The sequence below is a fragment of the Actinoplanes sp. NBRC 103695 genome, assembly GCF_030269485.1.
Taxonomy (GTDB): Bacteria; Actinomycetota; Actinomycetes; order Mycobacteriales; family Micromonosporaceae; genus Actinoplanes.
In genome coordinates this window covers 57,672-115,342 of record NZ_BSTL01000004.1, presented here as the reverse complement: position 1 = coordinate 115,342, position 57,671 = coordinate 57,672, and the positions used below count along the sequence as shown (strand labels likewise).

The 57,671-nt window shown below is 71.4% G+C and carries 48 protein-coding genes and 1 riboswitch (2 of these 49 cut by a window edge); of the genes, 33 read left to right on the top strand and 15 right to left on the bottom strand.

What is annotated here, in order from left to right; genetic code table 11:
• Window positions 1-516: the 5' portion of a GH92 family glycosyl hydrolase gene (locus QSK31_RS07410; protein ID WP_285682203.1), read on the bottom strand. 2,694 nt of this gene lie to the left of the window's left edge; only the first 516 of its 3,210 coding nucleotides appear in the window; the start codon lies at window positions 514-516; its stop codon lies beyond the left edge, outside the window.
• 196 nt (window positions 517-712) lie between these two features.
• Between QSK31_RS07410 and QSK31_RS07405 the strand changes: the two genes are divergently transcribed.
• Genes QSK31_RS07405 through QSK31_RS07395 form a run of 3 tightly spaced genes read left to right on the top strand, consistent with a single transcriptional unit; the run spans window position 713 to window position 6,024 of the window.
• Window positions 713-3,529 (top strand): putative bifunctional diguanylate cyclase/phosphodiesterase, encoded by a 2,817-nt coding sequence (locus QSK31_RS07405; protein ID WP_285682202.1) that lies wholly within the window; start codon window positions 713-715, stop codon window positions 3,527-3,529.
• Between the two features lie 25 nt (window positions 3,530-3,554).
• On the top strand, window positions 3,555-4,748 hold the full coding sequence (locus QSK31_RS07400; RefSeq protein ID WP_285682201.1) for a type III PLP-dependent enzyme: 1,194 nt from the start codon (window positions 3,555-3,557) through the stop codon (window positions 4,746-4,748).
• Window positions 4,738-6,024, top strand: coding sequence for an MFS transporter (locus tag QSK31_RS07395; protein WP_285682200.1), 1,287 nt, complete (start codon window positions 4,738-4,740; stop codon window positions 6,022-6,024). The genes QSK31_RS07400 and QSK31_RS07395 overlap by 11 nt, the downstream gene beginning before the upstream one ends.
• Window positions 6,025-6,117: 93 nt before the next feature.
• Here QSK31_RS07395 and QSK31_RS07390 read toward each other — a convergent pair whose 3' ends face one another.
• On the bottom strand, window positions 6,118-7,422 hold the full coding sequence (locus tag QSK31_RS07390) for an FAD-dependent oxidoreductase (RefSeq protein ID WP_285682198.1): 1,305 nt from the start codon (window positions 7,420-7,422) through the stop codon (window positions 6,118-6,120).
• Window positions 7,423-7,536: 114 nt separating this feature from the next.
• Between QSK31_RS07390 and QSK31_RS07385 the strand changes: the two genes are divergently transcribed.
• From QSK31_RS07385 to QSK31_RS07340, 10 genes are all read left to right on the top strand, one after another.
• Window positions 7,537-9,012, top strand: a complete 1,476-nt coding sequence (locus QSK31_RS07385) for a GGDEF domain-containing protein (protein WP_285682196.1) — start codon at window positions 7,537-7,539, stop codon at window positions 9,010-9,012.
• A gap of 215 nt (window positions 9,013-9,227) precedes the next feature.
• The gene (locus QSK31_RS07380) at window positions 9,228-10,019 is read left to right on the top strand and encodes a DUF559 domain-containing protein (RefSeq protein WP_285682194.1); all 792 of its coding nucleotides are present in this window, start codon (window positions 9,228-9,230) and stop codon (window positions 10,017-10,019) included.
• Between the two features lie 496 nt (window positions 10,020-10,515).
• Entirely contained in the window at window positions 10,516-12,231 is a 1,716-nt protein-coding gene (locus tag QSK31_RS07375; protein WP_285682192.1) for a discoidin domain-containing protein, read from the top strand.
• Between the two features lie 70 nt (window positions 12,232-12,301).
• A complete protein-coding gene (locus QSK31_RS07370) occupies window positions 12,302-13,141 on the top strand; it encodes a DUF1996 domain-containing protein (protein WP_285682191.1) in 840 nt (279 codons plus the stop codon).
• 106 nt (window positions 13,142-13,247) lie between these two features.
• A complete protein-coding gene (locus QSK31_RS07365) occupies window positions 13,248-14,246 on the top strand; it encodes a LacI family DNA-binding transcriptional regulator (RefSeq protein WP_285682189.1) in 999 nt (332 codons plus the stop codon).
• Between the two features lie 127 nt (window positions 14,247-14,373).
• Window positions 14,374-14,592 (top strand): hypothetical protein, encoded by a 219-nt coding sequence (locus QSK31_RS07360; protein ID WP_285682187.1) that lies wholly within the window; start codon window positions 14,374-14,376, stop codon window positions 14,590-14,592.
• Window positions 14,546-15,388, top strand: a complete 843-nt coding sequence (locus tag QSK31_RS07355) for a hypothetical protein (protein WP_285682185.1) — start codon at window positions 14,546-14,548, stop codon at window positions 15,386-15,388. Before QSK31_RS07360 ends, QSK31_RS07355 begins: the two co-directional genes overlap by 47 nt.
• A gap of 202 nt (window positions 15,389-15,590) precedes the next feature.
• Window positions 15,591-16,574, top strand: a complete 984-nt coding sequence (locus QSK31_RS07350; RefSeq protein WP_285682184.1) for a hypothetical protein — start codon at window positions 15,591-15,593, stop codon at window positions 16,572-16,574.
• Between the two features lie 53 nt (window positions 16,575-16,627).
• Entirely contained in the window at window positions 16,628-17,533 is a 906-nt protein-coding gene (locus QSK31_RS07345) for a TIGR03619 family F420-dependent LLM class oxidoreductase (RefSeq protein WP_285682183.1), read from the top strand.
• Between the two features lie 80 nt (window positions 17,534-17,613).
• Window positions 17,614-18,117: a DUF3558 family protein gene (locus QSK31_RS07340; RefSeq protein WP_285682181.1), complete on the top strand. Its 504-nt coding sequence runs from the start codon at window positions 17,614-17,616 to the stop codon at window positions 18,115-18,117.
• Between the two features lie 40 nt (window positions 18,118-18,157).
• On the opposite strand, the gene QSK31_RS07335 is transcribed toward QSK31_RS07340, so the two are convergent.
• Window positions 18,158-19,336: a beta-1,3-glucanase family protein gene (locus tag QSK31_RS07335; RefSeq protein WP_285682179.1), complete on the bottom strand. Its 1,179-nt coding sequence runs from the start codon at window positions 19,334-19,336 to the stop codon at window positions 18,158-18,160.
• A 788-nt stretch (window positions 19,337-20,124) separates the two neighbouring features.
• Here QSK31_RS07335 and QSK31_RS07330 point away from each other — a divergent pair.
• From QSK31_RS07330 to QSK31_RS07305, 6 genes are all read left to right on the top strand, one after another.
• Complete coding sequence (locus QSK31_RS07330; RefSeq protein ID WP_285682178.1) at window positions 20,125-21,153, top strand: ABC transporter permease; 1,029 nt, start codon at window positions 20,125-20,127, stop codon at window positions 21,151-21,153.
• A 34-nt stretch (window positions 21,154-21,187) separates the two neighbouring features.
• Window positions 21,188-22,933 (top strand): ABC transporter substrate-binding protein, encoded by a 1,746-nt coding sequence (locus QSK31_RS07325; RefSeq protein ID WP_285682176.1) that lies wholly within the window; start codon window positions 21,188-21,190, stop codon window positions 22,931-22,933.
• 128 nt (window positions 22,934-23,061) lie between these two features.
• Window positions 23,062-24,039: an ABC transporter permease gene (locus QSK31_RS07320; protein WP_285682175.1), complete on the top strand. Its 978-nt coding sequence runs from the start codon at window positions 23,062-23,064 to the stop codon at window positions 24,037-24,039.
• Window positions 24,040-24,076: 37 nt separating this feature from the next.
• On the top strand, window positions 24,077-25,165 hold the full coding sequence (locus QSK31_RS07315) for an ABC transporter ATP-binding protein (RefSeq protein ID WP_502872914.1): 1,089 nt from the start codon (window positions 24,077-24,079) through the stop codon (window positions 25,163-25,165).
• Window positions 25,166-25,175: 10 nt separating this feature from the next.
• A complete protein-coding gene (locus QSK31_RS07310) occupies window positions 25,176-26,243 on the top strand; it encodes an ABC transporter ATP-binding protein (protein ID WP_502872913.1) in 1,068 nt (355 codons plus the stop codon).
• 3 nt (window positions 26,244-26,246) lie between these two features.
• On the top strand, window positions 26,247-26,873 hold the full coding sequence (locus QSK31_RS07305; protein ID WP_285682174.1) for a carbohydrate-binding protein: 627 nt from the start codon (window positions 26,247-26,249) through the stop codon (window positions 26,871-26,873).
• Here the strand turns inward: QSK31_RS07305 and QSK31_RS07300 are convergent.
• Both QSK31_RS07300 and QSK31_RS07295 read right to left on the bottom strand, forming a co-directional pair.
• Window positions 26,857-27,156, bottom strand: coding sequence for an Hsp20 family protein (locus QSK31_RS07300; protein WP_285682173.1), 300 nt, complete (start codon window positions 27,154-27,156; stop codon window positions 26,857-26,859). The two genes, QSK31_RS07305 and QSK31_RS07300, sit on opposite strands and share 17 nt — an antisense overlap.
• Window positions 27,157-27,212: 56 nt before the next feature.
• A complete protein-coding gene (locus QSK31_RS07295) occupies window positions 27,213-27,626 on the bottom strand; it encodes a cupin domain-containing protein (RefSeq protein ID WP_285682171.1) in 414 nt (137 codons plus the stop codon).
• Between the two features lie 44 nt (window positions 27,627-27,670).
• On the opposite strand from QSK31_RS07295, the gene dinB reads away from it, so the two are divergent.
• The 3 genes from dinB (at window position 27,671) to QSK31_RS07280 (ending at window position 31,304) form a co-directional block, all read left to right on the top strand.
• A complete protein-coding gene (gene dinB / locus QSK31_RS07290; RefSeq protein WP_285682169.1) occupies window positions 27,671-28,867 on the top strand; it encodes a DNA polymerase IV in 1,197 nt (398 codons plus the stop codon).
• An 80-nt stretch (window positions 28,868-28,947) separates the two neighbouring features.
• Window positions 28,948-29,730 (top strand): polysaccharide lyase family 7 protein, encoded by a 783-nt coding sequence (locus QSK31_RS07285; RefSeq protein WP_285682167.1) that lies wholly within the window; start codon window positions 28,948-28,950, stop codon window positions 29,728-29,730.
• Between the two features lie 359 nt (window positions 29,731-30,089).
• Window positions 30,090-31,304, top strand: a complete 1,215-nt coding sequence (locus QSK31_RS07280; protein WP_285682682.1) for an ROK family transcriptional regulator — start codon at window positions 30,090-30,092, stop codon at window positions 31,302-31,304.
• A 331-nt stretch (window positions 31,305-31,635) separates the two neighbouring features.
• Here the strand turns inward: QSK31_RS07280 and QSK31_RS07275 are convergent, their stop codons facing one another.
• The gene (locus QSK31_RS07275; protein ID WP_285682165.1) at window positions 31,636-32,334 is read right to left on the bottom strand and encodes a DUF6081 family protein; all 699 of its coding nucleotides are present in this window, start codon (window positions 32,332-32,334) and stop codon (window positions 31,636-31,638) included.
• Window positions 32,335-32,435: 101 nt separating this feature from the next.
• Here QSK31_RS07275 and QSK31_RS07270 point away from each other — a divergent pair, with 101 nt between their 5' ends.
• Together QSK31_RS07270 and cobF are read left to right on the top strand one after the other, a co-directional pair.
• A complete protein-coding gene (locus QSK31_RS07270; protein ID WP_285682163.1) occupies window positions 32,436-33,287 on the top strand; it encodes a helix-turn-helix domain-containing protein in 852 nt (283 codons plus the stop codon).
• A 104-nt stretch (window positions 33,288-33,391) separates the two neighbouring features.
• Window positions 33,392-34,177: a precorrin-6A synthase (deacetylating) gene (gene cobF, locus QSK31_RS07265; RefSeq protein ID WP_285682161.1), complete on the top strand. Its 786-nt coding sequence runs from the start codon at window positions 33,392-33,394 to the stop codon at window positions 34,175-34,177.
• A 90-nt stretch (window positions 34,178-34,267) separates the two neighbouring features.
• Here cobF and QSK31_RS07260 read toward each other — a convergent pair whose 3' ends face one another.
• Window positions 34,268-37,819, bottom strand: coding sequence for a cobaltochelatase subunit CobN (locus QSK31_RS07260; protein ID WP_285682159.1), 3,552 nt, complete (start codon window positions 37,817-37,819; stop codon window positions 34,268-34,270).
• A gap of 23 nt (window positions 37,820-37,842) precedes the next feature.
• A riboswitch (cobalamin riboswitch) is annotated at window positions 37,843-37,971 on the bottom strand.
• Between the two features lie 96 nt (window positions 37,972-38,067).
• On the opposite strand from QSK31_RS07260, the gene QSK31_RS07255 reads away from it, so the two are divergent.
• The 9 genes from QSK31_RS07255 to QSK31_RS07215 all read left to right on the top strand — a co-directional run bounded on the left by QSK31_RS07255 (window position 38,068) and on the right by QSK31_RS07215 (window position 49,108).
• Window positions 38,068-39,315 (top strand): ferredoxin-like domain-containing protein, encoded by a 1,248-nt coding sequence (locus QSK31_RS07255; protein WP_285682156.1) that lies wholly within the window; start codon window positions 38,068-38,070, stop codon window positions 39,313-39,315.
• A complete protein-coding gene (locus tag QSK31_RS07250) occupies window positions 39,315-39,932 on the top strand; it encodes a precorrin-8X methylmutase (protein ID WP_285682154.1) in 618 nt (205 codons plus the stop codon). The genes QSK31_RS07255 and QSK31_RS07250 overlap by 1 nt, the downstream gene beginning before the upstream one ends.
• Window positions 39,929-41,563 carry a precorrin-2 C(20)-methyltransferase gene (locus tag QSK31_RS07245; RefSeq protein ID WP_285682153.1) on the top strand — a complete coding sequence of 545 codons (1,635 nt, stop codon included), beginning with the start codon at window positions 39,929-39,931 and terminating at the stop codon, window positions 41,561-41,563. The genes QSK31_RS07250 and QSK31_RS07245 overlap by 4 nt, the downstream gene beginning before the upstream one ends.
• 26 nt (window positions 41,564-41,589) lie before the next feature.
• Window positions 41,590-42,702, top strand: a complete 1,113-nt coding sequence (locus QSK31_RS07240; RefSeq protein ID WP_285682151.1) for an epoxide hydrolase family protein — start codon at window positions 41,590-41,592, stop codon at window positions 42,700-42,702.
• A gap of 311 nt (window positions 42,703-43,013) precedes the next feature.
• Complete coding sequence (locus tag QSK31_RS07235; RefSeq protein ID WP_285682149.1) at window positions 43,014-44,201, top strand: 4-hydroxybenzoate 3-monooxygenase; 1,188 nt, start codon at window positions 43,014-43,016, stop codon at window positions 44,199-44,201.
• 311 nt (window positions 44,202-44,512) lie between these two features.
• On the top strand, window positions 44,513-45,547 hold the full coding sequence (locus QSK31_RS07230; RefSeq protein WP_285682148.1) for an ABC transporter substrate-binding protein: 1,035 nt from the start codon (window positions 44,513-44,515) through the stop codon (window positions 45,545-45,547).
• Window positions 45,548-45,616: 69 nt separating this feature from the next.
• A complete protein-coding gene (locus QSK31_RS07225; RefSeq protein WP_285682147.1) occupies window positions 45,617-46,411 on the top strand; it encodes an ABC transporter permease in 795 nt (264 codons plus the stop codon).
• A 69-nt stretch (window positions 46,412-46,480) separates the two neighbouring features.
• On the top strand, window positions 46,481-48,253 hold the full coding sequence (locus tag QSK31_RS07220) for a BTAD domain-containing putative transcriptional regulator (protein ID WP_285682146.1): 1,773 nt from the start codon (window positions 46,481-46,483) through the stop codon (window positions 48,251-48,253).
• Window positions 48,254-48,502: 249 nt separating this feature from the next.
• Window positions 48,503-49,108 (top strand): helix-turn-helix transcriptional regulator, encoded by a 606-nt coding sequence (locus tag QSK31_RS07215; RefSeq protein WP_285682144.1) that lies wholly within the window; start codon window positions 48,503-48,505, stop codon window positions 49,106-49,108.
• 61 nt (window positions 49,109-49,169) lie between these two features.
• On the opposite strand, the gene argG is transcribed toward QSK31_RS07215, so the two are convergent.
• The 8 genes in view from argG to QSK31_RS07175 are tightly spaced (at most 12 nt apart) and all read right to left on the bottom strand, a layout consistent with a single transcriptional unit that may run on beyond the window.
• A complete protein-coding gene (gene argG / locus QSK31_RS07210; protein WP_285682142.1) occupies window positions 49,170-50,594 on the bottom strand; it encodes an argininosuccinate synthase in 1,425 nt (474 codons plus the stop codon).
• Window positions 50,595-50,603: 9 nt separating this feature from the next.
• Window positions 50,604-51,437 (bottom strand): glycoside hydrolase family 16 protein, encoded by an 834-nt coding sequence (locus QSK31_RS07205; protein WP_285682140.1) that lies wholly within the window; start codon window positions 51,435-51,437, stop codon window positions 50,604-50,606.
• Window positions 51,438-51,449: 12 nt separating this feature from the next.
• The gene (locus QSK31_RS07200) at window positions 51,450-52,625 is read right to left on the bottom strand and encodes a cytochrome P450 (protein ID WP_285682138.1); all 1,176 of its coding nucleotides are present in this window, start codon (window positions 52,623-52,625) and stop codon (window positions 51,450-51,452) included.
• Window positions 52,619-53,740 carry a glycosyltransferase gene (locus QSK31_RS07195; protein WP_285682136.1) on the bottom strand — a complete coding sequence of 374 codons (1,122 nt, stop codon included), beginning with the start codon at window positions 53,738-53,740 and terminating at the stop codon, window positions 52,619-52,621. The genes QSK31_RS07200 and QSK31_RS07195 overlap by 7 nt, the downstream gene beginning before the upstream one ends.
• On the bottom strand, window positions 53,737-55,131 hold the full coding sequence (locus QSK31_RS07190; RefSeq protein WP_285682134.1) for a GNAT family N-acetyltransferase: 1,395 nt from the start codon (window positions 55,129-55,131) through the stop codon (window positions 53,737-53,739). The genes QSK31_RS07195 and QSK31_RS07190 overlap by 4 nt, the downstream gene beginning before the upstream one ends.
• Window positions 55,128-55,937: a Wzz/FepE/Etk N-terminal domain-containing protein gene (locus tag QSK31_RS07185; RefSeq protein WP_285682132.1), complete on the bottom strand. Its 810-nt coding sequence runs from the start codon at window positions 55,935-55,937 to the stop codon at window positions 55,128-55,130. Before QSK31_RS07185 ends, QSK31_RS07190 begins: the two co-directional genes overlap by 4 nt.
• On the bottom strand, window positions 55,934-57,100 hold the full coding sequence (locus QSK31_RS07180; RefSeq protein ID WP_285682130.1) for a glycosyltransferase: 1,167 nt from the start codon (window positions 57,098-57,100) through the stop codon (window positions 55,934-55,936). Before QSK31_RS07180 ends, QSK31_RS07185 begins: the two co-directional genes overlap by 4 nt.
• A protein-coding gene (locus QSK31_RS07175) for a polysaccharide deacetylase family protein (RefSeq protein WP_285682128.1) crosses the window boundary here: on the bottom strand, window positions 57,100-57,671 show its 3' portion. 130 nt of this gene lie beyond the right edge of the window; only the last 572 of its 702 coding nucleotides appear in the window; its start codon lies beyond the right edge, outside the window; the stop codon is at window positions 57,100-57,102. Before QSK31_RS07175 ends, QSK31_RS07180 begins: the two co-directional genes overlap by 1 nt.

Here is a 57,671-nt window from a genome sequence, read left to right as displayed (position 1 = left end):
GAACACGTCCTGGTTGGCCTTGGCGGTGTTGAAGAGGACGTTCGCCCGGTCGGTGGCCGGGAAGGTGTAGCGCTGCCAGCCGGTGCGCGAGGTGGCGGTCAGTTCGGCGTCGACGTCGTAGCGGGACAGCCCGACCCGGTAGTAGCCGGGCGACGCCTCCTCGTCGGCATGCGCGAACGCCGACTTGTACGCATTGTGATCGGAACTGGTCACCGGGCCGGTCGTCGGCATGAGGGGAAGCTCGCCGGCGACACCGCAACCGACGCCGGAGAGGTGTGTCTGACTGAAGCCGTAGATCTCGCCGGCCTCGTAGTCGTAGCCGCCCTGGCCGCCGGTGTCCGGGCTGACCTGCACCATGCCGAACGGGGCGGCGGCGCCGGGGAAGGTGTTCCCGTAGTTCTGCGTGCCCACGAAGGGGCGGACCAGGTCCACCGGCTCCGGATCGGCGGCGCCGGCGGGCGAGGCCCAGGCCAGGGGCGCCAGCAGCACGGCGGTCACGAGCAGGCGGCGGATCATCGACATACCTCCATGACGAGAGCGTGACAACGTTGTCACCACCGAGTGACAGATGTCAATGGGCAACCGTTTCGCACCCGGCGGCAAGCGTCGTCACCCTCCGGAATCACTCAAGCTCGCCGCCCAGGTTCCGATCTCCCCGGTACGACCGCCATCTCCTTCGGCGGTCCCCGACCCGTAGCGGAGATGGCCCACGATGCGACCGACCAGCGAGCCCGACGCCCGCCGCGCCGTGCGCGGCTGGCCACGGCTGTGCGTCGCCGTCGCGGTCGTGGTGGTCGCCTTCGGGGCCGTGCTCAGCACGGGCGTCGGCGGCGAGGACATCTCCCAGAACATCTCGAACGTCGGCCTCTGCCTCGGCGCGATCACCGCGGCGGTGGCCTGCCTGCTGCGCGCCCGCTCCTACCACGGCCGCGCCCGCTGGGGCTGGGCGCTGATCGGGCTCGGCGTCCTCGCCTGGGGTCTCGGCCAGGGCGCCTGGGTCTACCTCGAGTCGTTCCGCGGCGACAACGTGCCGTTCCCCTCGCAGGCCGACACCGGCTACATCGGCATGGTCCTGCTCACCCCGGCCGGTCTGCTCGTGCTGCCCAGCCAGGCACAGGCCCTGGCCAACCGGGCGCGCAGCGTGCTGGACGGCCTGATGGTGGCCGCCTCGCTGCTGCTGATCGCGTTCATCGTCATCGTCGAGCCGCTGCTGCGGGCCGGCTTCGACAGCATGCTCGAGCTGGTCATCTCGCTCGCCTACCCGCTCGGCGACGTGGTCATCGTGACGATCGTGGTCTACATGCTGGCGCTGCAACGCCAGCAGGGCCGCGACCTGGGCCGGCTCGCGCTGGTCGGCGCCGGCATCGTCGCCTTCGCCATCTCCGACATCGGGTACGCGTACCTGAACCTGATCGGCGCCTACCAGTCCGGCGGGGTCACCGACATCGGCTGGTTCGCGGGCTTCTCGCTGATCCTGCTGGCCGCCCGCCGGCCCGGCGCCGACACCTCGGAGACCACCGGCCACGACGAGAACCCCGCCGGCGGTCCTGCCGACGGCGCCCAGCCGATCGGCGTGCTGCTGCCCTACGTGGCGGTGCTCGCCGCCCTGGCCACCTCGGTGGTCTGGTTCGCCCAGCACGGCCAGAGCAACGCGTTCGTCGCGTACACCCGCTCGGCCCTGATCCTGCTCATCGTCGGCCGGCAGCTGCTCACCCTGCTGGAGAACCGCAGCCTCACCCGCGGCCTGGAGGGCCGGGTCGCCGACCGCACCGCCGAGCTCTACGCCAGCGAGCAGCGCTTCCACGCGCTCGTCCAGCACAGCTCGGACGTGGTCACCGTGGTCAGCCCGGAGTCCGAGGTGCTCTACCAGAGTGAGTCGATCCAGCGGGTGTTCGGCGGATCGGTGGCCGGGCTCACCGGCAAGCGGCTGACCGACCTGCTGCTCCCGACGTCCGCGGCCACGCTGGCCCAGGCGCTGCGCTCGCTCGGCGGCCGCCCGTACGCCACCACGACGATCGAGCTGACCCTGCAGCGCGGCGACGGCGGCTTCCGGCAGGCCGAGATCACGATCACGAACCTGCTCGGCGACCCCAGCGTCGGCGGCCTCGTGCTGAACACCAGGGACATCAGCGAGCGCAAGCAGCTCCAGGAGCAGCTGGTGCACGAGGCGTACCACGACGGGCTGACCCAGCTGGCCAACCGGGCGCTGTTCCGCGAGAAGGTCTCCGAGGCGCTGGACGTGCGCCCCGACGACCACGACGTGACCGTGCTCTTCCTCGACCTGGACGGGTTCAAGGAGGTCAACGACAGCCTCGGGCACCTGGCCGGCGACCAGCTGCTGGTGCGGGTGGCCGACCGGCTGCGCGCCGCGGTGCGCGACGACGACGTGGTCGCCCGGTTCGGCGGCGACGAGTTCGCCGTGCTGATCACCGCGCCGCTGGGCGCGCCGGACGCCGAACAGGTCGCCCAGCGCATCGTGGACAGCCTGCACGACCCGTTCCGGATCGACACCCGGGACATGCACGTCCAGGCGTCCATCGGCCTGGCCGCCGGCGCGCTGCTCGCCGACCAGGGTGAGGGCGGCGCCGAACAGCTCATGCGCAACGCCGACCTGGCCATGTACCGGGCCAAGGAGGCCGGCGGCTCCGGCTTCGCCAGCTACCACCCGCAGATGCTGTCCGGCCTGGTCGAGCGGCTGGAGCTGGAGGCCGACCTGCGGCTGGCCCTGGAACGCGGCGAGCTGAGGCTGCACTACCAGCCGACGATCGACCTGACCGACCACCGGATCTCCGGCTTCGAGGCGCTGGTCCGCTGGCAGCACCCGACCCGTGGGCTGATCTCGCCGCTGGACTTCATCCCGATCGCCGAGGCCACCGGGCTGATCGTGCCGCTGGGCCGCTGGGTCCTCGAGGAGGCGTGCCGGCAGGCCGTCGCCTGGGGTGCCAGTGCCGCTACCGATGCCTGGTCCTCCGGACGGCATGGAGAATCCGGACGCCGAAGTAACCAGCTCACCCGGATCGCCGTCAACGTCTCGGTGCGCCAGTTCGACCGCTGTGACCTGGCCGCCATGGTCGGCGAGGTGCTCGCCGAGACCGGCATGCCGGCCGGCAAGCTGTGCCTGGAGATGACCGAGAGCGTCCTGATGACCGACACCGAGGAGAACCTCGAGCAGCTGGTCCGGCTCAAGGCGCTGGGTGTCTCGCTGGCCATCGACGACTTCGGCACCGGCTACTCCTCGCTGGCCTACCTGCGCCGCTTCCCGGTGGACACGCTGAAGATCGACCGCTCGTTCGTGGAGCGGATCGGCGCGCAGACCGACGACGCCGCCCTCGCCCGCACCATCGTCCAGCTCGGCCAGAGCCTCAACATGTCGACCGTGGCCGAGGGCGTCGAGGAGTACGGCCAGCTCGCCGCCCTGCGTGCCATGGGGTGCCGGTTCGCCCAGGGCTACTACTTCTCCCCGCCCGTGCCCGCCGACGCCGCCGGCCGACTGCTCCACGACGGCAGCGCCGCCCCCGCCGTCGCCTGATCCCCTGACCCTGGAGACACCCCCCATGACCCCCGCGCTGCTGACTCCCGCCCGCGTGCCCGCGCACTGGCCGTCCGCCCTGGCCCCGGACGTCCTGGAGGTCATCGACATGCCCACCCCGTACCTGGTCACCGACCTGGGCACGGTGGCCGCGCGGCACGAGGAGTTCGAGCGGGAGCTGCCCGGGGTGCGCGCCTACTACGCGATGAAGAGCAACCCGGCGCAGGAGGTCCTGGCCACGCTGGCGGCGCGCGGGTCCGGCTTCGAGATCGCCTCGCTGGGCGAGCTGCGGATGCTCGAACGGGCCGGGGTGGACCCGGCGGACGTGCTCTACAGCAACCCGGTCAAGCCGCCGGCGCACGTGGCCGAGGCGTACCGGGCCGGGCTGTGGCGGTTCAGCTTCGACTCGCCCGGTGAGCTCGCGAAGATCGCCGAGCTGGCGCCCGGCGCCGCCGTCTACGTGCGGCTGCGGGTCGACGACGAGGCCAGCGTGTTCCCGCTGTCACGGAAGTTCGGCACCAGCGTGGGAGAGGCGTACGACCTGCTCACCCTCGCCGAGCGGCTGGGCCTGCGGGCGTACGGGATCACCTTCCACGTCGGCTCGCAGTGCGCCAACCCGCTGGCCTGGCGGCAGGCGATCGCCGACTCGGCCCGGCTGATGAACCTGCTCCGCGCGGACGGCATCGAGCTGCGCATGCTCAACCTGGGCGGCGGCTTCCCGGCCCGGTACGTCAACGGCGTGCCGAGCATCGAGACGATCGGCGCCGTGGTCACGGCCGCCCAGGACGAGCTGCTGCCGTACCGGCCCGAGCTGCTCGCCGCCGAGCCCGGCCGGTACCTGGTCGCCGAGTCGGCGGTGCTCGCCACCACGGTGATCGGCCGGGAGCGCCGCGACGACGAGAACTGGCTGTTCGTGGACGTCAGCGCCTACCACGGCCTGATGGAGACGCTGCAGACCGCGAACGGCTGGGAGTACCCGCTGTGGACGTCGGTGCGGCACGCCGCCGAGATCCCCGGGATGCGGTTCACCGTGACCGGGCCCAGCTGCGACAGCTCGGACACCGTCTTCACCGGCGTCACCCTGCCCGCCACGATCGACGTCGGCGACATCCTCTACATCGGCTCCGCCGGGGCGTACACCCTGAGCTACGCCTCCGCCTTCAACGGATTCCCGCCACCGACGCCGCTGTTCGTGGGCGGCGGCGCGGATGGCCGCTGAGGCCGTCCGATCCGGCAGGCATCGCCCGGCGGCGGCCGGCGGTCTCCGCCGGGCCGGCCGGCTCCGCGAGCTGCTCGCCGCCGGCGTCGTCGACTCGTTCGGCATGGCGCTCGGCTGGACCGTGCTGGTGCTGCTCGCCGTCGACCGCGGCGGGCTGGCCGAGGCCGCCCTCTACAACGCCGCCATGCTGGCCGGTGTCGTGCTGTCCGCCCCGATCACCGGCTGGCTGTCGCGCCGGCTGTCCGGCCGGGTGCTGCTGCGCTCGACGGCCGGCGCGGAGATCGTGCTGCGCGTCGCGGTGCTCTGGGGCCTGATCGCCGGCGCGCCCACCTGGTCCATCGCGACCGGCGTGGTGGTCATGCACATCGCCGCCTGGGCCGGCTTCGCCGGCATGCGCGCGGAGGTCACGGCGATCGCGCCCGGCCCCAAACCCATGACGCGGTACGCCCTGGGCATCGCCGCCGTCGAGGCGGCCGGCACCGGGTGCGCCGCCCTGATCCCGGCCGGCGCCGCCGGTCACCCCACCGGCTGGTGGCTGGCCGTCGTCTTCATCGCGTACGCGGGTTCCCTGGTCCCCACGATCCTCAGCGCCCGCCGCGCCCGGGTGCGTCCGGACGAGACACCGACGGCCGGCATCCCCACGCTCGCCTTGAGCGGCCGCCGCGTCGGCTCCTGCCCCGATCCGGTCCCCCCGAGCCCCGGCCGCCGCCGCGGCGCCGTGTCACCGCGGCTGCTCGCCGCCGGCGGCGCGGTCATGCTGATCGCCTCCGGTCCCACCCTGCTGGCCGTGCCGCTCACCACCGAGCTGCACGGCCGCGCCTGGGTGGTGGGCGCGGCCGTCGCGTTCAGCCTGGGCTGCCTGCTGGCCACGGCCGCGGTCGAGGTGATCGGCGCGATGCGGCTGCCCGCCGTCCTGCGCTGGTCGGTGTACGGGCTGGGCATGCTGGTCGGCTGGATGTTCGCGCCGGCACACGCGTACGCGATCCTCTTCGCCCAGTTCGCCGCGGGCCTCAGCCAGACCGCCTTCGAGGGCGACATGGACTCCCGGGTGGCCGCCGAGGCTCCGCTCAAGGAGGTCACGACGGCGCTCGCGTACAGCGCCTCGGTCCGCGCCCTGGGCGGCTCGGTCGCGGTCAAGGCGCTGCCGCTGCTGGTCACCGCGCAGGCGGTGGACCGGGCGGTGAGCGCCGCCGCGCTGGTCCTGGGCGTCGCGGCGCTACTGCTCTACACGATCACGCTGATCCCCCGGCAGCTACGCCGGGCACCGGCCGGCTGACCTCCCCGCCGCTGCCCCTTTGCTCTGCTTACACATACGCACCACCCCGCTTTGCTCTGCTTACACATACGCAGCACCCCCGCTTTGCTCTGCTTACACATACGCACCGCCCCCGCTGATCGCCTTGACCAGCGCGATCCGGTCCGGGCCGGCGGGCCGCGGCGGACGCCAGCCACCTCGGTAGACGGCCCGCGCGGCCGGCTCGATCGCGGCGAGCTCGCCGGGCAGCACCCGCATCTGCAGGTACTGCAGGATCAGCGGCCGCAACTCCGCCGACGCCGCCATCGTCTCGACGATCCAGCCGCTGGTCAGCGGCCGGTCCAGGTCGACGTCCGCGCCGCGGTAGCGGGCCAGCCGGTCCGGGTCGGAGCGGACGTGGTCGTCGAACCACGGGCGGATCGCCCTGGTGCAGTACGCGTCGAACGCGTCGCGGACGTCGTGCGGGTCGTCATGCGCGTCCAGCGCCGCGACCAGGTTCTGCGCCTGCATCAACGACGTGGCGATGCCCCGGCCGGCGATCGGGTTGGTGATGCACACCGCGTCGCCGACGTGGACCAGGCCGGCGAGCGCGCCCTGCCCGCGGTAGGCGTTGCGGACGTTCCCACCGGCTCGCGGGGCGGTGATCGGGCGGGAGCGCTCCGGGTCGGTCCAGGCGGCCAGGCCGGGGATCGCCGCGCAGGCCGCCTCGTAGGACGCGACGTCGCGCAGCCCGGCCAGTTCCTGGTCGCCGGACTCCCGCAGGATCAGGGTCGAGAACGTCCGCGCGTCCTGCAGAAATGTCGCCACGGCGTAGCCGTCGTGCTGCTCGAGGATGCCGAACGCGTTGGTCATCGGGCCTGGTTCCGCCCCCGGCAGCAGCGCGTGGTGCCGCGACACGTACGCGATCCCGCAGTCCTGATCCTCGGCGGCCGGGCGGAGGTCGGCGCCGAGCGTCCCGCCGCGACCGCCGGCGTGCAGCACCAGATCGGCGGCGAGTGTCCGGCCGTCCACCTTGATGCCGGCGGCACGGCCACGGTCGCGGATCACGTCGCGGACATGGCCGGTCAGCACCGTGACGCCGGGCTCGGCCGCGGCCGCCGAGCGCAACGCCCGTTCCAGCGTGGGGCGGCGGCAGTGCACACCGGCCCGGATGCCGCCCGGGAGGACGGCGTCGGCGGCGCCGAGTGCCAGCAGCGCGTCGTGCACGTCCGGCATTTCCGCGTCCAGGGCCTCGACGGCCTGGTCGCGGATGGCGTGCGGGTGGTGGAACTGCATCACGCCGCGCCGCTCCCAGTCGTCGTCGCCGGGCGGACCGGGGTCACGGTCGACCACCGTGACCCGATGTCCCCGCCGGGCGAGCGCGACAGTGAGATACAGCCCGACCGGCCCGGCCCCGACGACAGCGACATTTCTCTTCATCTCTCCAACATTGGGGGCGGCGCCCGCTCAGGGGAAGTGACGGGTAACCGACTTCCTCATGGCTGATCACCACCGGCCGATGAATGGAGGCGGAGACGAGACGAGGAGAAACCGGTGCGCAAGTGGTGGCGGCGATGGCCGGCGTGGCAGGTCTACCTGGCCTTCTCCGGGGTGATCGCGGCGACCTACTACGCGTTCCCGGTCGAGCGGCTGCAGGCCGTGCTGGTCGGCACGCTCGGCATGTCGGCGGCGGTCATGATCGTCGTCGGCGTCCGGCGCAACAAGCCCGCCGTGCGCTGGCCGTGGTACCTGATGGCGGCGGCGCGGGCCTGCTTCGCGCTCGCCGAGGTCGTCTACTGGATCCAGACGTGGGTGACCGGTGAGGACGTGTTCCCCGGGTACGCCGACCTGCTGTACCTGAGCTTCGCGGCGATGCTGGCCGTCGCCGTCGTCGGCCTGGTGCGGGCCCGCCGCCCCGGCAAGGACCGGCCCGGCCTGCTCGACGCCCTGGTGCTCTCCACCGGCGCCGCGATGCTGGCCTGGGTCTTCCTGATCGTGCCGTACGTGCGCGCCGAGGACCTGAGCCCGCTGGCCCGGGCGGTGTCGCTGGCGTACCCCGTCTCCGACATCCTGGTGCTCGCGGTGCTGGCCCGGCTGGTCACCGGCCGCGGCGACCGGCCGCCCGCCTACCGCCTCTTCGTCGCCGCCGTGTTCGCCCTGCTGATCGCCGACGTCGGCTACGCCATGCTCGAACTGACCATCGGCTACACCGCCGGCAACATCGTCGACCTGGGCTGGCTGGCCATGCAGGCCCTCGGTGGCGCGGCCGCCCTGCACCCGTCGGTGGTGTCGATCTCCCGGCCGAGCCCGCCGGTGGCCGAGGGTTCGGCGCCGCCCGGCCGCATCGCCGCGCTGGCGGTCGCCAGCCTGATGGCGCCGGCCGTGCTCGCCATCGAGTGGGCACGCGGGATGCCGATCGACGTGCCGGTGATCGTGGGCGGCTGCGCGATCCTCTTCCTGCTGGTCATCGCGAGGCTCAACGGCCTGGTCAAGCTGCTGTCCGTGGCGCTGCGCGCGGTCGAGGAGCAGGCCACCACCGACCAGCTCACCGGCCTGGCCAACCGGCGCCGGTTCCACCACCGCTGGGAGAACGCGCTCGGCGAGTCGGTCGGGCCGACCGCCCTGCTCTACATCGACCTGGACGGCTTCAAGCCGGTCAACGACGCCCTCGGCCACGAGGCGGGCGACGCGGTCCTGGTCGGGGTGGCCGCCCGCCTCAACAGCATCGTCCGGGCCGGCGACGTGGTGGCCCGCCTCGGCGGCGACGAGTTCGCGGTGATCCTGCCGTGGACCGACGACGCCACCGCCACGGAGGTCGCGGGCCGCATCCTGAAGGCTTTGGCCGAGCCGTTCCCGACCGCCGCCCGCCCGGTCTTCATCGGAGCGAGCATCGGCGTGATCACCGCGGCCTCGGGCGCCGACCCCGACGACGAGCTCCGCCGCGCCGACACGGCCATGTACGCCGCCAAGGCCGCCGGCCGCAACCGCGTCCATCACGACGAGAGCACCGCGGCAGCCTCACGCCTGTAGCGGCGACCACTCCGCGGTGGTAGCGCACAGCGGCATCCGCGGCCCGGATGCCGTGCTGTGCTACCACTTTCCGCGTTGTCCACAGGGGTCCGGCACGCGGCGCGGCGTTGCGTCAAGATTTGCGCGTGGGAAGACGCGCGCCGATGCCGGAGCAACTCCTGGTGAGACCCTTCCGGGGGCGAGATGCGGTCTCCTTCGGGGTGATCACCCGTCACATGCTGCGAGGACCGTCTTGGCGGCAGCTGTTGCCCGATGTGTACGTCGATGCGGGCGCGACGCTCGACCATCGGCTGTGGTGTGCCGCGGTCGCCCTCACCCTCCGCGGTGACAGCGCGATCGATCGATACAGCGCGGCGCATCTGCACGGCGTGGAGCTTCTGCCGCCCGACGCACCGGTCACGGTGACCGTGCCGAAGCCGGCCCATCCGTGGCGCCATCCACGCGTGCGCACCTTCCGGACGATGCTCGAACCCGGAGATCGGATCGTTCTGGACGGGATACCGGTCACGACTGGCCTGCGTACCGCCTTCGACCTGGGCCGGCAACCGGATCCGGCCGCGGCGGTCGCCGCGCTCGACGCGCTGTGCCGCAGCCGCCTGGCGACGGTTGCCGAGGTGGCCCGGTACGCAGGCGACCGCCGGCATCTGCAGGGAGCCCGATTGCTGCTCAGGCGCCTCCCTCTGGTGGATCCGAGGGCTGAGTCACCGATGGAGTCCCGCCTCCGGGTGCTCATCGCGATGACGGGGCTGCCGGCCCCTGTTCCGCAGTACGAGGTGTGGGACCGTCGCGACCGGCTCGCCGGCCGGGTGGATCTCGGGTGGCCGCACTGGCGCGTGGCTGCCGAGTACGACGGTGATCAACATCGGGAGCAGGCCACCTTCCGCCGGGACGTCGCGCGGCTCAATGCCCTTCACGAGGCAGGCTGGGCTGTCCTCCGGTTCACCGCGCCTGATCTTCTCGACCACCCCGCCGAGACGGTCCGCCGCATCGCCGCCGCCCTCATCTGAGCCGACGGCCCTCCAATCGTGGTAGGACAGCGCGCCATCCGCCGTGTCGACACCGCCACGACCTACCACCTCCGCGACCCGTGGTGGGCCGGCGCGCTATCCGCACCCGAACACCGCCACGACCTACCACTGACGCCACCGGCTACCACCGCCGCCGCCACCTACCCCCGACGCCACCGGCAACCACAGCCGCCGTCACCTACCACCGACGCCACCGGCTACCACCCGCGCCCACGGCAGCGCCCCGGCCGCGCCCACCGCAGCGCCCCCACCCGCGCCCCCGGCAGCGCCCGGACCACACCGCCCGGTTCCGGAACCAGGCCGCCACCAGGGGGAACGCGAGAAAGCGCTTCCCGAGCCCGTCACCTGGCATTGACATGCATGAAACCGGGGTTCAGAGTGACCTTTCAAAGAGCGCTTTCTTACATCCCCGTAACAGCTCTGACACATCCCCTCTTCCACCCGTCCCCTTGATTCCCCGCAAGGAGATCCCCGTATGACATCCCCTGTTTTCCGACGAAGCCGGAAAGGACTGGCCGGTCTCGGCGTCGTCCTGGTCGGCCTGCTGGGAAGCCTGGTTGCGACGACCGGCGCCGAGGCGGCCGAGACCATCGTGTCGCAGGGCAAGCCGGCCACCGCGTCGTCCACCGAGATCGCGGGCGCCTACCTGCCCGGCGAGGCGGTCGACGGCAACAGCGGCACCCGGTGGGCCAGCGCGTTCACCGCCAGCCAGTGGTTCCAGGTGGACCTGGGCGCGTCCACCGCGGTCAGCCGGATCGCGATCAACTGGGAGGGCGCGTACGCCAAGGCCTTCACCATCCAGTTCTCCGCGAACGGCTCGAGCTGGACGCAGGCGTACGCCACCACCACCGGCCCGGGCGGCCAGCAGAGCATCCCGGTCACCGGCACCGCCCGGTACGTGCGCATCAACCTCACCCAGCGGGCGCTGGAGCAGTACGGCTACTCGTTCTGGGAGTTCCAGGTCTTCTCCGGCGGCGGCACCACACCTCCGGACGACCCGCCGCCGGGCGGCACCCGGCTGCTGTCGTACAACAAGCCGGCGCTGGCGTCGACCTCGCAGAACGACGTGAACTGCAACCCGTGCACCCCGGACAAGGCGTTCGACAACGACCCGGCCAGCCGCTGGGCGACGAGCTCGACGAACGGCTGGGTGGACCCGGGCTGGATCTCGGTCGACCTGGGCGCCGCCGCGCAGATCAGCCAGGTGGTGCTGCAGTGGGATCCGGCCTACGCGACGGCGTACCAGCTGCAGGTCTCGAACGACAACGCGAACTGGACGAGCTTCTTCTCGACCACCACGGGCAACGGGTTGAAGGACGTCATCAACGCGACCGGCACCGGCCGGTACGTGCGGATGTACGGCACGACCCGGAGCAGCGCGTACGGCTACTCGCTGTGGGAGTTCAGCGTCTACGGCACCGGCGGCGCACCGCAGAGCCCGCCCGCGCAGCCGGCCGACCCGGCGTTCCCGGCCACCCGCGTGGTGTTCGAGGACCAGTTCAACGACCCGTCGGGCACCAAGCCGAGCACCGCGAAGTGGACGTACGACCCGGGTGTCCCGCAGAACGGCGAGGTCCAGTACTACACGCCGAACAGTGAGAACGCGCAGATGGACGGCCAGGGTCACCTGGTCATCGAGGCTCGCCGGCAGGACTACCAGGGCCGGCAGTACACCTCGGGCCGGATGAACACCAGCAACAAGTTCCACGCGCAGTACGGCCGGTTCGAGGCCCGGATCAAGGTGCCGAAGGGCAACGGCCTGTGGCCGGCGTTCTGGATGATGGGCGCCGACTTCCTGCAGGGCCGCCCGTGGCCGTACAACGGCGAGATCGACATCATGGAGGTCCTCGGCCGGAACACCAACGAGACCTACACGACGCTGCACGCCCCGGCCTACAACGGCGGCGGCGGGTACGGCCAGAAGTCCACCGCCCCGGTGGATCTGTCCCTGGACTACCACCTCTACGCCGCCGAGTGGGACAGCAAGGGCATCCGGTTCTTCCTGGACAACACGCTGGTCTTCACCGCCGGCAAGGAGACCGTGGAGAACACCCGCGGCCCGTGGATCTTCGACCACCCGTTCTACCTGATCCTCAACCTCGCTGTCGGCGGCGATTTCCCCGGCCCGATCGACGGCACCACGCCGTTCCCGTCTCGCATGCTGGTCGACTACGTCCGCGTCCTCCAGTGATCTGACCGGCTCGGCACCACGCCGGGACGGGGCCCCCATCCCCGTCCCGGCGTTTCCCCAAGGAGGAAAGATGCGCCTCGCAAAAGCCGCACTCGCCGCCGTGCTGATAGCACTCACCATCGGCATTCCGAAGAACGCCGACGCCGACATCGTCAGGGTGGCCGAGTTCCTGGCCGACTGCCCCTACAGCCACCGGCTGCCGGACGACCCGATCGTCTTCCCGAACATGCCCGGCGCCTCGCACATGCACAGTTTCTTCGGCAGCCGGGTGACCAACGCGTACACGACCGTCAACGACCTGCTCAACGCGAACAGCAACTGCAACCCGTCGATCGACAAGTCGTCGTACTGGATCCCGACCTTCTACAACAACAACGTGCCGGTGGAGCCGACCACGGGCGTCTTCTACTACCTCGGTGAGGGCGTACGGGACGACCTGATCGCCACCACCCAGCCGCTGCCGCTGGGCCTGCGCATCGTGGCGGGCAACGCCAGGGCGGCCGGCCCGAACGACAACACCATCTCGCGGTGGTCGTGCCTGCACGCCGGCCAGGTGCCACCGTCGCACGACTTCGTCACCTGCCCGTCCGGGACGATGCTGGAGTCGTACCTGGACTTCCCGCAGTGCTGGAACGGCCGCGACCTGGACTCGACGGACCACAAGAGCCACATGGCGTACCCGGTCGGCGGCGCCTGCCCGGCGAGCCATCCGGTGGTGGTGCCGAAGCTGCGTCAGGTGATGCGTTACCCGGTGAGCGGCAACCCGGCCGGTTTCCGGCTGGCGTCGGGGCCGGGCTACACGATGCACGGCGATTTCTTCAACGCGTGGCCGGTCGCGGAGATGGCCCGCCGGGTCAACGACTGCATCCGGCCGATCATCAAGTGCGGCGCGGATGGTCGTCCGTCGTGACCTGAAGCCGCAGGGCCGGGGAAGCGCTTCCCCGGCCCTGCGGCCCTCCGGTGCTATAACAGACGCCATGAGCTCCAGGCCCCCGCGCGGTGGGCAGAATCCCACCATGGACCAGGTCGCGGAGGCGGCCGGGGTGTCCCGCGCGACGGTCTCCCGGGTGATCAACGGCGCGCCGAGCGTCGACGCGAAGATCCGCGAGATGGTGGAGCGCGCGATCGCCGATACGGGGTACGTGCCGAACGTGGCCGCCCGCACGCTCGTCACCCGGCGCACCAACTCGGTGGCCCTGGTGATCTCCGAGCCGGAGCGCCCGAACGACACCTCCTTCCTCAACCGGGTGTTCACCGACCCCTACTTCGGGCGCATCACGGCCGGCGCGACCACCGCGCTGCGGCCGTACGACATCCACCTGGTGATCATCCCGACCGATTCCGGCGACCATCACCACGTGATCCGCTACCTGCGCCAGGGCCACGTCGACGGCGTCCTGCTGATCAGCAGCCACGAACAGGACCCGCTCCCCCGGCAGGTGCACGACCTGGGCATCCCGGCGGTGGTGTCGGCCCGGCCGGCGCAGCCGATCGCGGCCAGCTTCGTCGACGTCGACCAGCGCCTGGGCGCGCGTCTCGCGGCCGAGCACCTGCTCGCCCGCGGTTGCCGCCGGCTCGCGACGATCTCCGGCCCGCTCGACATCCCGGCCGGGATGGACCGGCTGGAGGGTTTCCGGGCTGCGGTCAAGGGCCGGCACGTCCCCTCGATCGAGGGCGACTTCACCCGGGCGGGCGGCGAGGAGTGCGCGCGGCGGCTGCTCGCCGATCACCCGGACGTGGACGGCCTGTTCGTCGCCAGCGACCTGATGTCCGAGGGTGCGTTACGCGCCGTGCAGGACCTCGGTCACCGTGTGCCGGAGGACGTCGCGGTGATCGGCTTCGACGACAGCAGCGCGGCGTTGGAGTGCCGGCCCCTGCTCACCACCATCCGCCAGCCTGTCGAGGAGATGGCCGCGGAGATGGCGGAGATGCTCCTGGCGCAGATCGCGGCACCCGGCCGGCTTCCACGCTCCGTGACATTCCAACCCACCCTGGTGATCCGCGACAGCGCGTAACCGTCGCCTTTGTGCAGATCACGATGATTCGCGGGTGAACCGGCGTCCGTGTCGCACTGGTTGGGTACTGTCCCGCGTCGCGAGCGGGGAATCATCTGATTCCCGCCCCGACCAAGGAGAGAGTGTTGTGACCGACCCGTCCGTGAGCCGGCCGGCCAACGTCCCGGAGCAGCGGGGCGTCCCGGAGCAGCAGGGCGTCCCGGAGCAGCGAGGCGAACAGTACGCGGAGCCGCACGACCCCGGCGCGCCCGAGGAGTACTCCGGCGAGCCCGTGCCCGATCCCTGGGAGGAGGTGCCGAGTGGCGAGTTGGATCCTGGTTCCGTGCCTGGTCAGCCTGCGCACTGAGTTCAACACGCTGGCGCCCTCCCGGGACCGGAGCAGCGACGGTTCGATCGGCGACTCGGCGCACGCCTCGAGCTCGAGCGACCACAACCCGGACGAGACCGGGGCCACGCCGTCCGAGGACGCCGACTCGACCAACGAGGTGCACGCCATCGACGTGGACGCCGACCTGCGCAAGGCGGGCTGGACCATGGCGAAGGCCGTCGAGGTCATCGTGACCCGGCACCGGTCCGGCGCGGACGACCGCCTGCAGAACGTGATCTACAACCGGCGCATCTGGTCCCGGTCGTGGGGCTGGACGGCCCGCACGTACACCGGATCGAATCCGCACGACAAGCACGCGCACTTCTCCTCCCGCTACACGACCGCCCAGGAGCGCGACACCCGCCGCTGGGGACTACTGGAAGCCGAGGACGACGCCATGGCCGGAATCACCCAGACCGACTTCAACGCGCGGATGGACTCGTGGTGGAACAGCCGCCTGTCGCCGAACGCCAAGGACAACCCGCAGCGCCGGGCCTTGCGTGTCGCGCCGTGGCAGCAGACGGTCGGCCGCACCGGCGTCTCCACGCACGACACGTTGTTCTTCGAGATGAAGAACATGCTGGCCGCGCTCGTCGCCGCCAACCCGCAGATCACCGCGGAGGTCCTGGCCAGCATGGACACCGAGGACGTCGCGTCGGTGGTGGCGTCGACCCTGGCCGCGCCGGACCGCTCCACCGAGGAGACGGCCGCCGTGCTGAAGACCGCGCTGGGCGAGAAGGCCGACGAGGTTGGCCGCCTGCTGGTCAGCAAGTAGGTAGCAGGGCTGGTCAGCAAGGAGCAGGGAAGGACCATGCCGGTCGCGGGCCGGTCGGTCCGCGGCCGGCTTTTCTCCGAGTACGCGCGCAGCACCTGCTCGCCCTCGACGCGTCGGCCAGGCGGTCCGTCGCGCTCCGCCGGTAAGCCGCCGGGTTGTCCCGGTTCGTACAGCAATAAAGATCACCATGAGTATATTCACGGTGACTTCCAGTGTTATGTTCGTCGTCGTGCTGACGGACCCCTCACGTATTGCATCGCCCACCCGTCGCATCCCGGAACAGCGCCGCGCCCCCGTGGAGACCGCCGTCGAGGTCGCCCGGAGCCGGTTGCGCAAGGGCTGGCGGCTGGAGGCGGCGCAGCTGCTCGACCGGTGCGTGCGGGCGCGGCAGCTGGACAAGATCGAGGACGCCACGCTGACCGAGCGGTGGGCGTACGCCCAGGATCGCTGCACCGGCAACGGCCGCACCGCGCTGAAGGAGCCGGTGCTGCAACGCGCGATCGCGTGGGTGACCGCCGAGGAGCTGGCGGCCGGCGACCGCGCGCTCGCCGAGGACAAGCCGTTCGCCGCGGCGCGCTTCGGCCTGGCCGCCGACCGGATCGACCCGCGCGGCACCCGGTCGGCGTTCCTGCAGGCCTCCGCGCTGTACCGGGCCGCGCAGAAGTCGCTGGCCCGGGCGGCCGAGATCGGCGAGGCGGACATCCTGGCGGAGGGTCCGGAGGCGGTCGGGCCGATCGACTTCACCACGCTGACCACCGAGTCGCCGGAGAGCCGCGATCCGCGGCGCACCGTGCCGGCTCACCTGCGACGGGCCGACCGCTGCCTGCGCAAGGCGATCCCGCTGATCCTGCGCGCGTCGGCCGACCCGGAGCTGCGGCTGGAGTGCGACTACCTGTCCAGCGCGGTGGAACGCATGCTGCACGGGCTGACCGAGCGCCGGGCGACCACGGACCGGATGGCCGCGGCCTGCGCCTGCCTGGTCGACTACGACGCGTTCGTGCGGCACTACGCCGACCAGGTGCTGCGCCGCCCGGCCGACCGCAGCAGCTTCCGGTCGTCGCTGGGCGCGCTGGCCGCCCGGGTGGACCGGCTGCTCGCGTCGTCACCCCCCAACTCCGCCGAGGCCCGGTTGCTCACCACGCTCGCCGGCGGCGTCGCGAACATGCGGCGCGCGTTCACCAGCTGACCCTCAGGTCCCGTCTCGTGGGTGACCCACGAGACAGGCCCTACGATCGGCTCATGCTGATCAGTTTCGGGTGCCCGGTGTCCGGGGCGTGGGCCGAACCTGCCGTCGTGGGGCAGGTCGCACGGCGGGCCGAGGAGCTCGGCTACCACGGACTGTGGACGTTCCAGCGGCTGCTCGTCGCCGAGGGTGACCAGCTCGACCCGGTCTATCGGAGCGTCCTCGACCCGCTGGTGACGCTGGGCTATGCGGCCGCACTCACGGCCCGTATCCGGCTGGGCGTCGCGGTGATCAACCTGCCGTATCTGTCACCGGCCTACCTGGCCAAGCAGGCGAGCACCCTGGACGTCCTCTCCGCCGGGCGGGCCGACCTGGCGCTGGGCACCGGCTGGTCGGCCGTCGAGTTCGCCGCCACCGGGTCGGATCCGGCGCCGCGCGGGCGGCGTACCGAAGAATATGTTTCTGTCCTGCGTGCTCTCTTCACCGAGGAGGTCACGTCCTTCGACGGCGATCTCTACACCGTGCCGCCGAGCCGGATGGCGCCGAAACCGGTCGCGCCGGGCGGGCCGCCGATCCTCCTGGGCGGGACGGCGGAGAGCGCGCTGCGCCGGGCCGGGCGGATCGCCGACGGCTGGGTCAGCCGCAGCGCCGCCACCCTGGACGACATCCGGAGCGGGACGCAGATCGTGCGGCGGGCGGCCGAGGAGTCCGGCAAGGACCCCGACGACATGCGGATCGTGGTCCGCGGCGCGGTGCTGGCCGGTGACCGCGACGACGCGCGGCCGCTCTCCGGCAGCGTCGAGCAGATCAGGGCGGGCGCCGAGCTGTACGCGGAGGCCGGTGTCACCGAGCTCTTCTACGACCTGAACTGGGATCCCCTGATCGGCGGACCGGACGCCGACCCGGCGGCGGGGCTCGACCGGGCCCTGGAGCTCCTGGAGAACCTGGCGCCGTCGTCCTGACGGATGAAGATCTCCCGTAAACGTGTCATCACCCGGCAGCGCTCTGTCCCGGCAGCACGCTGACCTGCAGTCTTACCCGCATGAAGCGCCCTCTCTCAGCCATCGCCGCCGTCGTCACCGTCGTCTCCCTCACCGGTTGCTCCCTCTTGGAACGGGCGCAGGCAACACCCGCGCCCACACCTTCCTCGGAGTCGGGAATCGGCTCGGTGAAGGACTCGGGCGACATCCCCGACCCGTGCACGCTGCTGAGCGACGATCAGGTCACGAAGCTGACCGGGCGGGACATCTCCCAGAGGGACGAGGACGGGGCGGCGCCGGGCGACGCCGCACGCTTCTGCCAGTGGCAACAGCCCAGCGGGCAGCTCGCGGTCTTCCTGTCGCGCACCACGCGGTCCGACTACGACGTGCGGATCGACGGCGCGAACGAGGTGGACGGGCTGGGTGAGAAGGCGTTCACGCTGGCCGGCCACCTCTACGTCCTCTATGGGACGGTGCAGGTGGACGTCTACTCCCGTGGCGACAGCGACGAGGAGAACCTGGCGAAGGAGAAGGACGTGGTCGACGTCCTCCTCCCCCAGATCTAGCCGCGGCTCGCGGGGGCGCCGGAACGCCCCCGCAAGAGGCTCAGAACGCCGTCAGCGTGATCCCGATCGACGTCGGGTCGCCGCTGTGCACCAGCGACTCCTGGTTGGCGACGTCGTCGAAGGCGAACGCGTACGCCTTGCCGTCCACCATCTGCTCGTGGATCAGCTTGTTGTAGAGGTTGACCGGCTCGCTCCGGTAGAAGGTCGCCGGGTCGGTCGACGGCTCGACGGCCTGGGTGCCCAGCGTCCCGCGCTGCAACGCGGCGCAGAGACTCCGCGCGATCGGCCCGACGACCAGGTCGTTCGGCGCGCCGAGGTTGCCGTCGCAGCCCCACACGTCGGCGGTGCTGGGCTTGGTGAACGTCGCCACCTGAGCGCCGCTCGCGTCCCGGAAGCTCAGCACGTCGCCCGAGGTGCGTCCGAGGAACACCTTGTCCGGCTGGTCCAGGAACGGCCGGACGGTCAGGTCGGTGTTCGCGTACGCGGCCCAGGCCCGGTCGATGTAGCCGTCCAGGTAGCCGGCCGGGAAGCCGCTGCCTTCCGCGCCCTTGCCCGGGGAGAGCACGCGCAGCACGGTCCCGTCGTCCCGGGTCTTCACCAGCTTGGCGAAGTCCGGGTCGGCCTTCATGCCGTCGATGACCGCCTGCCGGCCGCCCGGCTCGAGCAGCCCGGTGGTCAGGGTCCGCCCGTCCGAGCCGGTGACGCTCACCGAGTGCGGCACGGCGAACATGTCGACCTGCGAGCTGTTCAGGAACACCCCGGCGTCGTTGTAGGTGAACTCGCTCCAGTCGAACAGGAAGTTCGCGTTCGCGTCGCCACCGGCCCACGGCGCCGGCTGGACCAGGCCGTCCGGGGTGAGCCGGAAGTCAAGCTTGTCGCCGAACGACATGTACATCCGGCCGGAGAGGCCCTTCGGGACGCTGATGGTCTTGGCGGCGCCCGGTGCCGGCCCGTCGATGGAGACGTCCGGCGCCGGCGCCGGCGGGTTGGCGCCACCGGTCCACGGGGTGAAGGCCCCGGCCTCGGTCACATACCCGAGCCGGCCGCCCGAGACGCCCAGGACATAGAGGTGGACCGGCTCACCGCGGCCCGAATCGTTGGTGATGGTCAGCGGCAGCAGGTCGGGGCCGGCTGCGAACGCGTTGGGCACGACGGCGACGGCGGCGGGGATCGCCACCGCGGCCACGGCGAGTCCGAGCAGTTTGCGCTTGAGAGGCATGAACACTCCACGGTCGTCCCCCTCTTCGACGCCGCCCGGGTGTTGCCGGGCTGGGGATGGCGTCAGGTCAGGGTCGCGTCGGGGGCGGACAGATGGGGGGCGCCCTGACCGTCACGCTCCGTGACGACGAGGCATACCCGTCTCGTCCCTGAGAGCGCTCTCTCGATCATGAGCGTCGCTTCGACGGATGTCAAACGGTCAATGCGGAACGACATCGTGGCCGGTCGCAAGCCCCCATTCCCGACAAGATCATCCACCGGCGTCGATACCAATCGGAAAGGGCGCCAGGAATGGCGCCCACATCGACGAGTAACCATGGGTGCACACTCAAACACGGGCAGACACCTCGCCGGAACCGCTGCCGACCGGAAGGCTCACCTTCGGGCGCCACGGACACGAGAAATCTTCCGGCCGCACGCTCAGGGCCCTCACCTCCGTCGATGCAGCGCCGGAGCCCGGTGAGCACAGTTCGGAAACTAAGACGTAACAACCGATCCGGGTGGACGCCCATCACTTTGCGTGCAAGGCTGATTGCCGTATGTAGTGTGATCTGGTGCGTATGGGGCGAATCGCGGCCGCGATACGTCTGTTTTGCACAATGGAGTCCCACTCTGCGAAAGGGAACGGACAGTATTGTGATCTGGGTCATACGGCAATGCGTTATTCATTCGATGCGTCAACTCATTTCCTACGGCCGAATCACGGGCTACCTTCCCAACCGCAGCATCCGAATGCCTCTCACGCCCCAGAGCACGTGGGAGTGTCGTGCCCATGGGAGGTGACAACGCGTGGAACCGCTCATCGAGGAGGCGGGACTGAGCAGGACCGGCGCATCGACGGACGCCATGGGACCGGCCCCGGCCACGCCGCAGAAGAAGGTGTCGACGCGGGGGAAATCCCCGACGGCGATCGCCTTCGCCCGGCTCCGCAAGGATCGGGTCGCGGTCACCTGTGCGAGCGTCTTCGTCTTCTTCGTCCTGATCGCGATCTTCGCGCCGCTGCTGGCCAAGCTCGAGGGCCAGGACATCTCCACCCTGCACCAGGACCTGCTCGACCCGTACGGCCTGCCGACCATCGCGGCCACCGGCGACCACTGGTTCGGCATCGAGCCGAAGCTCGGCCGGGACCTGTTCGCCCGGTTCGTCTACGGCGCCCGGCCCTCGCTGCTGGTGGCCGGCTCGGTGACGATCCTGACCACCTTCGTCGGCGTCGTCATCGGCCTGCTGGCCGGCTTCGCCGGCGGCTGGACCGACCGGATCCTCTCCTGGATCATCGACTTCGTCCTGAGCCTGCCCTACCTGCTCTTCGCGATCGCCGTTCCGGCGGTGCTGCTGGCGATCTTCGTCGGCAACGCCGACGGCGGGGCGGACCCCAACGAGGTCGCTCAGGTCCGCTTCTACTCCCTGATCCTCGTGCTGTCCTTCTTCGGCTGGGCCGCGCTGGCCCGACTGATCCGCGGTGAGGTGCTGTCCCTGCGCGAACGCGAGTTCGTCGCGGCGGCCAAGGTTCTCGGCGTGCCCACCCGCAAGGTGCTTTTCAAGGAGCTGCTGCCCAACCTGGTGGCGCCCATCGTCATCTCGGTCTCCATGGCTCTACCGAGCTACATCGTGGTCGAGGCCGGATTGACCTTTCTCGGGGTCGGGCTCGTCGAGCCGACGCCGTCGTGGGGAGTCACCATCTCCGCCGCGCAGAACTACTACAAGCAGGACCCGCTCTACCTGTGGGTTCCGGTCCTTGCGATCACGATGCTCGTGCTGTCGCTCAGCCTCCTCGGTGACGCGGTACGAGACGCCTTCGACCCCCGCACCCGACGGTGACGTCCTGTCACGCCCAGTAATGAGAAGAGGAGAAATGGCAAGGCGATTCCATGTGGCGGTGGCGGCTACCGCGGCCGTCGCTCTCGCTGTGACGGGCTGCTCGAGCCCGTCGTCCAACAACGAGGGTGACAACGGCAGCTCCGACACCGGCAAGATCTCGACCCAGTCGAACGCGATCGACCCGAACGCCAAGGGTCCGGCCAAGCCGATCGACGGCGCGAAGCAGGGCGGCAACCTCGAGGTTCAGGCGCAGACCACGCCGAACACGTTCGACCCGACGGACATCTACTACGTCGACTCGAACGCCATCGGCAAGCTGCTGTTCCGTACCCCGACCCAGTTCGACATCCGGGACGGCAAGCCGACTCTGGTGCCCGACCTGACCGACGTCGGTACGCCCTCGGCCGACAAGCTGACCTGGACCTTCAAGCTCCAGCCGGGCATCAAGTACGAGGACGGCACGGACGTCAAGGTCGAGGACCTGGCCTACGCGGTCAAGCGCTCCTTCGCGCACGACGTGTACGCCAACGGCCCCACGTACCAGATCCAGTACTTCAAGGACGGCGAGAAGTACAAGGGCCCGTACACCAGCGGCGACACCTACGCCGGTGTGGAGACCCAGGGCACCGACACCCTGATCATCCACCTGGCCAAGCCGTTCTCCGACCTGCCGTTCTACCTGACCTTCCCGGCGTTCACGCCGATCCCGAAGGCCAAGGACACCAAGCAGGACTACAAGAACCACCCGCTGGCCACCGGCCCGTACATGTTCGACAAGTACCAGGCCGGCACCAAGCTGGTGCTCAAGCGCAACCCGAACTGGAAGGCCGAGACCGACCCGGCCCGCCACAACTACCCCGACACCTACACCTTCAACTGGGGTGTCGACGCGGTGAAGAGCCAGACCGCGGTGCTGAAGAGCAGCGGCTCGGAAGCCAGCGCGATCAACTACGACGTGCTCGACGCCTCGCTGATCCCGGACATCCAGGCCGGCAAGCAGTCGCAGCTGGTCCAGGGTCAGAGCGCGTGCACCATCGTGGTCCAGATGGACACCCGCAAGATCCCGCTGCCGATCCGTAAGGCGATCGCCAAGGCCTGGCCGTACGACCAGAGCTGGACCGCCGCCGGCCTCAACGACTTCGTCGCCGAGCGGGCCAGCACGGTCATGCCGCCGTCCATCCCGGGCTACGAGAAGTACCCGCCGGTTCCGGACCTGAGCGGCACCGGCAAGGGCGACCCGGCCGCCGCCAAGAAGATCCTGGAGGCCGAGAACAAGGTCGGCTTCGAGCTCAGCTGGTACTACGACAACACCAAGCCGATCCCGCAGCAGCAGACCCAGATCCGCTCGGACGCGCTGACCAAGGCCGGCTTCAAGGTCAAGCCGATCGGTGTCGCCACCGCCGACCTGCGCGCCAAGCTCGGTGACTACAAGGCTCCGGTCAACATGGGCCAGAGCCCGTCCGGCTGGTGCTCCGACTGGCCGTCCGGCACCTCCTGGTTCCCGGTGCTCTTCCAGAAGCACAGCATCTCCGACGGTCAGAGCTGGGGCATGCTGAGCGACGACGCGCTGGACAAGGAGATCACCGACATCGCCAACCTTCCGACGGAGGAGGCCATCAGCAAGTGGGCCCCGCTGGACAAGAAGATCATGGAGATGTACGTGGCCATCCCGCGTTACTACGACAAGATGGCGAACGTCCAGGGCACCAACGTCGGCAAGACCATCGGTGACCCCACCACCGGTCTGCCGGTCTTCACCAGCATGTACCTGAAGAGCTGACGCTCCGCAGTTAGCTGGACCCGCGGTGGTCCGGTCCATCCCCTCCAGGGTGGCCCGGGCCACCGCGACCATAGGCCCCTCCCCTCGCCGACCTCCCTCTCAAGAACCGGAAAACGCAGGAGCGAGCTGTGCTGCTCTATATCCTTCGACGCCTCGTGAGCGCCGTCTCCGTGGTGATCGTGACGCTGGTGGCCAGCTTCGCGCTGTTCTTCCTCGCCCCCACCGATCCGGCGGGCGTGATCTGCGGGCCACGCTGCACCCCCGAGCGGCTCGCCAACATCCGGGCCGGCCTGCACCTCGACGACCCCGCGCTGGTCCAGATCGGCGTCTACCTCAAGGGCCTGGTCGTCGACCGCGAGTTCGAGACCGGCGGCGTCGTCCGCGAGTGCCCGGCCCCCTGCCTCGGCTACTCCTACACGCTCGGCGAACCGGTCACGAAGCTGCTGGCACAGGCGCTCCCGGTGACGCTCTCGCTCGTGCTCGGCGCCGCGGTCGTCTACCTGGCCATCGGCATCTTCACCGGCACGATGGCGGCCCAGGTCAGAGGAACACCACTGGACAAGGCCGTGGTCGGCACCACCCTGGTGCTCAACTCGTTCCCGTACTTCGTCTTCGCCCTGCTCGTGGTGCTGTACGCGACCTTCCTGCCGGAGTCCGGCTGGACATCGTTCTTCGAGAACCCCTTCTCCTGGGCGAGCGGACTGGTCGCCGCCTGGGTCTGCCTGGGCATCGCGAACGCCGCCGCGTACACCCGCTACTCCCGGGCCTCCATGATCGAGGCGCTGGGCCAGGACTTCGTCCGGACCGCGCGATCGAAGGGCATCTCCAAGAACCGGGTCGTCTACCGGCACGGGCTGCGCGCCGCGCTCACCCCGGTCGCCACCATCTTCGGCATCGACCTGGCCGGCCAGCTCACCGGCGCGATCTTCACCGAGCGGATCTTCGACCTGCCCGGCCTGGGCAACCTGGTGCTCCGCGCCTTCGGCCAGTACGACCTGCCGGTGCTGATGGGCGGCGTACTCGTCGGCTCGGTCGTCCTGGTCGTGATGAACCTCATCGTGGACATCGCGTACACCTTCCTGGACCCCCGGGTCCGGCTCGGATGATCCACCCGTACGTACGCAGCAGTAAGGCGGCAGCAGCATGAGCGACCAGACCAGCCGGGTACCGCAGACGGTGACCCGGACCGCGCGCACCCGCGGCGGGAGCGAGGAGGCCTACCTCGAGGTCACCGATCTCCAGGTGCAGTTCCCCACCGCGGACGGCATGGTCAAGGCGGTGCAGGGGCTGAGCTACTCGCTGCCGCTGGGCCGCACACTGGCGATCGTCGGCGAGTCCGGCTCCGGCAAGAGCGTCTCCAGCATGGCCGTCATGGGCCTGCACGACGCGAAGACCGCGCGGATCTCCGGCTCGATCAAGGTCGGCGGCCAGCAGATCGTCGGCATGGGCGAGAAGGACCTGGAGAAGTTCCGCGGCAGCGGCGCGGCGATGATCTTCCAGGACCCGCAGTCGTCGCTGCACCCGTACTTCACGATCGGCGACCAGATCATGGAGGCGTACCGGGCGCACCACGGCGTCTCGAAGAGCAAGGCCAGGACCCGGGCCATCGAGATGCTCGACCGGGTCGGCATCCCGAACCCGAAGCGGCGGGTGGGCAACTACCCGCACGAGTTCTCCGGCGGCATGCGGCAGCGCGCGATGATCGCGATGGCGCTGGTCAACGACCCCAAGCTGCTGATCGCCGACGAGCCCACCACGGCCCTCGACGTGACCGTGCAGGCGCAGATCCTCGACCTGATCGCCGACCTGCAGCGCGACTTCGGCTCCGCGGTCGTCTTCATCACCCATGACCTCGGCGTGGTGGCGGAGATCGCCGACGACATCCTGGTCATGTACGCGGGCAGCGCCATCGAGCACGGCCCGGTCGAGAAGATCCTCGGGACGCCGCTGCACCCGTACACCTGGGGCCTGCTCGAAAGCATTCCGGCGCTGGCCGGCGAGCCGCAGCCGCTGCACCCGATCCCCGGCGCCCCGCCCAGCCTGCTCGCCGTGCCGACGGGCTGCGCCTTCCACCCGCGTTGCGAGTTCCGCAGCCGGGTTCCCGGCGACAGGTGCACCACCCTCAAGCCCGACCTGATCCCGCGGACCGCCGACACCGGTCGCGCGTCGCGATGCCATCTCAAGGACCCGGATCAGATCTTCCAGACCGAGATCCTGCCCCGGCTGCCGTAAGGACCAAACCATGACGACCACAGCGAACGCGCGCGGCGAACGCGGAGCCATCCCCCGCGTCGAGGGCGCTCCCCTGCTGCAGCTGGAAAACCTGGCGATGTACTTCAAGACGTCGGGCGACGGGGTGCTGGCCCGCGGCACCAAGTGGGTGCAGGCCGTGGACGGCGTGGACCTGACCGTCAACGCCGGCGAGACGATCGGCCTGGTCGGCGAGTCCGGCTGCGGCAAGTCGACCACGGCGAGGCTGATCACCCGGCTGCTGGAGCCGACCCGCGGGTCGATCAAGTACCAGGGTCACGACATCGCGCACATGTCCGAGCGGCGGCTGCGGCCGTACCGGCGGGAGATCCAGCTGATCTTCCAGGACCCGTACTCGTCGCTGAACCCGCGGCACACGGTCGGCACGATCGTCGGCACCGCCCTGCGCACCCACGGCATGGTCGACAAGAACCGCGAACTGCCGCGCGTCCAGGAACTGCTCGAGATGGTCGGCCTGAACCCGGAGCACTACAACCGCTACCCGCACGAGTTCTCCGGCGGTCAGCGGCAGCGCATCGGCATCGCCCGGGCGCTGGCCACCCAGCCGAAGATCATCGTAGCCGACGAGCCGGTCTCGGCGCTGGACGTGTCCATCCAGGCCCAGGTGATGAACCTGCTCGAGAACCTGCGCAAGGAACTCGGCATCGCGTTCGTCTTCATCGCCCACGACCTCGGCGTGGTACGCCACTTCTGCGACCGCGTCGCGGTGATGTACCTCGGCCGGGTCGTCGAGGAGGGCCCGCGGGACGCGCTCTACCAGAAGCCGCAGCACCCCTACACGCAGGCGCTGCTGTCCGCGGTGCCGGACATCGCCGTGGTCCGCGGTGTGCCGCCGAAGAACCGGATCCGTCTGGTCGGCGACGTCCCCAGCCCGGTGGACCCGCCGTCCGGCTGCCGCTTCCGCACCCGGTGCTGGAAGGCCGAGGACATCTGCGCCGAGGTCGTGCCGCCGCTGGACGAGAAGGCGCCGGCGCAGCGGGTGGCGTGCCACTTCGCCGAGCCGCCGACCGAGTCGATCGTCGCCGAGGTACCCTCCTGACCGATGTCCACGACCGTCTACCGATCACGCTCGCGCACCCTGCGCAACCGGCTGCTCGTCGCGGCCGGGGTGGTCCTGCTGATCGTCGTCGGCTGGCTGCTGGGCCGGTCCTCCGCGTCCCCAGCTCCAGCAAAATCGGCGCCCGTTGTTTCCTCGTCGCCGTCGCCGTCCGCGGAACCGTCGCCGTCCGCTGAACCGTCGCCGGTTCCCACGGGTGGCGTCGACGCCTACCAGCCGCTGCAGGTCGAGGACGCCGCCGAGGTGTCCGGGCTGGAGATGCAGGACACCGAGGACGAGGGCGGCGGGCGCAACGCCGGCTGGATCAACAACGGGGACTTCCTGCGGTTCGACGACGTCAACTTCGGGGCGTCGCCGCCGGCCTCGGTGAACGTGCGGGTGGCCACGGACACCGACAAGACCGGGCGGATCGAGATCCGGATCGACAGCAAGGACAGCCCGCCGGTGGCGACGCTCACCACGTCGCGCACCGGCGGATGGCAGAACTGGATCACCCAGACCACCGACATGGCGCCGGTGACCGGGCTGCACACGGTCTACGTGACCTTCGGCAACGCGGTCCCCGACGACTTCCTCAACGTGAACTGGCTGCGGTTCAAGCAGCCTTCCTGATCGGGATGCGCAGGGTCAGGACGCCCTCGTCGTACTGAGCGTCGAGCCGGTCGGTGTCCAGTCCGTCGGGCAGAGCGACCTGTTCCTCGATCGTTTTCTCGTCCCGCCTCCGGCGGGCGGCGCTGATCGTCACGACATCATCGTGGACATCCACGGCGACGTCGGCCGGGTCCGCGCCGGGCAGGTCGATGTTCAGGTGAAGCGTGTCGTCCTCGCGGTGCGCGTCCAGGCGGCAGCCCGACGTCCGGGTCGTGTCGAAGACGCGTGCGGAAAGCCGCAGCATCGGTGTTTCCTTCTCTCTCTGGTGAGCCCGTTGTCTGAACGGACACCAGCCTGGAGCTATTCCATTCTGAAGTCGGCGAAGTCGAAGCCCGGCGACACCACACAGCTGACCAGAACCGGCTCCTGAGCTGCGGGAACGGCGGCCTGCCAGACACCCGCCGGGATCAGCACCTGTGGATTCGTGACGCCCAGCACGGTGGTGGCCGCCACGACCGGCGACTCGCCGCTGCCGCCGAGGCTGAGCTCCAGCGGGCCGCCCGAGTGCCAGAACCACAACTCGTCGGAACGCACCACATGCCAGGCGGAACTCTCGCCGGGGTGCAGGACGAAGTAGATCGCGGTCGCGGCCGCGCGCGGTCCGTCGTACCCGTCGGGGGTGAAGGTCGTCGCGGACCGGAAGGTCTCGCGGAACCAGCCACCCTCGGGGTGGGGTTGCAGGTCGAACTGCTCGGCGAGGGGTGGACGAGTCACTCGGTGCCTCCACTTTCTCGAACACGTGTTCTAAACTGACGCCCGTGGATGATCAAGCGACCATTCTGCACGCCGACCTCGACTCGTTCTACGCGTCCGTCGAGCAGCGCGACGACCCGTCCCTGCGCGGGCGCCCGGTGCTGGTCGGCATGGGTGTGGTGCTCGCCGCGAGCTACGAGGCAAAGGCTTTCGGCGTACGCACGCCGATGGGCGTCACGCAGGCCCGGCGCCTGTGTCCCCGTGCCGTCGTGGTGCCGCCGCGCATGTCGGCCTACACCGCGGCGTCGAAAGCGGTGTTCGGCGTCTTCCGTGACACCACACCGATCGTCGAGGGCATCTCGATCGACGAGGCGTTCCTCGAGGTGGGCGGGCTGCAGCGGATCCGCGGGACGCCCGCCGCCATCGCCGGGCGATTACGCGCCGAGGTTCGCGACCGGGTCGGGCTGCCGATCACGGTCGGCGTGGCGCGCACCAAGTTCCTGGCCAAGGTGGCGAGCGCCGTCGGCAAGCCGGACGGACTGCTGGTCGTGCCGCCCGGGCAGGAGCTCGCGTTCCTGCATCCGCTGCCGATCGAGCGGCTCTGGGGCGTCGGGCCGGTCACCTCGGGCAAGCTGCGCGAGCGGCAGATCCGCACGGTCGGTCACGTCGCCCAGGTCGGCGAGGCCGCACTGGTGGCGATCCTCGGACCGCACGCCGGCCGGCACCTGCACGCCCTGGCGCACAACCGCGACCCCCGGCGGGTACGCACCGGCGTGCGCCGCGGCTCGATCGGCTCACAGTGCGCGCTGGGCCGGCGCGACCGCTCGTTCGAGGAGATCGACGCGGTGCTGGCCGCGCTCGCCGACCGGGTCACCCGGCGGATGCGGGCCGCCAAGCGCGCCGGTCGTACGGTGACCGTCCGGTTCCGTTTCAACGACTTCACACGGGCGACTCGATCGCGGAGCATGTGGAAGGCGTCGATGCAGACCCAGGCGATCCTCTCCACCGCCCGTGCCCTGCTGGCGGACAACGCGGATCTCATCTCCACGCGGGGGCTCACGTTGATCGGGCTCGCGGTCAGCAACCTGGACTCCGACGGCCATCAGCAGCTCGAGCTGCCTTTCGACCTCGACGCGCCGGACGTCGATCGGCTCGACACGGCACTGGATGCGGTTCGCGACAAATACGGCAGCTCGTCCGTCACCAGGGCCGCCACGCTGGGCCGGGAGCTCGGGCCGTCGGTGCCGATCCTCTCCGACTGACCCCCATTCATTGACTTCCATCGAACTGTTAATTAACCTTCCAATCTCTTGCTTCAGTCCTTGTTCGAAGGATCATCCCCATGAAGAGAAGGTCACTCCTCGCCCTCACCACGACGGCGGCCGTCGCCGGCACGCTCGGCGTCGCCGGCATCACCAGCGCATCGGCCGCGGCCCTCGACCCGGCGCTGCCGCCCGGCGGCAACTTCAACCTGTCGATCTGGTCGCTCCAGCTCCCCATCGGGTCGCCGGGCAGCCCCGAGACCATCCCCCCGTCCCGGCTCAAATGCCCGAACGGCTACAGCAACCCCGCCTACTTCTGGACCGACTCCAACGACGGGTCGATGACGTTCTGGGCGCCGGAGAAGGGCGTGACCACGCCGAACTCCAACTACGCCCGGTCCGAGCTGCGCGAGATGAACGCGAACGGCAGCGCCGCCGACTGGCCGCTGGCCGGCAACCACACGCTGAGCGCCGACCTGCGGATCCCGTCGGTGACCAAGAACGTGGCGGTCGGCCAGGTGCACCTCGGCTCCGGCGGCCCCTCCACCAAGCCGCTGCTGGAGCTCTACTACCGCCCGAACGGCGAGATCTTCCTCGGCACCGAGAACTCCCCCGCCGGCGGCCAGACCCTGCACAAGGTCGGCGACGTGCCCCTGGGCCAGCGCTGGACGTACGTCATCAACGTCACCGGCAACAAGATCAACCTGACGATCAACGGCACCCGGACCACGTACACCATCCCGTCGTCCTTCAACCCGTACAAGCAGTACTTCAAGGCCGGCTCGTACAACCAGTCCTCATCGGACAGCACGACGAGGGGCGCCAAGGTCAAGTTCTACAGCCTCACCGTCACCCACAACTGACGTTCTGTCCGGTGTGTCGGAGGTCGCTCAGCGCGAGGTCATCCAGGCGGGTCACAGGTTGTTGATCTACTGTGGAAGGCCTCGCGCGAGCGACTTCGCCCGGTCTCTCGCTCCTTCCGGCTTTCGAGCCTCGGCGGATCCCGCGCGTCCCGCTCCGTGCGGGCGGCTTTCGAGCCGCTCCACGCGGGTGGTCTTGGGCCGCTCCTGGCGGGCGGTCTTGGGCCGCTCCTGGCGGGCGGTCTTAGGCCGCTCCTGGCGGGCGGTCTTAGGCCGCTCCTGGCGGGCGGTCTTGGGCCGCTCCTGGCGGGCGGTCTTGGGCCGCTCCTGGCGGGGTGGCTTCGAGGGGGAGGCGGAGGGTGATGGATCCGGAGCGCGCGCTGCCGCAAGCCGTGCTGCGGGCGGCCACCGACCGGCGGCTCCTCGACGAGACGATCCGGCGCCGGCGGACGACCCGGGCCGAGCTGGCCGCGGTGACCGGATACTCCCGGCCGACGGTGTCGGAGGCAGTCCGGCGGATGGTCGCCCAGGGTCTCCTCGACGCGTCGGGCCTGCAGGAGACCGGGAGGCGCGGGAGGGTCGGCACGTTCTACTCGCTGGGTGCGTGCGCCGGGTGGGTGCTGGCCCTGGAGATCTCCCAGGCCGGCGTACGCGCGAGAGCCACCGACCTGGCCGGCGCCGTCCTCCACGAGGATGCCAACTCGCCCACCCTCCCCGGCGACGTGGGCGAGCTCATCACCTCGGTCCGCACCCTGGTCCACCGCGTTACCACCAGCAGCGGCACCACGTTGACCACGGCCACCCCGCCGCCCGCATCCGTGGCAGCGCCTTCCTCTTCGGGCTCTTCCTTGTCGGCGGCCGGCGGACCTGGTGGTTTCGCGGTGGGACGGGGGCCACTGCGGGCGATCGGCGTGTCCGTCGCCAATCCGGTGAATCCTGGAACGCAGGCGGTGGTTCCGCTGGCCGGGACGCCGTTCCCGGAAGGGCTGCTCAGCCCGGAACACATGCTCCACGACCTGACGAACGCACCCGTACTGGTCGACAACGATGTCAACCTCGCGGCCCTGGCCGAGCACCGCGTGGGCCGGGCGGCGGGCGAGTCCAGCTTCGCCTACGTCTACCTGGGCGCGGGAATGGGAGTGGGCCTCTACCTGAACGGCCGGCTCATCCGGGGCGCGCACGGACTCGCCGGCGAGATCGGCTACCTGCCGGGCATCGTGTCCCCGACCCTGTCCGGTGACCTCCGCGCGGGCGGGTTCGACCGCAAGGACGCCCCGTCGGTCAACATCGACGCCGTCCTGGCGCTGCTCGACCAGCCGTCCGCACCGGCCATCCGTCAGCTCGCCGAGGCGCTCTCCCGGGCCATCACATCGGTGGCCGCCGTGGTGGATCCCGCCCTGTTCCTGCTGGGCGGCCCGGTCGGCACCCACCCCGCCCTGCTGCGCGAGGTCCGCGAGCTGACCACCTTCCCGGGCGCGGCCCGCATCGAGCACGGCGCCCTGGGCCCCGACGCTCCCCTGACCGGCGCCGTGCAGCTGGCCCTCGAGCACGCCCGCGCCACAGCCACCGCCGCCTGAGTCCCCTCGCCCCAAAGGAACCAACTCCCCCGAGAGCGCTTTGCTCTGAGCACATATACGCATCACCGCGCCTGTGCTCCGAGCACGCGGAAGCCTCACCCCGCGCTTCCTCTGAGCACGCGGAAGCCTCACCCCGCGCTTCCTCTGAGCACGCGGAAGCCTCACCCGCGCTTCCTCTGAGCACGCGGAAGCCTCACCCGCGCTTCTTCTGAGCACGCCGAGGCTTCACCTCGGCCACGCCGTGGACCACCCTCCATGGGCTGCCACTCGCGTCGTCCGCGCCGGCTGCGGTCAGTTGCTCACGTCGTACCGGGAGCGGGCTTTGGGCCTGTCAATTGCTCACGTCGTACCGGAAATTGCGCCAGGATGCCCGGGCGCCCTGGCCCTGCGCGGAGCTGCGGCCCTCGCCGATCGGCAGGAGGGTGACGTAGCCGAAGCCGATGTGGACGGATTCCGGGAGCTCGGCCAGGCCGGTGAGGTCGAGCACCGTGAAACCGTCGACGGTCCAGGTGGCTCGGCCCGACGAGCGGTCGATGCGCACCTCGCAGAGGCGGAAGCCGGTGGCGGCGACCGGGTGGATCGGGTTGTCGACGATGCGGGTGAAGGGGTGCGGCACGCCGGGGAACGGAAGGACCTCGTGCTCGGCGTACACACGGTCGGCCGTGGCCAGCACGTCGAACACCATGGCCGTGGCGCCGTCGGTGTCGACCAGGATGAACGCGGCCGCGCCGAGCCGGTAGTCGCCGGAGTCCCCGCCGATGTGGTCGACGGCGATCTCCGTCCGGAAACGTGCCGGGCCGTCCGCCGGCAGGTCGAACCGGCGGGTCGAGAGCAGGACGTGCTTGGTGTTGTCGAGGCTCTGGTTCGCCGGGTCGGCGTTGGTGAACTCGGGCACGTCGACCGTGACGACACCGTCGGAAACGGTGGTGATCGCGCCCTCCTCGAGCCGCGGGACGCCCATGCTCAGCGGTTCCCAGAGAGCCGGGTCGAGGGCGGGACCGGCCAGTTCGTCGTACGTCAGGAATGTCATGAGGTTTTGTAGCGCCGCAGGCCCGGTGCTGTTCAGGTACGCCTTGACGGTGGTAAAGCGAGTACCACCCTCGGCGGGCCGATATGCGCGAGACTCGACCGATGACGACGGGAACCGACACGCTGGGGGCGACGATCCGTGCCTGGCGTGAGCGGCTGTCCCCCGCGGCCGCCGGCTTCCCCACCGGCCATCGGCGACGTGCCGCCGGGCTGCGGCGGGAGGAGCTCGCCGACCTCGCCGGGGTGTCGGTCGAGTACCTCGTACGCCTGGAGCAGGGCCGGTCGACATCGCCGTCGGCGCAGGTCACCGCCGCGCTGGCGCGCGCGTTGCAGCTGACGTCCGCGGAGCGTGACCATCTCTACCGCCTCGCGAACCTGCTGCCTCCGGCGGACGACCAGATCGCCGACCACATCCCGCCGGGGGTGCAACGGGTGGTGGCGCGGCTCAGCGAGGCCGCGGTCGCCGTCTTCGCCGCGGACTGGCAGCTGATCTGGTGGAACCGGAACTGGGCCGCCCTGGTCGGAGACCCCTCGCTCGTGCCGCCGGCGATGCGCAACTTCGCTCGCGACACCTTCCCCGTCCCGGCCACCGACCCGGGACCGCGGCTGTCCGTCTGGCCCGTGACGCACCAGCACACCGGCGGACCGGCGGCCGCGATCGTCTCCGACCTGCGGCGGGCCACTGGCCGGTTCCCGCGCGACCAGCGGCTGACCCGGCTCATCCGTGAGCTCACCGAGGGGAACGAGCAGTTCGCGGCCCTGTGGGCGGCGGGAACGGTCGGAGCGCACCGTGAGGACCGCAAGGTGATCGAGCACCCGGCGGTCGGCCCGGTCACGGTCGACTGCGACGTGCTGACCGACGGCGACGCCGAGCTCAAGATCGTCATCCTGACCGCGGTGCCGGGCTCGGAGGACGAGACGAAGGTGCGCCTCGCGGCGATCGCGGCCGTCTGAGCCGGCGCCCTCTCGCGAGCCTGCGCCGGTTCAGGCCGGCGCTCTTTCGGGTCGCCCGGACGCCCGGCCGGGGTGACCGGCGGGGCGTCCGTCATAGTGAGGCCGTGCGGAAGATCTATGTCATCGGGATCGGCGCGGGCGACCCGGACCACTTGACCCTGCAGGCGGCGAAGGCGATCGGCCGGGCCGACGTGTTCTTCCTGCTGGACAAGGGCGAGGCCAAGGAAAGCATGATCGAGCTGCGGCGGCGGATGCTCAAGGCGTACGCCAGGCCCAGCCGCCGGATCGCCGAGGGCCGCGACCCCGACCGGGACCGCAAGCCCGACGATTACGTGGGCACGGTCGAGGACTGGCGCAGCCGCCGCTCGGCGGTGACCGAGGCGCTGATCACCGAGCACCTGCTCGACGAGGAGACCGGCGCGTTCCTGGTGTGGGGCGACCCGACGCTCTACGACTCGACGATCGCGATCCTGGACGAGATCCTCGCCCGGGGCACGATCACCTTCTCCTACGAGGTCATTCCCGGCATCAGCAGCGTGTCGTCGCTGGCCGCGAAGCACCGGGTGCCCCTCAACCGGGTCGGCCGGCCCGTGCAGATCACCACCGGCCGCCGGCTGGCGACGGAAGGCTGGCCGGACGGCGTCGACGACCTGGTGGTGATGCTCGACGCCGGCCAGTCGTTCGGCGACGTGGCGGACGCCGACATCTACTGGGGCGCCTACCTCGGCACCGCCGACGAGATCCTGCGCTCCGGGCCGGTCGAGGAGGTCGCCGGCGAGATCAAGCGGGTCCGCGCCGAGGCTCGCGATCAGCATGGCTGGATCATGGACACCTACCTGCTCCGCCGCCGCGACCCTCTCGACGGCTCCCCACCCGCGGCGGCCTCTTAGCCGGCAGCCCACCCCGGCGGGCCACCCCGACGGCCCGTTCGCCGGCGGGCCCATTTGCCTGCGGGCCCATTTGCCTGCGGGCCGGGACAGTCACTCCTCGTCGCCCTCCAGGTCACCCTCGGTGGCCAGGTAGACCTCGCGCAACGCGGCCAGCGTCTCCGGGTCGGGCGAGTCCCACAGCTTGCGGTCGGCCGCCTCGAGCAGCCGCTCGGTGATGCCGTGCAACGCCCACGGGTTGGACTTGGTCATGAACGCCTGGTTCTCCGGGTCCAGCACGTACGAGGCGGCCAGCTGCTCGTACATCCAGTCGGCCACCACGCCGGCGGTCGCGTCGTACCCGAACAGATAATCCACCGTCGCGGCCAGCTCGAACGCGCCCTTGTAGCCGTGCCGCCGCATCGCGGCGATCCACCGCGGGTTCACCACCCGGGCCCGGAAGATCCGCGCGGTCTCCTCGGTCAGGCTGCGGGTCCGTGTCGCGTCCGGGTTGGTGGAGTCCCCGATGTACGCCGCGGGCGCACGCCCGGTCAGCGCGCGCACCGTGGCGATCATGCCGCCGTGGTACTGGAAGTAGTCGTCGGAGTCGGCGATGTCGTGCTCGCGGGTGTCGATGTTCTTCGCCGCCACCTCGATCCGCCGGTACGCCGATTCCATGTCCGGCCTCGCGGGCACCCCGTCCAGGTCCCGCCCGTACGCGAAACCGCCCCACACCGCGTACACCTCGGCGAGGTCGGCGTCGTCGCGCCAGTTGCGGCTGTCGATCAACGGCAGGATCCCCGCGCCGTACGCACCGGGCCGCGACCCGAAGATCCGGGTGGTGGCCCGCCGCCAGTCGCCGTGCTGCTCCCGGTCGGCGACCGCGTGCGCCCGGACGTAGTTCTGATCGTGCGGCTCGTCCAGCCCGGCCACCAGGCCGACCGCGTCGTCGAGCATCGCCACCACGTGCGGGAACGCGTCGCGGAAGAAGCCGGAGATGCGCACCGTGACGTCGATGCGCGGACGGCCGAGCTCGTCCAGGGCGATCGGCTCGATGCCGGTGACCCGGCGGGACGCCTCGTCCCACACCGGCCGGACGCCGAGCAGCGCCAGGATCTCGGCGATGTCGTCACCGCCCGTACGCATCGCGCTCGTCCCCCAGGCCGACAGGCCGACCGACCGCGGCCAGTCGCCGTAGTCGGCGCGGTACCGGTCGAGCAGCGAGTCGGCCATCGCCTGCCCGGTCTCCCAGGCCAGCGCGCTCGGAATGGCCTTCGGGTCGACCGAGTAGAAGTTCCGGCCGGTCGGCAGCACGTTGATCAGGCCGCGCAGCGGTGACCCGCTCGGACCTGCCGGCACGTAGCCGCCGGACAGCGCGTGCAGCGTGTGCGTGAGCTCGTCGGTGGTGCGGTCGAGCCGCGGCACCACCTCGGCGGCCGCGAACTCCAGCACTTTCCGCACCTGAGCGTCGTCGGTGACCTCGGCGGCCGAGGCCGGCCAGCCGGCGTCCTCCATGGCCTGCACGAGGGCCTTGGCCTGCGCCTCGACACGGTCGACCTCCTGCGTCGGGGCGCCCTCGGCCAGGCCGAGCGCCTCCCGCAGGCCGGGCAGCGCGGCGACCTGGCCACCCCACATCTGCCGGGCGCGGAGCATCGCCAGCACCAGGTTGACCCGGGCCTCGCCGGCCGGCGCCTCGCCCAGCACGTGCAGGCCGTCCCGGATCTGCACGTCCTTGATCTCGCAGAGCCACCCGTCGATGTGCAGGATGAACTCGTCGAACTCCTCGTCGCCGGGCCGGGCGGCCAGACCGAGGTCGTGGTCGAGGCGGGCGGCCTGGATCAGCGTCCAGATCTGCGCCCGGATCGCGGGCAGTTTCGGCGGGTCGAGCGTGGCGATGCTGGCGTGCTCGTCGAGCAGTTGCTCGAGGCGGGCGATGTCGCCGTACGACTCGGCGCGCGCCATCGGCGGGATCAGGTGGTCGATCAGCGTGGCGTGGGCCCGGCGCTTGGCCTGCGTGCCCTCGCCCGGGTCGTTGACCAGGAACGGGTAGATCAGCGGCAGGTCGCCGAGCGCGGCGTCGGTGCCGTCCGCCGCGGACATGCCGACGTTCTTGCCCGGGAGCCACTCCAGGTTGCCGTGCTTGCCCACGTGCACCATCGCGTCGGCGCCGAAATCGTCGGCCACCCACCGGTACGCCGCCAGGTAGTGATGGCTCGGCGGCAGGTCGGGGTCGTGGTAGATGGCGACCGGGTTGGCGCCGAAGCCGCGGGGCGGCTGGACCATCACGACGACGTTCTCGTCGCGGAGCGCGGCGAGCACGATGTCACCCCGGTCGACGTAGAGCTCACCCGGCGGCGGCCCCCAGTGCTGCGTCACGGCGGACCGCAACGCCTCCGGCAGCGTGGCGAACCAGCGCGCGTACCCCTCGCCGTCGATCCTGACCGGGTTGCCGGCCAGCTGCTCCTCCGTGAGCCAGTCCGGGTCCTGCCCGCCGGCCGCGATCAGCGCGTGGATGAGGCCATCGCCGTCGTACTGGTCGAAGTCGCCGATCCGGTAACCCGCGTCGCGCAGGGCGGCGAGCAGCCGGACCACGGACGCCGGAGTGTCCAGGCCGACCGCGTTGCCGATCCGGGAGTGCTTGGTCGGGTAGGCGGAGAGCATCAGCACGATGCGGCGCTCGGCCGGCGGGATGTGCCGCAGCCGGGCGTGCTTGACCGCGATGCCGGCCACCCGGGCGGCGCGTTCCGGATCGGCCACGTAGACCGACAGGCCGTCCGGGTCGACCTCCTTGAACGAGAACGGGACGGTGATGATCCGGCCGTCGAACTCGGGGATGGCCACCTGGGTGGCGGCGTCGAGCGGGGACAGCCCGTCGTCGCTCGCCGCCCACACCGCCCGGCTGCTGGTCAGGCAGAGCCCCTGGAGGATCGGCACGTCGAGCTCGGCCAGCACGCCGACATCCCAGGCCTCGTCGTCGCCGCCCGCGCCCACCGTGGCCGGCTGTGTGCCACCGGCCGCCAGCACGGTCACCACCAGCGCGTCCGCACGGCGCAGCTCGGCAAGGAGCTCGGTGCTGATCCGGCGGAGCGAGGCGGTGAAGATCGGCAACGGCGTCGCGCCCCGCGCCTCGACGGCCCGGCACAGCGCCTCGACGAACGCGGTGTTCCCGGCCATGTGGTGGGCCCGGTAGTAGAGGATCGCCACGGTCGGACCCGTCGCACCGGTCGTCTCGCGCTCGAGGACGCCCCAGTCGGGGGCCTCGGCCGCGGGTGCGAAGCCGTTGCCGGTCAGCAGGATCGTGTCGGAGAGGAAGTCGTGCAGGGACGCGAGGTTGGCCGCTCCGCCGTACGCGAGGTAGGCGTGTGCCTCGGCCGCCACCCCGGCCGGCACCGTGGAGAGTTTCATCAGGTCGGCGTCGGGCGCCTGCTCGCCGCCGAGCACCACGACCGGGACCCGCCCCGCCAGCAGGGCGTCGAGCCCTTCCGGCCAGGCACGGCGGCCACCGAGGAGGCGCACGACAACCAGCTCGACGCCCTCCAGCAGCGCGGGAAGGTCGCCGACGGCGGTGCGTGCCGGGTTGGCGGGCCGGTAGGCGGCGCCGCTGGCCCGGGCGCTGAGAAGGTCGGTGTCAGAGGTGGACAGCAGCAAGAACACGCGCGCTCCCATCCGAGGTCCGCGCCCCGGGGTCGAAGGGTTGACGACATCCGTGGAGTTCCTGGCTCCCGAGCTGATCAGCTGCCCGGTGACAGTGGCGGGACCGCGCCGGAGTCGCACCGGCTTCCTCCACGAACATCGCCGCTCGTGGCCTTCCACCCTTCCGCCCCGCGAACGGCGGCGTCAAGCGGCCCCGGCCGATGTGACGCTGCTGACGCGCGCTTACATCTGCGTCTGCTCGGCTGGGTAGTGTCCGGCCCGTGAGTTCGCCAACGGTCCGGCACTCGGACATCGACGCCTGTCCCGGCGCGCTGCGGTTGCACGCCGCGGCCGACGGGCCCCTGGCACGCGTCCGGCTGCCCGGCGGCCTGCTCACCGGCGCGCAGGTGCGGACGCTCGCGACCATCGCGGCCCGCTGGGGCGACGGCCATGTGGAGCTGACCTCCCGGGCCAACGTCCAGCTCCGTGCTCTCACCGGCGCCCCGGCCCAGGACCTGGCCGAGGCGCTGCGGGGGTCCGGCCTGCTGCCGTCCGAGACCCACGAGTTGGTACGCAACATCGCCGCCGTTCCCACTGCCGGTGGCTGGGAGGTCCGCCCGCTGGTCCGGGCACTCGACCGGGCGGTGTGCGCCGAGCCCGCGCTGGCCGCCCTCCCGGGTCGTTTCCTCTTCGCGCTCGGCCCGGTGCCCGCCACCGCCGACCTGGCCGCGGTCGAGGCGCCGGGTGGCGCCGCGATCCTCTTCGGCGGCCGTGACCTGGGCCTGCGCGTGCCGGTCGACGGCGTCGTCGCGGCCCTGATCGCCGGGGCGGCGACGTTCCTCGAGGTGCGGGCCGAGCAGTCCGTCCCGGCCTGGCGGCTGCGCGAGCTGACGGACGGCCCGGCCCGGGTCGCCGCCCTCACCGCGACCCGTCTCGGCCTCTCGCCACATGCGGCGGACCCGGTCGACCCAGCGGACCCAGCCGACCCGGGGGACCCGGCCGACCCGGGGGACCCGGCGCCACGACCGGTGGCGACCGAGCCGATCGGTGTCGTGCGGCAGGCCGACGGGAGGTTCGCCGCCGCCGCCCTGGCACCGCTCGGCCTGCTGCGGCAGGCTCAGCTGTCGGCGCTGGCCGACGTCGGCGAGCTGGCGGTGACGCCGTGGCGCGGGGTCGTCGTGCTCGATCAGAGTCGTGACGCGGCGGCACACCGGCTCCAGAAACTCGCCGAGACCGGTCTGGAGGTCGCGCCCGGCTCACGCTGGTCGGGGGTGACCGCCTGCGCCGGGCGGCCCGGGTGCGCGCGGGCGCTGGCCGACGTCCGGCACGACGCCGACGCGGCCACGGTCTTCGGCACCGGCCTGCCGGTGCACTGGGTCGGTTGCGCGCGCGGCTGCGGGAGCCCGGCGGGAGAGCATGTGCGGGTCGAGGCGACCGGCGACGGATATCAGGTGACCGGGCCGCGCGGCGGCGGGACGGCGGCCGCGGGCGACGTGGGCGCGCAGGTCACTTCGGCGAGGAGGGCGTGATGGAGTATGTCCGCGAGGGCGCGGAGATCTACCGGCGGTCGTTCGCGACCATCCGCGCGGAGGCCGACCTCGATCGGCTGCCGCCGGACCTGGCGCCGGTCGCGGTCCGGATGATCCACGCCTGCGGCATGGTCGACCTGGTCCGCGACATCGGCTGGAGCGACGGCCTGGTGACCGCGGCGCGCAAGGCGTTACGGGACGGCGCCCCGATCCTCTGCGACGCCGAGATGGTGGCGTCCGGGGTGACCCGCAGCCGGCTCCCGGCCGGTAACGACGTGGTGTGCACGTTGCGCGACCCGGCCGTGCCGGAGCTGGCCCAGCGGCTCGGCACCACGCGCAGCGCCGCCGCGATGGACCTGTGGGGCGACCGGCTCGGCGGCGCCGTGGTCGCGATCGGTAACGCGCCGACCGCACTCTTCCGGCTGCTGGAGATGGTGGCGGCGGGCGCGCCCCGGCCGGCGGCCGTGCTGGGCATCCCGGTCGGGTTCATCGGCGCCGCGGAGTCGAAGGACGCGCTGGCAGAGTCCGAGCTGGAATTCCTGGTGGTGCGCGGGCGGCGGGGCGGCAGCGCGATCACGGCGGCGGCGGTCAACGCGCTGGCGACGGAGCGCGAATGAGCGGGCGGCTGTACGGCGTCGGGCTGGGGCCCGGCGACCCGGAACTGGTCACGGTCAAGGCGGCGCGGCTGATCGCGGCGGCCGACGTGGTGGCGTTCCACGCCGCGCGGCACGGGCGCAGCAACGCCCGGGCGATCGCCGAGCCCTACCTGCGGGCCGGGCAGATCGAGGAGGCGCTGATCTATCCGGTCACCACCGGGACGACCGACCATCCCGGCGGCTACCAGGGTGCGATCGACGAGTTCTACGCGGCGAGCGCGGCGCGGCTGGCGGCTCATCTGGACGCCGGGCGTGACGTGGTGGTGCTGGCCGAGGGCGACCCGTTCTTCTACGGCTCCTACATGCACATGCACAAGCGGCTGGCCGGCCGCTACGAGACGGTCGTGGTGCCCGGTGTGACCTCGGTGAGCGCGGCCGCGGCGGTGCTCGGGCGGCCGCTGGTCGAACGCGACGAGGTCCTGACCGTGCTGCCGGGGACGCTGCCGTCCGACGTGCTGGCCGCACGGCTGGCGGCGACCGACTCGGCCGCGGTGATGAAGCTCGGACGCACCTTCGGGAACGTGCGGGAAGCGCTGGAGAAGTCCGGTCGGCTCGGCGAGGCCTGGTATGTCGAACGGGCCACGACCGACCAGGAGCGGACCGGCCGGATGTCCGATGTGGATCCCTCGTCGGTGCCTTACTTCTCGCTGGCGCTGCTGCCGAGCCGCGACCCGACCGGCGTTGTCGACCCGACCGGCGTTGTCGACCCGGCCAGCACCGCCGACCCGACAAGCGCCGTCGACCCGACAAGCGCCGTCGACGCGGCCCGCTCCGGGCATTCGTTGCCCCTTGGGGCTGTCGGCGTGCGGGAGGCTTCCGCGGCCGCCGTGGGTGAGGTCGTCGGTGACGTGACGGTGGTCGGGCTCGGGCCGGGCGCGGCGCAATGGCTGACGCCCGAGGCACGGGACGCACTGGCCGCGGCCGACGACGTGGTCGGCTACACGACCTATGTCGACCGGGTGCCGCTCGTCGCCGGGCAGCGGCGGCACGCGTCGGACAACCGGGTGGAGGCGGAACGGGCGGCGTTCGCGCTCGATCTGGCCAAGCGCGGGCGGCGGGTCGCCGTGGTGTCGTCCGGAGATCCTGGCGTGTTCGCGATGGCGGCCGCGGTGCTGGAGACGGCCGAGGATCCCGAGTGGAAGGACGTTCCGGTCCGGATCGTGCCGGGGCTGACCGCGGCGCAGGCGGTGGCCAGCCGGGTGGGCGCGCCGCTGGGACACGACTTCTGCGTGATCTCGCTGTCCGATCGGCTCAAGCCGTGGGACGTGATAGCCGGGCGGTTGACCGCGGCGGCCCGGGCCGACCTGGTGATCGCGATCTACAACCCGGCGTCACGCAGCCGGGTCGCCCAGCTGGTCGAGGCGCGGCGGCTGCTGCTCGCGGAGCGGGCGCCCGAGACGGTCGTGGTGGTCGGGCGGGATGTCGGCGGTCCGGCCGAGTCCGTCGCGGTCACCACGCTCGGCGAGCTCGACCCGGCCACGGTGGACATGCGCTGCCTGCTGATCGTCGGGTCCAGCCGGACCCGCGCGGTCGGACGCGGGGACGGCGGCACGTTCGTCTACACGCCACGAACGTATCCGGACGGAAACTGACCGCAATGGTTCCTACCGTGGCCGGTATGACGCCCTTCCGCATCGAGATCCCGCAGTCCGACCTCGACGACCTGCACGACCGCCTCACGCGCACGCGCTGGGCGCCGCAGCTGCCCGGCGACGGCCGGCGGCGAGGCGTCCCGGTGGACGACCTGCGGGCGCTGGCGCACTACTGGCGTGACGGCTTCGACTGGCGGGCACAGGAGCGGCGGCTCAACGAGTTCCCGCAGTTCACGACCGAGATCGACGGGCAGGAGATCCACTTCCTGCACGTACGGTCGGGCGAGCCGGACGCGTTCCCGCTGGTCCTGACACACGGGTGGCCGAACTCGTTCGTCGAGTTCCGTGACCTGATCGGGCCGCTCGTCGCGCGGGGCTTCGACGTCGTGGTGCCGTCGGTGCCCGGGTTCGGGTTCTCGGCGCCGCCGCGGGAGGCCGGGTTCAGCGTCGAGCGCGTCGCCGGGCTGTGGGCCGAGTTGATGCGCCGGCTGGGATACACGCGGTACGGGACGCAGGGCGGTGACCTCGGCGCCTATGTCGCGCCCGCGGTGGCGAAGGCCGATCCGGAGCACGTGGCTGGGGTGTACGTGATCGCCGGGCTGGGCTTCCCGACCGAGGCGGACGTGCCGGAGATGACCGACGCGGAGCGGGCGGCGTTCGCCGAGATGCAGCAACAGGACTGGATGTCCGGCGTCGACCATCACGCGTTGCTGCGGGCGGCGCCGCAGACGTTCGCGTACGGCTGGCACGACTCGCCGGTCGCCGCGCTGGCCTGGATGACGCAGAAGTTCCAGGAGTTCAGCGCCGCCAAGGAACCGCTGGAGGAGGTCCTCGATCGCGACGCGCTGCTGACGAACGTGAGCGTCTACTGGTTCACCCGCACCTTCGGCACGTCGTCCTGGCCGATGTACGACACGACCGGCTTCGCCTGGCCGGAGGGGCAGCGCACGGTGCCGACCGGGGTGTTCACCGGGCCGCCCGGCATCCGTCGCTTCGCCGAGCGCACCAACCGGATCATCCACTGGCCGGAGCACAACACCTCCCGCCACCACTTCGTCGCGATGGAGGCCCCGGAGGCGATGGCCGCGGACATGGCGGCCTTCTTCACAAAGGCCCGCGCGGAAACAAACCCCGCCTGACCGGCTCTCGCGCCGCCCGCCACCCGGACGGGTGAATGCGGAAACAAACCCCGCCCGACCAGCTCCCGCGCCGCCCGCCACCCGGACGGGTGAATGCGGAAACAAACCCCGCCCGACCAGCTCCCGCGCCGCCCGCCACCCGGACAGGTGAATGCACGCGGGGCGTGGGCGGGCCACCGCGTACGCGATGCCGGTGGCGCGGGCGTCCGACGGCCGGCTGGTGTCACCGACAAGCGGGCCACCCGCGTGCGCTGCACGGTTGGGGCATCTCCTAGGGTCGGAGCCCGGCTGCGGGCGAACGAGGAGCATGAATGTCTGAGGCGGCGCACGAGACCACCACCGTCGCGATCGTCGGGGCCGGTCCGTCCGGTCTCACGCTCGCCAACCTGCTTCGCACCGCCGGGATCGGCTGCGTGGTCCTGGAACGGCAGAGCCGCGGCTACGTCGAGCAGCGGCAGCGCGCCGGTGTGCTGGAGCATCGGGCCGCCCGGATGTTCGAGGAGTGGGGCCTGGCCGGCCGGGTGCTCCAGGACTCCCGGACGGACGGGGTGCAGGAGTTCCGGGTGGACGGCGAGCCCCGCTTCCTGCCGATCGCCGAGCTCGCCGGTGGGCGGTTCGGGCGGATCCTGCCGCAGCAGTTCCTGGTCCAGCGCCTGATCACGGCGTTCCTGGAGGACGGCGGCGACCTGCGGTTCGGCTGCGGGGACGTCACCCTGGGCGAACTGGACAGCGACCGGCCCATCGTCACCTACCTCGACGAGTCGGGTGCGCAGCGCCGGATCGAGGCGGACTTCATCGCCGGATGCGACGGATTCCATGGGGTGAGCCGGCGCAGCGTCCCCGAGGGCGAGCAGACCACTTACACGTACGACCACGGCATCGGCTGGTTCACGGTGCTGGCCGACGTGCCGCCGCCGCGGCACCCGATGTTCGCGGTCAGCTCGCACGGCTTCGCGGCACACTTCCCTCGCGGGCCGAGGAGCAGCCGGTTCTACCTGCAGTGCCCGCCCGGCGAGGATCTCGGCGCCTGGGACGAGGACCGGATCTTCGAGCAGTTGCGGCTGCGCATCGGCGACCCGGACCTGCCGTACGGCAAGGTGCTGGAGAAGGCCGTCGTCGACATGCGCAGCTTCGTGGTCGACCCGATGTCGTACGGCCGTCTCTTCCTCGTCGGCGATGCGGCACACATCATCACCCCGATGGGCGGCAAGGGCATGAACCTGGCCCTGGCCGACGCCGAGGTGCTGGCCAAGGCGGTTCGCTCGGCCGTGCGGGACGGCGACGAGCAGCCGCTGCGTGACTACTCCCGGACCTGCCTGGACCGCACCTGGTCCTACCAGGAGTACAGCCGCTGGATGACCGAGATGCTGCACGACTCGGGCGACCCGGCGACCTCCGGCCCGTTCCGGCACAAGCTCGCCCGGGCCCGGCTGGACAGGCTGTTCACCAGCGCGAACGCCGGAGGGCTCTTCGCGGAGCTGATGGCCGGGGAAGCATAGCCGGAAGCGGTTCCGATCAAGACGGACGACGGCTACAGTACTCAACGCATACATGGCCATCACTCGGCGTACCCGGGATCCACCGAGCTGAACGACGGATCCACCGAGCTGAACGACCGGCTGGTCGCCGCCGGAATCGCGCAGCAGGATCTGGATCTCATGCGGACGCCGGCCGTGGACCCGGACCTCGTGCTCCGCGGAATGCTCCTGGTGTCGCCGATCGGCCGTACGCCGATCGGGTGACGGCACTGACGATCTTCGACCACACAGTGGACAGTGCGCGTATGAATCGTAAAGGAGATTCATTCGTGATGAGGATGACTCGTCTGATCGGCGCGGTGGCCGCGGCCATCGCCCTGATCCTCGCAGCCGGCTGCTCCGGCTCGGACGACGACAAGAAGACCGAGGCCGGCGCCGCCCCGGGTGGTCGGCTGGAGAAGGTCACGTACCTGACCGGCGCGGGCATCCTGGGCCGGGAGAGCTACGTCTACGTGGCGATGGACAAGGGTTTCTTCAAGGAGGCCGGCTTCGACGTCCAGGTGCAGGCGGGCAAGGGCACCGACCCCAACATCAAGCTGCTGCAGGCCGGTGCCGTCGACTTCGCGGTGCTCGACATCACCGCCGCGCTGATCGCCTACGGCAGGGGCACGTACAAGGACTTCACCATCGTCAGCGCGATCCAGCAGCGCAACCTGGCCTGCTTCATGGCGTTCTCCGGCAGCGGCATCTCGACGCCGAAGGACCTGGAGGGCAAGAAGATCGCCTTCATCCCGGGCGGCATCGTGAAGACGTTGTTCGACACCTACGCGAAGCTGGCCGGTGTGGACCCGACGAAGGTCACCTGGGTCGCGACGCAGCCGGAGGCCCTGGTCCCGGCCATGAGCTCGGGCTCGGTCGACGCGGCCACCCAGTTCGTGGTGGGTAAGCCCCAGGTCGAGAAGGTCGCCAAGGAGAAGGGCCAGAGCGCGGTGGTGCTGCCGTTCAGCGACCAGCTGACCGACCTCTACGGCAACGGGCTGGGCGTGAGCAGGAAGCTGGCCACGGAGAACCCGGACAAGGTCAAGCGGTTCAACGCCGCGATGCTCAAGGGCCTGCAGTACGCCCTGGACAACCCGGACGAGGCCGGCAAGATCTACGCCAAGTACCAGAAGACCCAGCCGGAGCCGGTCGCCGCCGCCGAGATGAAACTGATGATCTCGTACGCGAAGACCAGCGGAACTGCCCTGGGCTCGCTCGACGAGCAGAAGGCCACCCAGAACGTCGCCGCCCTGCAAAGTGGTGGCGCGATCCCGGGCCAGATCAACCCGAAGGACGTCATCAACTTCGACATCGTGGCCAAAAGCTGACCGTACGACCGTGACAGCGCGCCCGGCCCGCCTCGGCAGGCCGGGCGCGCCGCCGTTGGAGGAACTCCCATGACGACCGCACCCGCATCCGCATCCGAGAAGCGGACCGCTTCCGGTCCCCTCTGGTCCGTCGGCCTGGCCGTCGCCGGCGCCGTCGTCGCCGTCGGCGCGTGGTGGCTGGCCATCATCGCCTTCAAGATCGAGTCCTTCATCGCCCCGACGCCGCCCCAGGTCACCGACTCGCTGATCCGCGAGTGGGCCTACCTGCTGGACAACGCGGCGATCACCCTCGCCGAGACCGCGCAGGGGTTCGGCTGGTCGGTGCTGATCGGCGTCGGGTTCGGCGCGCTGCTGGCCGGGTCGAGCATCGTCGAGCGCGCGTTCATGCCCACCCTGGTGGCGCTGAACGCGGTGCCCAAGCTGGCCTTCGCGCCGCTGCTGGTGGTCTGGCTGGGCTTCGGGGCGGGCCCGAAGGTCGTACTGGTGATTCTGATGTGCGCCTTCCCGATCGTCCTCTCCGTCATGGCCGGCCTCTCCTCCACACCGGCCGATCTCGCCGAGTTGGCACGATCGTTGTCCGCCTCGAAGTGGCAGATGTTCTACCGGATCCGGCTGCCCGGCGCCCTTCCGCAGGTCTTCGTGGGGCTCAAGGTGGCAATGCCGCTCGCGGTGATCGGCGCGCTGGTCGGTGAGTTGTTCGGCGCGTCCGAGGGGCTCGGCTTCGTGATCCAGAACTCCCAGTCGGACATCGGGCTGGGGTTCGCCGCGATCGCCGTGCTGGCCCTGATGAGCATCGCGCTGTTCTATCTGGTCGTGGTCATCGAGCGGATGGCCCTTCCCTGGGTCAAGGGCACCACGGGCTGACAGCGCCGAAAAGATTGTTCAACAACTTGTCCATGGCAAAGGATGCATTCATCGTGCAGTCTGTACACGATGGACTCTTCCGTGGACGCCGAGCGGTTCCGGGCCGCTCTGGCGGTCGCGACCTCGCTCACCGATCCCGAGGAGCGCGCCGCCCAGCTCGACCGGGTGCTGGCCCTGTGGCGCGGCCGGGCCGGTGTCGTTGACGGCGTCACCGGCGGTGTCGATGTCGTCGAGTGGCTGGGCGCGGCGGAGGCCCGCTGGTCGACCGAGATCGACTGTGGCCGCCCCGGCAACGCGATCCGGCCGCTGACCGCGCTCGTCGCCGAGCACCCGCACCGGGAGGACCTGCTCACCCTGCTGATCCGCGCGCTGTACCGGGCCGGCCGGCCGGGCGACGCGCTGGAGGCGTTCCGGCAGGGCCGGGCCCGGCTGGTCGGCGAGTTCGGCCTCGAACCGGGCCGTGACCTGCACCGGCTCCAGGAGGCGGTGCTGCGCGGCGACCCGGACCCGCTGCCCGCGGCGTCCCCGGCCGATCCGGTCCCGGCCGATCCGGCACGGCCGGCCCGGTTCCCGGCGCCGCCGCGGTCGTTCGTCGGACGCGAGTGGGCTTTGGCCGAGCTCGACACGCTGCGCGGCGGCACGATCGGCGTGATCAACGGTCCGGCCGGGGTGGGCAAGACCGCGTTGGCCGTACGCTGGGCCGCTCACGCCCGGCACCGCTTCCCGGACGGCCGGCTCTTCCTCGACCTGCGCGGCGACTCCCCCGGGACGCCGCTGACCGTGCCGGAGGCCCTGTCCCGCCTGCTGCGTGACCTCGGCACCCCGCCGGGCCGCGTGCCGGCCGGGACCGACGAGGCGGTGGCCGCGTACCGCGCCCGGACCGCCGGCTGCCGGATGCTGCTGGTGCTGGACAACGCGGCCGACGCCGCCCAGGTGCGTCCCCTGCTGCCCGGCGGCCCGCGCAGCGTGGTCGTGGTGACCGGCCGGGACCGCTCCGGCGGGCTGGCCGCGATCGAGGGCGCGCACCGGATCGCGCTGCCGCCACTGACCCGGGCGGAGGCCGGCCAGCTGCTCGGCCACCGGGACACCCTGATCGGCGCCTGCGGAGGCATGCCCCTGGCACTGCACATCGCGGCCGCCGCGCCGCCCGGCCACCCGGCGCCCGGCGATGCGCGTGACCCGGTGGCACACGCGTTCCGGTTCACCTACGACCGGCTCGACCCGACCGCCGCGGCCACCCTGCGGATGCTCGCGCTCGCCCCGGACGGCGTCGTCACCCCGGCTGTGGCGGCCATCCTGACCGGACGCCCGGAGCCGGACACGATCGCCTGCCTCGGCGTGCTCACCGACGCGCATCTGCTGGAACGGCACGGCGACGAGTGGCGGATGCACGACCTGGTCGCCGGGTACGCCCGCGAGCGCCTGGTCGACGAGGTGCCCGAGCCGGAGCGCACCGAGGCCGCGGCACGCCTGCTCGACTGGCATCTGACCACACCGGACATCGGGGACCGCCGGATCGGCCTGGACATCTACCGGGCCGGGCCGGTCGCGGCGCAACGCCGCGGCGAGACCCGCCGGCTGGGCCTGCTGCTGAACGAGCTGGCGGTGGCCTTGATCGCCGCGGACGAGCGGACCGAGGCCCGGCAGCATCTGAACCGCGCGCTCGCCCTGCACCGCCGGCACGGCGACCTGACGGCCGAGGGCAGCGCCCTGGTCGCGCTGGGCCGGCTGCAGGTGGCGGCCGGGGAACACGCGGAGGCGATGGCCACGTTGGAGGCGGCGCTGGCGGCCGCGCCCGACAGGGCCGAGACGGCTCATCTACGACGGCTGCTCGGCGCTTGACGCCGATCGGTTCTGTCAGATCTCGGTCCGTCGTTCGGTCAGGATCTGCCGGGTGAATCACGGACGAATCACATCGAGAAGATCTTTTATCGATTCCCACCCATCCGTACTGACCTGCGGATACGAATAGATCGTGATGGGTGGCGAGCAGACACGCGAAGGTCGATCCGGCACGGCTGTGAGGGCTGTGCCGGAGGTGCGCGGACCCGTTAACCTCCGTGGCAGGCGGCGATCGGGCGAGGTGATCTGATGATCGGGCTTCTGGTGGCACGCGATGCCGGATATTTCGGTGTTCCTGTACGGCAGTTGCTCAACTCTCAGGCCGACATCGAGGTGCTCGGCACCATTCCGTTCGACGCGGACCTGGTGGACAAGGCCGCCACCCTGTCGCCCCGGGTGATCGTGATCGACACGGAGTACATGGTCAGCCAGGTGCTCCCGGTCGCCGCCGAACTCCGGGCGAAGGCGCCGTCCTGCGCGGTGCTGATGCTCTGCGACCCGAGCAAGCGCGGCATGCTCCCGCCCCGCCGCCGGGCCCGCGACCTCAGCTTCCTGCTCAAGGACGCGTCCGAGACCCTGCTCGCCGACTCGGTGCGGCGGCTGGCCGCGGGCGAACGGATCGTCCACCCGCGCCTGCAGACCGCTTCCCTGAACACCGACCGTGAGCTGAGCACCCGCGAGCTCGAGGTGCTCGGACTGGCCGCGGAGGGCGACTCGGTGGCCGACATCGCCGACCGCCTCTACCTCTCCGGCGGCACCGTCCGTAACTATCTGTCCACGGTCATCTCGAAGACCGGCGCGCGCAACCGCCTGGACGCCATCCGCATCGTCCGCAAGAACGGATGGCTGCACTGACCTGGTCGATGCCGGCCCGGTCGATGCCGGCCCGGTCGATGCCGGCCCGGTCGATGCCGGCCTAGTCGGTGCCGCTGTCCAGGGCCGCGCGGTCCAGGGCGTCCGGGTCGACGGCCACGTCCTCGCCGGCCTCGCCGTGCCGGGCGATCGCCGCCGCGCCGCCGGCCGCGAGCTCGCCGATCAGGCCGTTGCCCGGCTGCAGCTGGCCGTGGGCGGCGTACTGCTCGAGCATGCTGCGGGAGTCGGCGATGTCCAGGTTGCGCATGGTCAGCTGGCCGATCCGGTCGTCCGGTCCGAACGCCGGGTAGTGGCTGCGCTCCATGGACAGCTTCTCCGGGTGGTAGCTGAGCAGCGGGCCGCTGGTGTCCAGGATCGAGTAGTCCTGGCCGCGGCGCAGACGCAGAGTGACCGTGCCGGTGATCGGGTAGCCGATCCAGCGAACCATGCTCTCCCGCAGCATCAGCGCCTGCGGGTCGAACCAGCGGCCCTCGTAGAGCAGCCGGCCGAGGCGGCGGCCCTCGGTGTGGTACATCGCCACGGTGTCCTCGTTGTGGATCGCGTTGAGCAGTCGCTCGTACGCGATGTGCAGCAACGCCATGCCGGGCGCCTCGTAGATGCCGCGGCTCTTCGCCTCGATGATGCGGTTCTCGATCTGGTCGGACATGCCCAGCCCGTGCCGGCCACCGATCGCGTTCGCCTCATGCACCAGATCGACCGGCGAGTCGAACGAACGGCCGTTCAGCGAGACCGGGCGCCCGTGCTCGAACTCGACCGTGACGTCCTCCGGCTCGATCTCGACGGAAGAAGACCAGAACGGCACGCCCATGATCGGCGCGACGATCTCGACCGAGGTGTCCAGGTGCTCGAGGCGCTTGGCCTCGTGCGTGGCGCCCCAGATGTTCGCGTCGGTCGAGTACGCCTTCTCCTGCGAGTCGCGGTACGGCAGGTCGCGCTGGCTCAGCCAGGCGGACATCTCGTGCCGGCCGCCGAGCTCGGCGACGAACGCCTCGTCCAGCCACGGCTTGTAGATCCGCAGGCTCGGGTTGGCGAGCAGGCCGTAGCGGTAGAACCGCTCGATGTCGTTCCCCTTGAAGGTGGAACCGTCACCCCAGATCGAGATCTGGTCCTCGCGCATCGCCTGCACCAGCATGGTGCCGACCACCGCGCGCCCGAGCGGCGTGGTGTTGAAGTACGCCTGGCCGCCGGACCGGATGTGGAACGCCCCGCACGACAGCGCGGCGAAGCCCTCCTCGACCAGCGCGGCGCGGCAGTCCACCAGGCGGGCCTTCTCGGCGCCGTAGGTGAGCGCGCGACCGGGCACGTCGCTCAGGTCGGGCTCGTCGTACTGGCCGACATCGGCCGTGTACGAGAACGGGACGGCGCCGCGCTCGCGCATCCAGGCCACCGCGACGGACGTGTCCAGACCGCCGGAGAAGGCGATTCCGATGCGCTCACCGACCGGCAGCTTCCTGAGGACTTTCGACATGCCGACATGTTAGGGGCCGGTCGAGCCGGGCCGCTGCCAGGCCCTGATGTAGTCCACGTGCTTGGACGCGCTGGTCGTGCCGGGCTCCGGTGGGATCTTCGAGTAGACGGCCAGGTTCGAGATGATGTTGGTGTCGCCGTCCGACGTCGCCGGGGACGAGCACACCGGCTTGCCGTCGATGTACCAGGTGGTGCCGGAGGGCTCGATCGCCACGCCGTAGGTGTGCCAGTCACCGGCCGGGTCGAAGCCGGGCTTCATGTCGCACCGGCCGCGCGGCTCGGAGAACTGCGTGCCGTAGAGCCGGCTGTTGTTGTCGGAGTAGTACTCGTACACATCGGTCTCGGTGTGTTTGTCGACGCCGCGCGCCTGCCAGGTCCAGAAGGCCGGCCAGAAACCGCGGGCGCGCGGCAGCACCGAGCGCTCCTCGAGATACCCGTACTGGAACTTGTACGAGGGCGTCGTGGTGATCAGGCACGAGGTCCACTCGTACTTGGCGCCGGAGGGTGAGGTGACCGGCTCGCGGCGGGCGGTCATCGTCAGCTCGTTGTCGCGGACCTCGCAGTTGGCGGCCTGGTTCCACTCGAGCTGCTGATTGCCCGGATTGCCCCGGCCGGCGTCCGGTTCGGCGCTGGAGAGGTCGGCCCAGCGGGCCCGGTCGAGCGTGTCGCCCTCGAACTCGTCACTGAACACCAGCTCCCAGCCGTCGACCTGGCCGGCCGGCATCGGCGGACCGCCGGTGACGGGCGACGGCTCGCTCGCCGGTGGAACCGGGATCGCCGGCTCGGCGGCGGGCGGGCTGCAACCCGCGAGGAGGACGAGGACGACAAGGAAAATGCGACGCATGACAACGACTCCCTAGAACGTGAACGGCAGCCGCGCGATCCGGTTGTCGAAGCTCGACGGCGCCATCACCGGCTCCCCGATCGACCGGATCGCGGGCAGCCGGGCCAGCAGCTCGCGGAAGATCGCCGTGATCTCCTGCCGGGCCAATGACGTGCCCAGGCAGAAGTGCGGCCCGCCCCCGCCGAATCCCACATGCGGGTTCGGCGACCGGGTGATGTCGAAGGCGTCCGGGTCGTCGAACACCGCCTCGTCACGGTTGGCCGACGTGTAGAACAGCATCACGTCCTCGCCCGCGCGCAGCGTCACGCCGTCCAGCTCGTGGTCCCGCGCGACCGTCCGGCGGAACTGGATGATCGGCGAGCTGTGCCGCACCACCTCCTCGACGAACCCGGCGCCGTACTCGGCGAAGTCGTCCAGCAGCAGCGCCCGCTGGTCCGGGTTCTCGGTGAGCAGCCGCAGCCCGTGCGCGATCGTGTTCCGGGTCGTCTCCACGCCCGCCACCAGCAACAACGAGAAGAACGACCCGAGTTCGCGGGCGTTCAGACCGGCGCCGGCCAGGGCGGAGATCAGGTCGTCGGCCGGCTCGCGGCGGCGCTGGCGCGCCACGGCGCCGACCACGCGGTGCAGGCGGGCGAGGGCGCGGAGGTTCTTCCCGGGTACGCGCAGCCGGCCGCCCGTCCGCTCGGTGGAGTGATCCACCTGCGCGCGAACCTCGGCACGGAAGCCCGCCGGTATGCCCATCATGTCGCAGATCACCGCGAACGGGAGCCGCCCGGCCACCGCCTCGACGAAGTCGCCCGGCCGCTGCTCGCGAACGTCCTCGGCGATCCGGACCGCGAGCCGGGTGACGTCGCCGGCGATCCGGGTGACCACCCGCGGGGTGAACGCCTTGCTCACCACGCCGCGCAGCCGGGCGTGCCGCGGGTCGTCCAGATTCACCATCGAGTCGCCGAACACGGTCCGCACCCAGCGCGGCGGCCGCGGCGTGGTGACCCCGGTCCCGCTGATGAAGACGTCGCTCTTCCGGCTCGCCTCGACCACGTGCGCGTGCTTCACCAGAGCATGAAAATCTCCAAACTTCCGGGGTACGCCCAGAGCACGCAACTCGCGGAACGCGGCCAGTCGTTCCGCCTCGGGGAGACGCCAGAACGCCGGGTCCGCCAGGTCGTACGCGAACGTGGTCACCATGTCGCGAGCTCCTTCCTGCCGCGCAGCACCGCGGTCGTCTCGGCGGCCAGCAGGTCGAAGGTCAGCCGCAGGTCGTATCGGACGGCGTGCCGGGCGGCGGCGGCGCCCTCCCGCCGGGTCAGGACGGGACTGGTCAGCCGGTCGGCGACCGCCACCGCCAGGGCGGCCGGGTCCTCGGCGGGCACCCGGGCGCCGACCTCCGGGACGACCACCTCGGCCAGTCCCGGGATGTCGCTCACCACCACGCCCCGGCCGGTCGCGTACGCCTCCAGCACGGTCAGCGACAGCCCCTCCCAGCGGGACGGCAGCACGACCACGTCGGCGGCGGCGAGCCACGGGCGGACGTCGGCGCTCGCCCCCGCGTACCGGACGCCTCGGTCCTGGTGAGCGCGCAGAGCCGGCAGCAGATCGCCGTCGCCGACCACCGCGAGTTCCGCCGCCGGGCACCGCCGCCGGATCTCCGGCCACGCGGCCAGCAGCACGTCCTGGCCCTTCTGCCGGGTGACCCGCCCGACGCACACCGCCAGCGGCGCGACCGGGTCGAGGCCGAGCGCGTGCCGGGCGTCGGCGCGGTCCTTGTCGGTGGCCGGCCGGAACCGGGTGAGGTCGACGCCGTTGCGCACCACCGCGAACCGGCCGCGGACACCCTGCGCGCGGCCCTGCTCGGCCTCGGCGTCGCCGACACAGAGGTAGAGATCGGTCCACCGGGCGGCGGCACGTTCCCAGGCCAGGGTGGCTCTGCGCAGCGCGCCCTCGGCGGCCAGCCAGGACCAGCCGTGCGGCTGGAAGATCACCGGCAGCGCGCGGCGGGGCCCGAGCCGACCGGCCAGCCCGGCCTTCGCCGCGTGCAGATGCAGGACGTCCGGGCGGACCCGCTCGACGATGCCGCGCAGCCGCAGCGTCTCGGCGAACGCGTCGGCTCCCGGTCCGCGCACCGCCGGCCAGCGCAGCCGCGGCACCCCGGCGCGTGCCAGATCGTCGGCGAGCCGGCCGCCGTCCGGGCAGGCGACGGTCACCTTCCAGCCGCGGGCGAGCTGGTCGAGGCAGGCGGCGACCAGGTAACCGGCCACGCCGCCGTCTCGCGGCTGAGCGACATGAAGGACGGTGACGGTCACGGCTCGACCGGCCCTTTGCTCTGCTTACCCATCGGAAGCGCCGCCGGCGCGGAACCCTGAGCAGGCGCTTTGCTCTGCTTACCCCCAGGAAGCGCCGCCGGCGCGGAACGCGGAGCAGGCGCTTTGCTCTGCTTACCCCGAGGAAGCGGCGCCTCGCCCGGAGGCAGCGGCGCCGGTGTTCCGGTGCGCCGGCGCGGCGGGCCGTCGTCACGAACGACTCGACCTCGCTTACCTATAGGAAGCAGAGCAAAGGGGCCGCGCCATCGGAGGCGGTCGCGGACCGACTTGACCCAGGGCGTGCGGGTCTTGGCCTCGGCGACCAGGCGCCGGACGAGCAGCACGCCCCGCGCGTAGGCGGCGCCGCGCACGCTGCCCGGGCGGACCAGCAGGAGACGCCGGTTGCGGACCGGGACCGGCCGCCAGGTGGACTTGTGGGCCTCGTCGCCGCGCAGCATGCTCATCGTCGGCAGGCCGAGCCGGTGCGCCAGCGGCAGCGCGTCGGCCAGCAGCATGGTGGTGACGTCGACCCGGCCGCGCAGGGCCGGGTCCACCCCGAAGAAGTAGCCGCCGACCAGGTCGTTGCCGATCAGCAGCAGGGACGAGGCGAGCAGGTCGCCGTCGAAGCGGTACTCCAGCAGCGCGGCCCGGCCGGACCCGATCATCGCGGCGACCGATCGGGTCAGGTGTCCGGCGAACGCCGGGGTCCGGTGCGCGGGGTTGCCGCCGCGGCCCTGCCATTGACGTTCGTGCAGGTCGAGCAGGGCGGCCACGGCCGGACCGGTCGCCGCGGCGTCCACGGCGGTGATCGACGGTCCGGCCTTGCGCAGCTGGTTGAGGCGGCGGCGGACGGTCTTGCGGGAGTGCGCCGGCAGGTCGCGGACCAGGTCGTCGAGGTCGCCGGCGGCCAGTTCCAGGCACTGCGACCCGGGGGTCTCGAAGGTCCGGCCGGGCCAGGCGGGTGCGAGCCGTGACGCGGTGGCCGCACCGGGGCGGGCTTCGCCGAAGTCGGCCACGTGCCAGCCGCGCTCGCGGGCCAGCGCGGTGGCCAGCACCTGCGCGGCGGCCGCGGCGTGCTCGTCGTCGAGCAGCACGTCGGTGAAGTCGGCGAGGCCGCCGCCGAGCGGGCGAAGAATCCCGTGGCGCAGCTCGAAGGCCGCGGCGGCCACCAGCTCGCCGCCGTGCCGGATCAGGTGCACACGCAGGGCACCGCGGGTGCCGTACGAGCGCCACCAGGACTCCTGCCACGCGTACGCCTGGAAGGGTGAAGCCCCGGCGCAGCGCGCGTGCAGTCCGTCCCAGCCGGCGGCGAGGCCGGCGAAGGCGGCGTCGCCGCGGCGGGTCTCCACCGACCACTCGGCGAGGGCGGCCGGACGCGTGATCGACGCGGTCATTTCTCCTCCACCCGGAACACCACGGCCCGCCCGACGACCCGCACCGGCTCTTTCTGTTCTTCCTGCTCCTCTTCTTCCTCCGAGGGGGAGCCGGAGTCGGAGTCCGAGTCCGGGGTCGCGGTCAGCACCGGTTGCTTCGAACGCCAGACGCCCATGTAGCGATCGATCTCCACCGGCTCCGGCTCCTCGGTGTAGGCCTCGTAACGGGCCGGTTCCTCGGTCTGCTGGGGCCGGGCGGACGCGGTGGAGGAGGACTCGCGCCGGCCCACCCCGGCGAGCACGGCCAGCCCGCCGATCAGCAGCCCGGCGGCCGCGCCGACGGCGAGTTCCATCGGTGGCTTCGGCGAGGTCGGCCGGGCGGGTGGCGTGGCCGCGGCGAGCATCGCCAGTCCGACCCGGGTCTCGCCCTTGCGGGTGTCGCCGAGCGCGATCAGCGAGCCGGCCACGGCGTTCGCCACGTTCGCGGTGCGACCGGGCGAGGCGCCGGTCGCGGTGATCTCGATGACCGGCGCGTCCGGCGAGGTGGACGCGGTCACCCGGTCGAGTCCGGCGCGGTCGGCGCCGAGGGTCTTGCCGGCGGTGGCGAGGATCGGGCCGGTGGTGGCGATCCGGCCGTACGCCTGGGCGTAGTTCAGCGCGACGATCGGCTCGGCGCCGGCCCCGATCGTGACCACGTACGCCTTGGCCGTGTAGGTCGGGGTCTTGACCGCCGCGTAGATCGCGCCGGCGCCACCACCGATCAGCATGAGCAAGAGCAGCAGCCCGAAGCGGCGCACCAGCCGCCGCAGGATCTCCCGTGTTTTCACCCGCGTGCTCCTTTGATCTGTACCAGGGGTTGCGTGGTCCGGCGCTGCGGCCGGGCGGCGAGTCGTTCGTAGAGCTGTCCGATCGAGGTGGCCAGCCGGCCGGTGTCGAAGCGGGCCACCAGGTCCGGCACCGGCAGGCGGCGGCCGCGGCGTTCGCCGAGGCAGGCCAGTTCGGCGCGCAGCGTCCGGGGCAGCGCCTCGGGGTACGCGGTGAGCCGCCGCGCGCCGGGGGTGTCCGGCGGGGCGTGGGCGCCGGGCGCGGTGAGCTCGTCCAGTGGCGGGCACTCGGCGTACAGCGCGGGCAGCCCGCAGGCCAGCGCCTCGAGCACGGCCAGGCCGAAGGTCTCGGAGTCGGACGGTGACGCGAAGACGTCCATCGCGCACAACATCTCCCGGGCGTGGCCGACCGCCCCGGCGAAGACCACCCGATGTCCGACGTCGTGCACGGCGGCGGTCTGTTCCAGCGCGGCCCGCGCCGGTCCGTGCCCGACGAGCAGCAACGTCACGTCGGGCACTTCGGCGATCGCCCGGATCAGCCGGTCGAACCGCTTGCCCGGCTCCAACCTTCCGACGCCGCCGATCACCAGCGCGTCCTGCGGGATGCCCAGGCGGGCCCGGGCGGCCCGGCGCAGCCGCGGGTCGAAGGCGAACTCGGTCGCGTCGATCCCGTTGGGCACCACCGCGATCCGGTGTTCCGGCACGCCCCACTCGGCGAGCCGGCCGGCCACCGCGACGGAGACCGCGATGGTGGCCTGGCCGAGTCGTTCGGTGGCCCGGTAGAGCGCGCGGACGCCGGGCGTGGTGCGCCGGCCCTCGATCACGCGGTCGCCCAGCGAGTGCTCGGTGGCCACGATCGTGGGGACGCCGGCGGCCCGGGCGGCGACCCGGCCGAAGAGGCAGGCGCGGTAGAGGTGGGTGTGCACTACGTCGTAGCGTCCGTCGCGCATCAGCCGGCGCAGCTTGGGCAGCACCGACAGGTCGTGGTTGTGCCGCATGGTCAGCTCGTGCACGGCGGTACCGCCGGCCCGGATCGCCTCGGCCACCGGGCCGGGGTTGGACAGCGTGGCCACCTCGCAGTCGTGCGGCAACCCGCGCAGCAGCAGGCGGAGCTGGTGCTCGGCGCCTCCGGCGTTCAGCCCGGTGATGACATGCAGGACGCGCATCAGGCGGCCCGCCCCACGGTCAGGCGGTGGCGGGCGAGTTTCGCGTAGAGGCGGGGCGAGGCGTCCCGGTCGCCGATGAACGTGCGCGGGATGGCGTGCCGCCCGGCGACCGGCGCCGGCCGCACGGCGCAGGCGTAGTCGTATCCGGCGGCGCGCACCGCCTCGACCTCGCGCGCGCCGACCGCGCCGTAGGGATAGCAGAAGCCGGTCACGTCCTGCCCGGACGACTCCTCGAGGATCTCCCTGCTGCGAACCGTGTGAAGTGCCAGATCGTCGGCGGAGGTCATCCGGACGTGCGCGAAGCCGTGCGAGCCGATCTCCATGCCGGCCGCAGCCACGGTCCGGACGTCCTCGGCGGTCATCAGCGCCTTGCGCGGCCCGGGTTCGTCCCACGAGTTGTGACCTCCGAGCGAGCCGGCCACCACGTAAACCGTTGCCGTGAAATCAAAAGCGGCCAGCAGCGGCATCACCTCACCCAGAAAATCGGCGTACCCGTCGTCGAAGGTGAGGCCGACCAGGCCCGGACCCGGCGCGGAGAGCAGGGTCCGCATGGACACCCCGCGCAGCCCGC

Coding starts and splice junctions, on each gene's coding strand:
- QSK31_RS07270 (WP_285682163.1), top strand. CDS start 32,436: ATGACGACGGGAACCGACACGCTGGGGGCGACGATCCGTGCCTGGCGT.
- QSK31_RS07390 (WP_285682198.1), bottom strand. CDS start 7,422: ATGAAGAGAAATGTCGCTGTCGTCGGGGCCGGGCCGGTCGGGCTGTAT.
- QSK31_RS07275 (WP_285682165.1), bottom strand. CDS start 32,334: ATGACATTCCTGACGTACGACGAACTGGCCGGTCCCGCCCTCGACCCG.
- QSK31_RS07315 (WP_502872914.1), top strand. CDS start 24,077: ATGAGCGACCAGACCAGCCGGGTACCGCAGACGGTGACCCGGACCGCG.
- QSK31_RS07250 (WP_285682154.1), top strand. CDS start 39,315: ATGGAGTATGTCCGCGAGGGCGCGGAGATCTACCGGCGGTCGTTCGCG.
- QSK31_RS07300 (WP_285682173.1), bottom strand. CDS start 27,156: ATGCTGCGGCTTTCCGCACGCGTCTTCGACACGACCCGGACGTCGGGC.
- QSK31_RS07280 (WP_285682682.1), top strand. CDS start 30,090: ATGGATCCGGAGCGCGCGCTGCCGCAAGCCGTGCTGCGGGCGGCCACC.
- QSK31_RS07260 (WP_285682159.1), bottom strand. CDS start 37,819: ATGGGAGCGCGCGTGTTCTTGCTGCTGTCCACCTCTGACACCGACCTT.
- QSK31_RS07285 (WP_285682167.1), top strand. CDS start 28,948: ATGAAGAGAAGGTCACTCCTCGCCCTCACCACGACGGCGGCCGTCGCC.
- QSK31_RS07380 (WP_285682194.1), top strand. CDS start 9,228: ATGCTGCGAGGACCGTCTTGGCGGCAGCTGTTGCCCGATGTGTACGTC.
- QSK31_RS07190 (WP_285682134.1), bottom strand. CDS start 55,131: ATGACCGCGTCGATCACGCGTCCGGCCGCCCTCGCCGAGTGGTCGGTG.
- QSK31_RS07365 (WP_285682189.1), top strand. CDS start 13,248: ATGGACCAGGTCGCGGAGGCGGCCGGGGTGTCCCGCGCGACGGTCTCC.
- QSK31_RS07340 (WP_285682181.1), top strand. CDS start 17,614: ATGAAGCGCCCTCTCTCAGCCATCGCCGCCGTCGTCACCGTCGTCTCC.
- QSK31_RS07245 (WP_285682153.1), top strand. CDS start 39,929: ATGAGCGGGCGGCTGTACGGCGTCGGGCTGGGGCCCGGCGACCCGGAA.
- QSK31_RS07180 (WP_285682130.1), bottom strand. CDS start 57,100: ATGCGCGTCCTGCATGTCATCACCGGGCTGAACGCCGGAGGCGCCGAG.
- QSK31_RS07335 (WP_285682179.1), bottom strand. CDS start 19,336: ATGCCTCTCAAGCGCAAACTGCTCGGACTCGCCGTGGCCGCGGTGGCG.
- QSK31_RS07205 (WP_285682140.1), bottom strand. CDS start 51,437: ATGCGTCGCATTTTCCTTGTCGTCCTCGTCCTCCTCGCGGGTTGCAGC.
- QSK31_RS07230 (WP_285682148.1), top strand. CDS start 44,513: ATGAGGATGACTCGTCTGATCGGCGCGGTGGCCGCGGCCATCGCCCTG.
- QSK31_RS07370 (WP_285682191.1), top strand. CDS start 12,302: ATGCGCCTCGCAAAAGCCGCACTCGCCGCCGTGCTGATAGCACTCACC.
- QSK31_RS07220 (WP_285682146.1), top strand. CDS start 46,481: ATGGACTCTTCCGTGGACGCCGAGCGGTTCCGGGCCGCTCTGGCGGTC.
- QSK31_RS07400 (WP_285682201.1), top strand. CDS start 3,555: ATGACCCCCGCGCTGCTGACTCCCGCCCGCGTGCCCGCGCACTGGCCG.
- QSK31_RS07325 (WP_285682176.1), top strand. CDS start 21,188: ATGGCAAGGCGATTCCATGTGGCGGTGGCGGCTACCGCGGCCGTCGCT.
- QSK31_RS07375 (WP_285682192.1), top strand. CDS start 10,516: ATGACATCCCCTGTTTTCCGACGAAGCCGGAAAGGACTGGCCGGTCTC.
- QSK31_RS07215 (WP_285682144.1), top strand. CDS start 48,503: ATGATCGGGCTTCTGGTGGCACGCGATGCCGGATATTTCGGTGTTCCT.
- QSK31_RS07345 (WP_285682183.1), top strand. CDS start 16,628: ATGCTGATCAGTTTCGGGTGCCCGGTGTCCGGGGCGTGGGCCGAACCT.
- QSK31_RS07235 (WP_285682149.1), top strand. CDS start 43,014: ATGTCTGAGGCGGCGCACGAGACCACCACCGTCGCGATCGTCGGGGCC.
- QSK31_RS07310 (WP_502872913.1), top strand. CDS start 25,176: ATGACGACCACAGCGAACGCGCGCGGCGAACGCGGAGCCATCCCCCGC.
- argG (WP_285682142.1), bottom strand. CDS start 50,594: ATGTCGAAAGTCCTCAGGAAGCTGCCGGTCGGTGAGCGCATCGGAATC.
- QSK31_RS07305 (WP_285682174.1), top strand. CDS start 26,247: ATGTCCACGACCGTCTACCGATCACGCTCGCGCACCCTGCGCAACCGG.
- QSK31_RS07395 (WP_285682200.1), top strand. CDS start 4,738: ATGGCCGCTGAGGCCGTCCGATCCGGCAGGCATCGCCCGGCGGCGGCC.
- QSK31_RS07225 (WP_285682147.1), top strand. CDS start 45,617: ATGACGACCGCACCCGCATCCGCATCCGAGAAGCGGACCGCTTCCGGT.
- QSK31_RS07405 (WP_285682202.1), top strand. CDS start 713: ATGCGACCGACCAGCGAGCCCGACGCCCGCCGCGCCGTGCGCGGCTGG.
- QSK31_RS07240 (WP_285682151.1), top strand. CDS start 41,590: ATGACGCCCTTCCGCATCGAGATCCCGCAGTCCGACCTCGACGACCTG.
- QSK31_RS07200 (WP_285682138.1), bottom strand. CDS start 52,625: ATGGTGACCACGTTCGCGTACGACCTGGCGGACCCGGCGTTCTGGCGT.